Annotated in this window: 39 protein-coding genes and 1 tRNA gene (1 of these 40 running past the window's edge); 19 read left to right on the forward strand and 21 right to left on the reverse strand. The window is 72.0% G+C overall.

The annotated features are described in order from the left end of the window. Positions 1–142: 142 nt before the first annotated feature. From hpaE to B4915_RS13725, 5 genes are all read right to left on the reverse strand, one after another. Entirely contained in the window at positions 143–1,642 is a 1,500-nt protein-coding gene (gene hpaE, locus B4915_RS13705) for a 5-carboxymethyl-2-hydroxymuconate semialdehyde dehydrogenase (protein ID WP_105806390.1), read from the reverse strand. A gap of 135 nt (positions 1,643–1,777) precedes the next feature. After that, positions 1,778–2,455, reverse strand: a complete 678-nt coding sequence (locus B4915_RS13710; RefSeq protein ID WP_105806391.1) for a GntR family transcriptional regulator — start codon at positions 2,453–2,455, stop codon at positions 1,778–1,780. Between the two features lie 2 nt (positions 2,456–2,457). Continuing rightward, positions 2,458–3,984, reverse strand: coding sequence for a fumarylacetoacetate hydrolase family protein (locus tag B4915_RS13715; protein ID WP_105806460.1), 1,527 nt, complete (start codon positions 3,982–3,984; stop codon positions 2,458–2,460). A gap of 161 nt (positions 3,985–4,145) precedes the next feature. Then, positions 4,146–4,970, reverse strand: coding sequence for an HpcH/HpaI aldolase family protein (locus tag B4915_RS13720; protein ID WP_105806392.1), 825 nt, complete (start codon positions 4,968–4,970; stop codon positions 4,146–4,148). After that, positions 4,955–5,740: a fumarylacetoacetate hydrolase family protein gene (locus tag B4915_RS13725; RefSeq protein ID WP_105806393.1), complete on the reverse strand. Its 786-nt coding sequence runs from the start codon at positions 5,738–5,740 to the stop codon at positions 4,955–4,957. Before B4915_RS13725 ends, B4915_RS13720 begins: the two co-directional genes overlap by 16 nt. Before the next feature lie 153 nt (positions 5,741–5,893). Here B4915_RS13725 and B4915_RS13730 point away from each other — a divergent pair, with 153 nt between their 5' ends. After that, a complete protein-coding gene (locus tag B4915_RS13730; protein WP_425436381.1) occupies positions 5,894–8,203 on the forward strand; it encodes a DEAD/DEAH box helicase in 2,310 nt (769 codons plus the stop codon). 342 nt (positions 8,204–8,545) lie between these two features. Here B4915_RS13730 and B4915_RS13735 read toward each other — a convergent pair whose 3' ends face one another. After that, complete coding sequence (locus B4915_RS13735; protein WP_105806394.1) at positions 8,546–9,961, reverse strand: aldehyde dehydrogenase family protein; 1,416 nt, start codon at positions 9,959–9,961, stop codon at positions 8,546–8,548. 190 nt (positions 9,962–10,151) lie between these two features. On the opposite strand from B4915_RS13735, the gene B4915_RS13740 reads away from it, so the two are divergent. After that, positions 10,152–11,732, forward strand: a complete 1,581-nt coding sequence (locus B4915_RS13740; RefSeq protein WP_105806395.1) for a GMC family oxidoreductase — start codon at positions 10,152–10,154, stop codon at positions 11,730–11,732. Positions 11,733–11,785: 53 nt separating this feature from the next. On the opposite strand, the gene B4915_RS13745 is transcribed toward B4915_RS13740, so the two are convergent. The 3 genes from B4915_RS13745 to B4915_RS13755 form a co-directional block, all read right to left on the reverse strand. Beyond that, positions 11,786–12,799 (reverse strand): AraC-like ligand-binding domain-containing protein, encoded by a 1,014-nt coding sequence (locus tag B4915_RS13745; protein WP_105806396.1) that lies wholly within the window; start codon positions 12,797–12,799, stop codon positions 11,786–11,788. A 1,343-nt stretch (positions 12,800–14,142) separates the two neighbouring features. Further along, complete coding sequence (locus tag B4915_RS13750; RefSeq protein WP_105806397.1) at positions 14,143–15,993, reverse strand: thiamine pyrophosphate-binding protein; 1,851 nt, start codon at positions 15,991–15,993, stop codon at positions 14,143–14,145. Between the two features lie 233 nt (positions 15,994–16,226). Beyond that, complete coding sequence (locus tag B4915_RS13755; protein ID WP_105806398.1) at positions 16,227–16,976, reverse strand: IclR family transcriptional regulator; 750 nt, start codon at positions 16,974–16,976, stop codon at positions 16,227–16,229. A gap of 140 nt (positions 16,977–17,116) precedes the next feature. Here B4915_RS13755 and B4915_RS13760 point away from each other — a divergent pair, with 140 nt between their 5' ends. Then, positions 17,117–19,027, forward strand: coding sequence for an FAD-dependent monooxygenase (locus B4915_RS13760; protein WP_105806399.1), 1,911 nt, complete (start codon positions 17,117–17,119; stop codon positions 19,025–19,027). Positions 19,028–19,106: 79 nt separating this feature from the next. Here the strand turns inward: B4915_RS13760 and B4915_RS13765 are convergent, their stop codons facing one another. Further along, a complete protein-coding gene (locus B4915_RS13765) occupies positions 19,107–20,462 on the reverse strand; it encodes an NAD-dependent succinate-semialdehyde dehydrogenase (protein WP_105806400.1) in 1,356 nt (451 codons plus the stop codon). Between the two features lie 218 nt (positions 20,463–20,680). Between B4915_RS13765 and B4915_RS13770 the strand changes: the two genes are divergently transcribed. Next, on the forward strand, positions 20,681–22,201 hold the full coding sequence (locus B4915_RS13770; RefSeq protein ID WP_105806401.1) for an APC family permease: 1,521 nt from the start codon (positions 20,681–20,683) through the stop codon (positions 22,199–22,201). A 104-nt stretch (positions 22,202–22,305) separates the two neighbouring features. Beyond that, a complete protein-coding gene (locus B4915_RS13775; RefSeq protein ID WP_146120122.1) occupies positions 22,306–22,962 on the forward strand; it encodes an antibiotic biosynthesis monooxygenase in 657 nt (218 codons plus the stop codon). Positions 22,963–23,082: 120 nt separating this feature from the next. Here B4915_RS13775 and B4915_RS13780 read toward each other — a convergent pair whose 3' ends face one another. From B4915_RS13780 to B4915_RS13790, 3 genes are all read right to left on the reverse strand, one after another. Continuing rightward, positions 23,083–24,102, reverse strand: a complete 1,020-nt coding sequence (locus B4915_RS13780; RefSeq protein ID WP_105806403.1) for a DUF4349 domain-containing protein — start codon at positions 24,100–24,102, stop codon at positions 23,083–23,085. A gap of 198 nt (positions 24,103–24,300) precedes the next feature. Beyond that, on the reverse strand, positions 24,301–25,533 hold the full coding sequence (locus B4915_RS13785) for an MFS transporter (protein WP_105806404.1): 1,233 nt from the start codon (positions 25,531–25,533) through the stop codon (positions 24,301–24,303). A 187-nt stretch (positions 25,534–25,720) separates the two neighbouring features. Further along, positions 25,721–27,274 (reverse strand): DEAD/DEAH box helicase, encoded by a 1,554-nt coding sequence (locus B4915_RS13790; RefSeq protein WP_181158606.1) that lies wholly within the window; start codon positions 27,272–27,274, stop codon positions 25,721–25,723. A 366-nt stretch (positions 27,275–27,640) separates the two neighbouring features. Between B4915_RS13790 and B4915_RS13795 the strand changes: the two genes are divergently transcribed. The 3 genes from B4915_RS13795 to B4915_RS13805 all read left to right on the forward strand — a co-directional run bounded on the left by B4915_RS13795 (position 27,641) and on the right by B4915_RS13805 (position 34,084). After that, a complete protein-coding gene (locus B4915_RS13795) occupies positions 27,641–28,927 on the forward strand; it encodes an ATP-binding protein (RefSeq protein WP_105806405.1) in 1,287 nt (428 codons plus the stop codon). A 160-nt stretch (positions 28,928–29,087) separates the two neighbouring features. Continuing rightward, a complete protein-coding gene (locus tag B4915_RS13800; protein ID WP_105806406.1) occupies positions 29,088–32,801 on the forward strand; it encodes a TM0106 family RecB-like putative nuclease in 3,714 nt (1,237 codons plus the stop codon). After that, entirely contained in the window at positions 32,798–34,084 is a 1,287-nt protein-coding gene (locus B4915_RS13805) for a pyridoxal phosphate-dependent aminotransferase (RefSeq protein ID WP_105806407.1), read from the forward strand. Before B4915_RS13800 ends, B4915_RS13805 begins: the two co-directional genes overlap by 4 nt. Before the next feature lie 30 nt (positions 34,085–34,114). Here the strand turns inward: B4915_RS13805 and B4915_RS13810 are convergent, their stop codons facing one another. Together B4915_RS13810 and ald are read right to left on the reverse strand one after the other, a co-directional pair. Continuing rightward, the gene (locus B4915_RS13810) at positions 34,115–34,573 is read right to left on the reverse strand and encodes a hypothetical protein (RefSeq protein WP_105806408.1); all 459 of its coding nucleotides are present in this window, start codon (positions 34,571–34,573) and stop codon (positions 34,115–34,117) included. A 43-nt stretch (positions 34,574–34,616) separates the two neighbouring features. Then, a complete protein-coding gene (gene ald, locus B4915_RS13815) occupies positions 34,617–35,744 on the reverse strand; it encodes an alanine dehydrogenase (RefSeq protein WP_105806409.1) in 1,128 nt (375 codons plus the stop codon). Between the two features lie 177 nt (positions 35,745–35,921). Between ald and B4915_RS13820 the strand changes: the two genes are divergently transcribed. Further along, positions 35,922–36,410, forward strand: coding sequence for an Lrp/AsnC family transcriptional regulator (locus B4915_RS13820; RefSeq protein WP_105806410.1), 489 nt, complete (start codon positions 35,922–35,924; stop codon positions 36,408–36,410). 48 nt (positions 36,411–36,458) lie between these two features. Here B4915_RS13820 and B4915_RS13825 read toward each other — a convergent pair whose 3' ends face one another. The 3 genes from B4915_RS13825 to B4915_RS13835 form a co-directional block, all read right to left on the reverse strand. Beyond that, complete coding sequence (locus B4915_RS13825; protein WP_105806411.1) at positions 36,459–38,249, reverse strand: cation:proton antiporter; 1,791 nt, start codon at positions 38,247–38,249, stop codon at positions 36,459–36,461. Positions 38,250–38,348: 99 nt separating this feature from the next. Continuing rightward, positions 38,349–39,536 (reverse strand): winged helix DNA-binding domain-containing protein, encoded by a 1,188-nt coding sequence (locus B4915_RS13830; protein WP_105806412.1) that lies wholly within the window; start codon positions 39,534–39,536, stop codon positions 38,349–38,351. 75 nt (positions 39,537–39,611) lie between these two features. Further along, the gene (locus B4915_RS13835; protein ID WP_105806413.1) at positions 39,612–40,694 is read right to left on the reverse strand and encodes an NADH:flavin oxidoreductase/NADH oxidase; all 1,083 of its coding nucleotides are present in this window, start codon (positions 40,692–40,694) and stop codon (positions 39,612–39,614) included. A 220-nt stretch (positions 40,695–40,914) separates the two neighbouring features. On the opposite strand from B4915_RS13835, the gene B4915_RS13840 reads away from it, so the two are divergent. From B4915_RS13840 to B4915_RS13850, 3 genes are all read left to right on the forward strand, one after another. Next, positions 40,915–42,783 carry an ABC transporter ATP-binding protein gene (locus tag B4915_RS13840; RefSeq protein ID WP_105806414.1) on the forward strand — a complete coding sequence of 623 codons (1,869 nt, stop codon included), beginning with the start codon at positions 40,915–40,917 and terminating at the stop codon, positions 42,781–42,783. A gap of 119 nt (positions 42,784–42,902) precedes the next feature. Continuing rightward, positions 42,903–44,315, forward strand: coding sequence for a DUF2130 domain-containing protein (locus B4915_RS13845; RefSeq protein ID WP_105806415.1), 1,413 nt, complete (start codon positions 42,903–42,905; stop codon positions 44,313–44,315). Continuing rightward, positions 44,312–46,933, forward strand: a complete 2,622-nt coding sequence (locus B4915_RS13850; RefSeq protein WP_105806416.1) for a DEAD/DEAH box helicase — start codon at positions 44,312–44,314, stop codon at positions 46,931–46,933. The genes B4915_RS13845 and B4915_RS13850 overlap by 4 nt, the downstream gene beginning before the upstream one ends. A 105-nt stretch (positions 46,934–47,038) precedes the next feature. Here B4915_RS13850 and B4915_RS13855 read toward each other — a convergent pair whose 3' ends face one another. Beyond that, entirely contained in the window at positions 47,039–48,652 is a 1,614-nt protein-coding gene (locus B4915_RS13855) for a chitinase (RefSeq protein ID WP_105806417.1), read from the reverse strand. A 283-nt stretch (positions 48,653–48,935) separates the two neighbouring features. Here B4915_RS13855 and B4915_RS13860 point away from each other — a divergent pair, with 283 nt between their 5' ends. Genes B4915_RS13860 through B4915_RS13870 form a run of 3 tightly spaced genes read left to right on the forward strand, consistent with a single transcriptional unit; the run spans position 48,936 to position 53,156 of the window. Then, positions 48,936–51,380, forward strand: coding sequence for a glycosyltransferase family 2 protein (locus B4915_RS13860; protein ID WP_245907527.1), 2,445 nt, complete (start codon positions 48,936–48,938; stop codon positions 51,378–51,380). Between the two features lie 10 nt (positions 51,381–51,390). Continuing rightward, positions 51,391–52,122: a deoxyribose-phosphate aldolase gene (deoC, locus tag B4915_RS13865; RefSeq protein WP_105806418.1), complete on the forward strand. Its 732-nt coding sequence runs from the start codon at positions 51,391–51,393 to the stop codon at positions 52,120–52,122. Positions 52,123–52,175: 53 nt separating this feature from the next. Beyond that, on the forward strand, positions 52,176–53,156 hold the full coding sequence (locus tag B4915_RS13870; protein WP_105806419.1) for a Ppx/GppA phosphatase family protein: 981 nt from the start codon (positions 52,176–52,178) through the stop codon (positions 53,154–53,156). Between the two features lie 82 nt (positions 53,157–53,238). On the opposite strand, the gene B4915_RS13875 is transcribed toward B4915_RS13870, so the two are convergent. Continuing rightward, on the reverse strand, positions 53,239–55,275 hold the full coding sequence (locus B4915_RS13875) for a hypothetical protein (RefSeq protein ID WP_105806420.1): 2,037 nt from the start codon (positions 55,273–55,275) through the stop codon (positions 53,239–53,241). Positions 55,276–55,589: 314 nt separating this feature from the next. Between B4915_RS13875 and B4915_RS13880 the strand changes: the two genes are divergently transcribed. The 4 genes from B4915_RS13880 (at position 55,590) to B4915_RS13895 (ending at position 57,375) form a co-directional block, all read left to right on the forward strand. Beyond that, positions 55,590–55,664: transfer RNA gene (locus tag B4915_RS13880), tRNA-Gln, on the forward strand. A 374-nt stretch (positions 55,665–56,038) separates the two neighbouring features. Beyond that, complete coding sequence (locus tag B4915_RS13885) at positions 56,039–56,311, forward strand: hypothetical protein (RefSeq protein WP_105806421.1); 273 nt, start codon at positions 56,039–56,041, stop codon at positions 56,309–56,311. Then, positions 56,308–56,700, forward strand: a complete 393-nt coding sequence (locus B4915_RS13890) for a type II toxin-antitoxin system VapC family toxin (RefSeq protein WP_181158607.1) — start codon at positions 56,308–56,310, stop codon at positions 56,698–56,700. The genes B4915_RS13885 and B4915_RS13890 overlap by 4 nt, the downstream gene beginning before the upstream one ends. A 105-nt stretch (positions 56,701–56,805) precedes the next feature. Beyond that, positions 56,806–57,375, forward strand: a complete 570-nt coding sequence (locus tag B4915_RS13895) for an NADPH-dependent FMN reductase (RefSeq protein ID WP_105806423.1) — start codon at positions 56,806–56,808, stop codon at positions 57,373–57,375. A gap of 132 nt (positions 57,376–57,507) precedes the next feature. On the opposite strand, the gene B4915_RS13900 is transcribed toward B4915_RS13895, so the two are convergent. Next, on the reverse strand, positions 57,508–57,671 hold the 3' portion of the coding sequence (locus B4915_RS13900) for an ATP-dependent DNA ligase (protein WP_105806424.1). 2,248 nt of this gene lie beyond the right edge of the window; only the last 164 of its 2,412 coding nucleotides appear in the window; its start codon lies beyond the right edge, outside the window — the gene reads right to left on this strand; it ends in the stop codon at positions 57,508–57,510.

Genomic DNA, 57,671 nt, shown 5'->3' on the forward strand with positions numbered 1-57,671 from the left:
GGGCTGGGAGATGTGTAAAAGAGACGGGATGTGTAAAAGAGACGGGTCCCCCCCCCCCCCCCCCGCCCCGGCCCGCCCCCGCCGCGGCCCGGCCGGGATCCGGGCCGCGGCGGGTGCGGGCCGGATCGGGGAGCGCGAGCGGCTACTTCGCGCCGGCGCCGAAGCGCGGGCTGTGGGCCTCGTTGAGGGTGATCTGGATCGACTGCTGCGTGGTGTAGAAGTCGATGGAGCGGTAGCCGCCCTCGCGGCCGAGGCCCGAGGCCTTCACCCCGCCGAAGGGGGTGCGCAGATCGCGCACGTTGTTCGAGTTGAGCCACACCATGCCCGACTCGATGCCGTTGGCGAAGTTGTGCGCGCGCTTCAGATTCGAGGTCCACACGTAGGCGGCGAGGCCGTACTTGGTGTTGTTGGCGAGCTCCAGCGCCTCCTCATCGGTGTCGAAGGGCGTGATCGCCACGACCGGGCCGAAGATCTCCTCCTGGAAGATGCGCGCGTCCGGCTGCACATCCGCGAACACGGTGGGGGCCACGTAGTTGCCCTCGGGGAAGCCCTCGGGGCGGCCGCCGCCGGCGACGAGCCGGCCCTCCGTCTTGCCGATCTCGACGTAGCTCATGACCTTCTCGAAGTGACTCGGGTGCACGAGCGCGCCGACCTCGGTCTTCGGATCGGAGGGGAGGCCGACGACGATGTTCTTCGCGCGCTCGGCGTAGCGGGCGACGAAGTCGTCGTAGATCTCGCGCTGCACGAGCACGCGGCTGCCCGCGGTGCAGCGCTCGCCGTTCAGGCTGAAGACGCTGAACACGGTGGCGTCGAGCGCCTCTTCGAGGTCGGCGTCGGCGAAGACCACGGAGGGGCTCTTGCCGCCGAGTTCGAGCGACAGGCCCTTGAGGAACGGCGCGGCATTGGTCGAGAGCATCGCGCCGGTCGAGCTGTCGCCGGTGAAGGAGATCAGGGGGACGTCGGGGTGCTTCACGAGTGCGTCGCCCGCGACGCCGCCGGATCCGAGGATGAGGTTGAAGACGCCGTCGGGCAGGCCGGCCTCGCGGAAGATCTCGGGCCACAGCGCTGCCGAGAGCGGCGTGTAGCTGGCGGGCTTGAGCACCACCGTGTTGCCGGTGGCGATGGCGGGGGCGAGCTTCCACGACTCCTGCATGAACGGCACGTTCCAGGGCGTGATGAGGCCGGCGACGCCGATCGGCTTGCGGTTGACGTAGTTGATCTGGCGGCCGGGGACCTTGGTCACGTTGTCGTGCTGGGCGACGATGAGGTCCGCGAAGAAGCGGAAGTTCTCGGCGGCCCGGCGCGCCTGGCCCTTGGCCTGGGTGATGGGGAGGCCCGAGTCCCAGCTCTCGATGAGCGCGAGCTGCTCGTCGCGCGACTCGACGATGTCGGCGATCTTGTGCAGGATGCGCGAGCGCTCGCGCGGGAGCATGGTGGGCCAGGGGCCCTCCTTGAAGGCGCGCTTCGCGGCGGCGACGGCGAGCTCGACGTCGGCGGGCTGGGCCGAGGCCGAGGTGATGTAGACCTCGTTGGTGACGGGCTCGATGACGTCGAACTCCTCGCCGCCGATCGACTCGACGAACTCGCCGTCGATGAAGTGGCGGATCTTGTCGGGGAGGCCCTCGGGCTTCTGGTGCGTCATGGTGTTCCTTCCTGCGGAGGTGGTCGGTCGGTGTCTGCTGATGTCGGTGTCTGCTGGGGCGGGGTGCCTGCGGCGGGCGGCCGGCGCCGGTGCGGTGCCGGGGACCGGGGCCGGGGATACTGCCCCGGCGCGCCGCTACGCCGCGGGGGGCTCAGCCCGGTGCTTCGTCTGCTCCTGGTGCGCCATGACGGCGCGCAGCGTGGCGAGCCGGTGCTCACGGGCGGCGAGCTCGATGTCGAGCTCGGGGGCGCGAGCCGCGAGCAGCGCCAGGAGCCGGTCGTGCTCCTCGACGGACTCGTGGGCGCGGCCGGGCACGAAGCTGAAGGAGGAGTCGCGCAGCACCCTCATGCGGTTCCAGCCGCGGTGCACGAGGTCGAGGATGTGCGGGTTGGGGCAGTCCTCGAAGAGCACGCTGTGGAACTCGAGGTTCAGCTCGGTGAAGCGCTGCGGGTCGAAGTGGTCAAGGGTCCGGCGCATGCGCTCGTTGATCTCGGCGGCGCGCGCGAGCTGCTCCTCGGTGATCTGCGGGGCGACGAGCGCGGTCGCCGCGCCCTCGACGAGGGCGAGCGTCTGCATGGTGTGCAGGTACTCGGTCTCCTTGATGAGCGCGACCTGGGCTCCGACGTTGCGCTCGAAGGTGACGAGCCCCTCGGCTTCGAGGCGGCGGATCGCCTCGCGCACGGGCACCACCGACATGTCGAGCTCGGCGGCGATCGGCGCGAGCACGAGCCGGTAGCCGGGCACGTACTGGGCGCTGTCGATGCGCTCCCGGATCAGGCGGTAGGCCCGCTCGGACTTCGATTCGGCGGCCATCGTCAGGCCTCCGTCCCGCGCTCGGCCTCGTAGCGCGCCCGCCACTCGGCGTTCATGGGAAAGAGCCCGTCGACCGCGGCACCCTGCGCGACCTGCTCGGCGACCCAGGCGTCGGCCCGCTCCTGCTCCGCGGCCTCGCGGGCGACCTCTTCGAGCAGGAAGGGCGGGATCACGATCACGCCGTCGCGGTCGCCCATGATGATGTCGCCCGGCTGCACGGCCGCACCGCCGCAGGCGATGGTGACGTCGACCTCCCAGGGGACGTGCCGCCGCCCGAGCACGCTCGGGTGGGCGCCCTGCGAGAAGACGGGGATGTCGAACTGCTGCACTGCGGCGAAGTCGCGCACGCCGCCGTCGGTGACGATCCCGGCAGCCCCGCGCACCTGGGCGCGCAGCGCGAGTACGTCGCCGACGGTGCCGGTGGAGGGGATGCCGCGGGCCTCGACCACGAGCACCTCGCCCTCGTTCACCGTGTCGAAGGCGCGCTTCTGCGCGTTGAAGCCGCCGCCGTGGGCCCTGAAGAGGTCGGGGCGGAAGGGGATGAAGCGCAGGGTCTTCGCGGTGCCGAGGATCGTGTCGCCCTCGTGGTTCGGGTGCACGCCGTCGATGAAGATGTCGACGTAGCCGCGCTTCCGCAGCGCTGCCGAGACGGTGGCGACGGCGACGCCGTCGAGCAGCTCGCGGATCTCCGCGGTGAGGGGGGAGGCGGACCCCGACTCGTCCGTGGCGTGAGCGGGCGCGTCGAGCGGGCTCGCCTTGCCGGCGGCGACGGCCGCGGCGTGCGCGGCCGCGTCGCCCCACGCCTCGATGCGCTGCTGATCGGTCACCGAGGGGCGGTTGCCGAAGTCGCCGAAGGTGCGCTGACCCTGTGTGACGGTGGTGACCAGGCGGCCGGTGCGCGGGGCGCCGGGTGCTCCCGGTGCGTCGACCTCGACCTCGACGGTGTCGCCGGGCACCACGACGGAGGAGCCGGCCGGCGTCCCGGTCAGGATCACGTCGCCGGTCTCGAGCGTCATGTGCTGGGAGAGGTCGGCGACGAGCTGGCCGAAGGGGAACTCGAGCGTGTCGCTCGAGTCCTCCTGCACGAGTTCGCCGTTCACCCAGGTCCGCACGCGCCAGGCGTCCTGGCCGATACCGGCGGCGGGGATGGCGGCGGGGCCGACGGGGGTGTAGCCGTCGCCGCCCTTGTTGCGCAGATTCGAGCCCTTGTCGGCTGCGCGCAGGTCATAGAGGCCGAAATCGTTGGCGGCGGTGACGGCCGCGACGTGCTTCCAGCCGTCCTCGGGCGCGACCCAGCGGGCGGGCTCGCCGATGATGAGCGCGATCTCGCCTTCGAAGGCGAGCAGCTCGGTGCCGGCGGGTCGCTCGATGATGCTGCCCGAAGGGGCGAGCGAGGAGGCCGGCTTCAGGAAGTAGGACGGGAACTCCGGGGCGCGGCCGCGCTGCGCGATCCGCGAGGGGTAGTTGAGATGCACGGCGATGATCTTGCCCGGTGTCTCGATGCCCAGCTGGTGGTGTCCGTATGTCATGGCGACCTCGCTCACTCTGCGCGCGGGGACCGCCCGCGGCGACCCCGTCACTTCATATTTCTTATCGTATACGATTTGGCGTGCTTCGGGAAGTGCCTCCGGAAGGGAGCGCCCGCCCGCCCATGCGGCCGGGCAAGTGCGACCCTCGGGCGCCGCCGGGCTCAGTAGCTGGCGCGGGGCACGGCGGCGGAGCCGGAGGCGGTGAAGCGGTCTACGAGAGCCTCGGTCTGACGGGCGAGGATCGCGACGTCCGCGCCCACCGCGACGAAGGCGGCCCCGGCCTCGATGTAGCGTTCGGCGTCTGCAGGCACGAATGCATTGACGCCCGCGGGCTTCCCCGCCGCACGCGCCGCCGCTATTGCCCGCAGCACCGCCGCCACCACATCGGGGTGGCTCTGCTGCCCGAGCAGCCCCATCGAGGCGGCGAGGTCGGAGGGCCCCACGAAGATCGCGTCGACTCCATCGGTGGCGACGATCCGCTCCACGTCCTCGACCGCGGCACGCGACTCGATCTGCACGGTCAGGCTGATCGTCTCGGAGGCGCGGCCGAGGTAGCCCTCCACCCGGTTCCAGCGCGCGGACCGGGCGAGCGCGGATCCGACCCCGCGCACGCCCCCGCCCGCGCTGCCGTCGGGGTAGCGCACGGCGCGCACGATCTCGGCTGCCTGCTCGGCGGAGTCGACCATGGGGACGAGCAGGTTCTGCGCGCCCAGGTCGAGATACTGCTTGATCGTCACCGTGTCGCCGAAGGGCGGTCGCACGAGCGGGGCCGCGGGGTAGGCGGACATGGCGTAGAGCTGGGCCAGGATTGACTCCAGGCCATTGGGGGAGTGCTCGGCGTCGAGCAGCACCCAGTCGCAGCCGCTGCCCGCCACGATCTCGGCGGTGACCGGGCTCCCGGCGCAGGCCCACAGGCCGATGAGCGGACGGTCTGCGGCGTCGAGCCGCTCGCGCAGGGTCGCGGGGAGACTCAGACGAAGCGGCATGTCACCGACCCCAGCTCGGCGTAGTCGGCGTGCACGGTGTCGCCGCGCTCCACCCACATGGGCTTCGTGAAGGAGCCCGCGAGGATGATCTCGCCCGCGTCGAGCGACTGCCCGTGCTGCGCGAGCTTGTTCGCGAGCCAGGCGACACCGAGCGCGGGGTGCCCGAGCACGGCGCCCGCCACGCCCGAGTCCTCGATGGTCTCGTTGCGGTAGAGCAGCGCCTTCGCCCAGCTGAGGTCGATCTCGTCGACCCGCACCGGCCTGCCGCCGACGACCATCGCGCCCATCGCGGCGTTGTCGCTGATCGTGTCGACGATGGTGCGGCCCTCCAGCTCCAGGTGCGAGTTCAGCACCTCCAGCGCGGGCACCGCGTAGGCGGTGGCGTCGAGCACGTCGAAGAGGCTCACCTTCGGGCCGCTCAGCGGCTTGGCGAGCACGAAGGCGAGCTCGACCTCGATGCGCACATTCGAGTAGCGGTCGAATTCGAGCACCGCCCCCGACTCGTAGACCATGTCGTCGTGGATCACGCCGTAGTCGGGCTCGCTGATGCCGGTGGCCAGCTGCATCACCTTCGAGGTGAGGCCGATCTTGTGGCCCACGAGGCGCGCGCCCGCCGCGATGCGGCGATCCGACCAGACCTTCTGGATGGCGTAGGAATCCTCGACCTCCATCCCGGGGAAGCGCGAGGTGAGCCTCGGCAGCACGGCACGATCGCGGTCGGCCTGCACCAGCTCCTCGGCAATGGATTCGATCTGCGTCTGGTCGAGCACGGGTCCTCCGATTCCTAGGCGTGCTCAGATCGTATACGATCCGCGGCGCATGTGCCAGGGCGGAGCGGGCCCTGCGGCCGCGGACCCGGGGCCGCGCCGGCCGTTCATCCCCGGGCACCGGGAATTGACACCCGTCCGCGCTAAGCTTGTATGATGAGCAATTCTGAACACGTCGACAACGCAGAGCCCAGCGAGACGGCCGCGAGCGACGTCGCCTCCGCAGAGGCAGCCGCATCGGCCGGTGCCGATACCGAAACCGAAACCGACGCGCTCCTCGAGAGCGCAGCGCCCGCGGGTGTCTCCGAGACCGGGGCCGTCGCCGGCTCGGCAGCCGCCGAGACCCCCGCGGAGCCGGATGCGCCCGAGCGCGTCACCTTCGCCGATCTCGGCCTCCGGCCCGAGGTGCTGAGCGCCGTGACCGCGGTCGGCTACGAAACGCCCTCCGCGATCCAGGAGGCCACGATCCCGGTGCTCCTCGAGGGGCGCGACGTGGTCGGCCTCGCGCAGACCGGCACCGGCAAGACCGCCGCCTTCGCGCTCCCGATCCTGAGCCGCATCGAGCCCGGACAGGGCGTGCCGCAGGCACTCGTTCTCGCGCCCACCCGCGAGCTCGCCCTGCAGGTGTGCGAGGCATTCGAGAGCTACGCCTCCCGGCTGCCCGAGGTGCACCTGCTTCCCGTCTACGGCGGCCAGGCCTACGGTCAGCAGCTGAGCGCACTGCGACGCGGCGTCGACATCGTCGTGGGCACGCCCGGCCGCATCATGGACCACCTGAACCGCGGTTCGCTCGACCTCAGCCAGATCAAGTACCTGGTCCTCGACGAGGCCGACGAGATGCTGAAGATGGGCTTCGCGGAGGACGTCGAGACCATTCTCGCGGACACCCCCGACACCAAGCAGGTCGCGCTCTTCTCGGCGACCATGCCCGCCCAGATCCGCCGCATCTCGCAGCAGCACCTCAACGATCCGCGCGAGATCAAGATCGCCGGCAAGACGCAGACGAGCGCGAACATCACGCAGCGCTACGCCGTCGTGTCGTACACCCAGAAGCTCGACGCGCTCACGCGCATCCTCGAGGTCGAGCAGTTCGACGGGCTCATCGTCTTCACGCGCACCCGCGGCGACTCCGAGCAGGTCGCCGAGAAGCTGCGCGCCCGCGGCTATTCGGCCGCCGCGATCAACGGCGACATCCAGCAGGCCCAGCGCGAGCGCACGGTGCAGGCGCTCAAGGACGGCAAGCTCGACATCCTCGTCGCCACCGACGTCGCCGCGCGCGGCCTCGACGTCGAGCGCATCAGCCACGTCATCAACTACGACCTGCCGATCGACACCGAGAGCTACGTCCACCGCATCGGCCGCACGGGCCGCGCGGGCCGCTCGGGCGACGCGATCAGCTTCGTCACGCCGCGCGAGCAGCGCCTGCTCAAGGCGATCGAGAAGGCGACGAAGCAGCCGCTCACGCAGATGCCGCTGCCCCGTGTCGCCGAGGTCAACGCGACGCGCCTCAGCCGCTTCGACGACGCGATCACCGCGGCGCTCGACGAGACGCAGCGCATCGAGGCCTTCCGAGACATCATCGACCACTACGTGCGTCACCACGACGTGCCCGAGGCCGACGTGGCCGCCGCGCTCGCCGTCGTGGCGCAGGGCGACACGCCGCTGCTGCTCTCGGAGGACGAGGACCGCAAGTTCGAGCGCGATCGCAAGCAGGCGGCGCGCTTCCTGGAGGACACGGACCGGGATCGCTCGCGCGGCGAGCGCGGGGAGCGGGGAGCGCGTGCCGAGCGCGGGGAGCGGCCGGAGCGCGGTCCGAAGCGCGACGACCTGCGCATGTACCGCATCGAGGTCGGCCACCGGCAGCGGGTGAAGCCGGGCCAGATCGTGGGTGCGATCGCGAACGAGGGCGGCCTCGGCCGCGACGACTTCGGCCGGATCCAGATGCGCGATGACTTCTCCCTGGTGGAGCTGCCGGCGAAGCTGTCGCGGGAGGCGCTCGATGCGCTCGCGCAGACGCGCATCAGCGGCAAGCTCATCGAGTTGCGGCCGGACACGGGGCCGGCGCGCGACGGGAAGCGCGGCGGATACGACCGCGGCGGGCGCGGCGACCGCGGCGGGTACGACCGCGGCGGGCGCGGCGGTCAGGATCGGGGCGGCTACGGCCGCGAGGACCGCGGCGGACGCGACGGTTACGACCGCGGCGACCGCCAGGGCCGCGGGGGCCGCGACGGCTACGACCGCGGGGATCGCGGCGGCTACGACCGCGGGGATCGCGGCGGCTCGGACCGGGGTGAGCGCGGTTTCGACCGCGACTCGCGCAAGCCGCGCTGGGACGGCGACGATCGTCGCGGATCCCGGGGCGAGCGCGGTGATCGCGGCGGCTGGCAGGGTCGGCCCCAGCGCGACGACCGCAACCGCGACGGCGGCCGCGACCGTTCCGACGGCAAGCGGAAGCCCCGCTGGTGATCTTCGCGCGAGCGGCCTGATCCGCCCCGCGCTCGCGAGCACGCGAAAGGGGCGCCCCCACCGAGGTGAGGGCGCCCCTTTCGCGTGCCTGCCGCGCGCCTCAGAGGTCGCGCAGAGAGCTCGCGTCACCTGCGGTTCACCGGATTGGGCTCTGGCTGCGTTGTCGTCGGAGTCTTCACCACCTCTCGCTCCGCTCCGTAGGCTGCCGCCGTGTGCCGCACCACGACCCGAGAAAACGCGACGCGTTTTCTTTCGGGCCGTGCCAGTGAAGCCCTCCTCCTCCGCCTTGCCAGAACCCAACCCGGCACATCCTCGCAACGACGCACCTGTCCGCGCGACCTCTCAGCGGCCGCTGATGACGTGCGGTTCGGCGACCGCCTTCAGCCCCTCCACGCCGAACTCGCGGCCGTAGCCGGAGTGCTTCGCCCCGCCGAAGGGCACCATCGGGTGCAGTCCGCCGTGCGAGTTGATCCAGGTGGTGCCGGCCTGCAGCCGCGCCGCAACCGCCATCGCCTGCGCGCGGTCCTGCGTCCACACCGAGGAACCCAGGCCGTATTCCAGCTCGTTGGCGAGCCGGATCGCCTCGTCGAGCTCGGTGTAGCGGATGATCGGGAGCGCCGGCCCGAACTGCTCCTCGACGACGAGATCGTTGTGCGGGTCGATGTCGGCGACGAGCGTGGTGGGGTAGAAGTTGCCGGGCGCCTCGCGATCCGGATCGCCGCCGAGCACCACGCGCGCACCCGAGGCCTTCGCGGCCTCCACCAGCCGGTCCACCGTGTCGAACTGCTTCCGGTTCTGCAGCGGTCCGAGCACGTTCTCCTCGCTGAGCCCCACGCCCATCGGCACCTGCGCCGCGAACTTCGCCAGCTCCTCGACGACGGCGTCGTAGACGGAGTCGTGGACGTAGAGCCGCTTGAGCGCCGCGCAGGTCTGGCCGGTGTTGATGAAGGCTCCCCAGAAGAGTCCCTCCGCGATCGCCGCCGGATCGACGTCGGGCAGCACGATCCCGGCGTCGTTGCCGCCGAGTTCGAGTGTGAGGCGGGTCACGTTCTGCGCCGAGGCCTCGATGATCTGCTTGCCGACCGGGGTCGAGCCCGTGAACATGATCTTGCTGATCCGCGGGCTCTTCGTGAGCGCGTCGCCCACCACCTTGCCGGGCCCGGTGACGACGTTCAGCACGCCCTCGGGCAGCACCTGGTTCATGACGGCGACGAGGGCGCGCACCGACAGCGAGGTGGTCTCGGCCGGCTTGATCACCACGGTGTTGCCCATGCGCAGCGACGGCGCGATCTGCCAGATCGAGATCATCATGGGCCAGTTCCACGGGGAGATGGCGCCGACCACGCCGAGCGGCCGGTAGTGCATCTCCGCGTAGCCCGACTCGTCGTCGACGATCACCTCGACGGGGAGCGGGGTGTCGGCTGCGGTGCGCGTCCACACTTCGCAGCCGCCCACCTCGAAACGGGCGTTCGGCCCGTTCAGCGGCTTGCCCTGCTCGCGCGAGAGCAGCTCGGCGAGTGCTTCCGCCGACTCCTTGATCGCGTCGGCCGCCCGGTGCAGATACGCCTGGCGCTCCTCGTCGCCGAGCGCCGCCCAGCCGGGCTGCGCCGCCTCGGCCCGGTCGATCGCCGCCTCCAGCTCGGCGACGGACTCGACGGCCGCCTTGCCGATGACCTCGCCGGTCGCGGGATCGACCGCGTCGACCGTCTCGCCGCCCTTCGCGGTGACCGCGTCGAGCAGCTCTGCGTACGTCTTCATGAAGTGAACCTCCGCTTCGAGTCCGATAGTGCTCTCAGGCTATGACGCGGTCCGCGACCCCGCTTGACTGGCGGGGTACGCCGCTTGTCTCTGGGCGAACACCGCCGATGCGCCGGTCGACCGCGGTGCTGCGCCGCTGGCACCCTGGGGGAGCCGCGCGGTGACGAGGCCGCGCGCGAGAGGAGTTCTGATGTCGAGTCAGTCGGGATCGGCCGCGGCGCCGGAGAGCGTCATCGTGGTCGGTGCGGGTTCGGCGGGGTCGGTGGTCGCGAGGCGGCTCGCCGACGCGGGAGTGCGCGTGACCCTGCTGGAAGCGGGCGGGGAGGACACGAACCCCGCCATCCACGATCTCAGCCGCATGGGCGAGCTCTGGCACAGCCCCGACGACTGGGATTACTTCACCGTGCCGCAGCCCGGGGCCAACGGGCACCGCCTGCACTGTCCCCGCGGGAAGGTGCTCGGCGGATCCCACGCGCTCAATGCGATGATCTGGGTGCGCGGCACCCCGCAGGATTTCGATCACTGGGCCTCGCTCGGCAACGACGGCTGGGAGTGGGAGCGGGTGCTGCCGGTCTACCGCGCCATCGAGAACTACCGCGGCGGCGGCGAGCCCGCCCTGCACGGCGCGGAGGGCCTGCTCGACGTCACCGACGACTACGAGCTCTCCCCGATCCAGCAGTCGATCATCGACGCCGCGGTGGAGGAAGGGCTGGAACGCAATCCCGACTACAACGGCGCCACGATCGAGGGGGTCTCGCAGCAGCAGATCACGGTGCGAGGCGGCACCCGGCTGAACACCTACCTGGCCTACGTCAAGCCGGCCCGAGATCGCATCGCCGTGGAGCTGGGGTGCCACGTCCACGAGCTGATCTTCGCGGAGCCCGCCGCGGCGGGGGAGCGGCCGCGCGTGATCGGGGTGCGCTTCGCCCAGGGCGGGGAGCTGCGCGAGCTGTTCGCCGAGGAGGTGATCCTCGCCGCAGGGGCGATCGACTCGCCGCGGGTGCTGCTGCGCAGCGGCATCGGGCCGGGGGAGGAACTGCGCGAGGCCGGCGTCGAACCGCGGGTCGAGCTGCCCGGGGTCGGCAAGAACCTCCACGACCACTTCCTCGTGCCGGTGATCTTCGGCACCGAGAAGCCCATCGACCCGCCGCGCGAGGGGGTCTCCGTCACCCAGTCGCACCTGTTCTGGAAGAGCCGCCCCGAGCTCGACCGTCCGGACACCCAGCCCATCCACTTCTCCGTTCCCATGTACGGCGACTTCCTCGAACCGCGGGGCGACAACGGCTTCTCGCTCATGGCGGGCCTCGTCACCCCGGAGTCGCGCGGGGAGATCCGGCTGTCGGGGCCGAGGCCCGAGGATCCGCTGCTGCTCGACCCCCGGGCGCTCAGCGCCGAGAGCGATGTCGAGTCGCTGCTCGCCTCGGTGCGACAGTGCCGCAGGATCGGGCGTCGGGCGGCGCTCGCCGCAGCTCCCGAGGACGGCGGCTGGGGCGCCACCGAGGTGTATCCCGGTCCCGAGGTGGGCGACGGCGAGGATCTCGTCGACTACCTGCGTCACACGCTCGCGACGTACCACCACCAGGTCGGCACCTGCAAGATGGGGGTGGACGAGCTGGCCGTGGTGTCGCCGCGCCTGGCCGTGCACGGCGTGGACGGGCTGCGCGTCATCGACGCCTCGATCATGCCGCGCGTCACCACGGGCAACACGAACGCGCCGTCCGTGCTGATCGGCGAACTCGGCGCGCAGTTCGTGCTCGCCGGCGAGCGCTGAAGCCGGGGCGCGGTGGTCACTGCGGCGGGCGCGGAGGCCGCCGCGTCGCGGCCTCAGCCCCGCCGCAGCTCGCTCGGCGAGACGCCGTAGGCGGCCTTGAAGGTGCGGCTGAAGTGCGCCGCGTCGGTGAAGCCCCACCGCGCGGCGATCGCGGAGACCGTGCGGTCGCTGAGCACCGGGTCGAGCAGCTCGGCGCGGCAGCGTTCGAGCCGTCGGTCGCGGATGCGCGTGGAGACCGTGGAGCCGGCCTCCCGGAAGAGCGCGTGCAGGTGGCGCGTGGAGATGTAGTGCGCTGCGGCGATGCTCCGCGGTGAGAGATCCGGTGAGCCGAGATGCGCGTCGATGTGCGCGTAGATCTTCTGCAGGAGGAGCTGGCGCGGGTCGCGCTGCTGCGGATCGGCGTCGAGGATGTGCGCGAACAGCGTGGAGACGAGATCGAGGCTCGTGTGCGCGAGCTTGGCCCGGACGCGTTCGTCGATGCTGGTGAGCTGCCCGGGGAACTGGGCGAGGAATCCCGAGATGACCTGCGCGAGGCCGGCGTCCTCCCGGTTCAGGGACACCGCGGTGAGCTGCTCCGTGAAGGCGTCGGGCAGTTCCAGGCGGTTCTTGGGGAACATCATGATGAGGTTGCGGAACGCCTCGTCGAAGAGCAGCGAGTAGGGACGCGAGGTGTCGTACACGGTGAGGTCACCGGGCTGCATGACGGTCTCGCGCCCGTCCTGCACGATGATGCTGCTGCCCGCCAGCAGCAGGCTGACCTTGTAGTAACCGCTGCCGCCGCTGGCGATCGTCTCCGGCGTGCGCTCGACCAGGTGCGGCCGGGCGGTGACCTCGGTGAACACCACCTCGTCGGCGTCGGCCGACACCAGCCTGGCCTCGAACGGCTCGGTGTGCTCCGCCGAGACCCGCAGCGGCACGAAGGAGGCGGAGACGATGCTGCGGAAGCCCTCGATGTCGGCGGCGCGCGCCGGCGCGGGGGCCTCAGCAGCCGGGCCGGCGAGGCGCGGATCACCGGAGGAAAGGCGGGCGCGGGGCGCGGATCCGGTTCGCGACGCTGCGTGTGCCATGCTGCTTCCTCCGCTCGTGCCGTGTCCCCCAGGGGCCTGCGGCGCGCGCTGTGGCGCCGATGCCCGGTGCCCCGAGGATACACGCTTTTCCCGCATCCTCCCCGCCCCGTGCCGGGCTCCTTTTTACGAGACAGCACACCCCCACACCCACCCACCCTCTGTTCGCCGCGCGGCTCCAATTGTATAAAAGGCCCCCCCCCGCCCCGCCGCGCCCGCTCTGCCCGCTCCGCCGCGCCCGAGTCGCCGCAGGTGTATACCTTTCTCGCCCGCGTGTACCCAAAACACCGTGATTGAGGTGCACGTCGGCGAGAAAGGTACACGCCGACACTCCATGCGATGCGGGTGTGCGGCGTCGCGGAACTTCGCTCACATCCTGGGTCCTGGGTGGAGCTCTCCACAGATTGCGGACTACGCTGCCGCAGCGGTTCTCGGCGGGCGAAGATCGCAGCATGGAACTCGAACGTGACCTCGCGCGAGCACGGGCAGAGCTCAGAGACACCGCTCGGCTTCGCCGCGATGGCATGAGCCACCGTGATATCGCCGATGCGGTGAGCTCGGGACGCCTCGTGAGGCTCTGCCGAGGGTGGTTCGCAACTGCCGAGTTCTGGGGGATGGCACGAGCGGAGCAGAGGCACCTCGCGGCGATGATCGCAGCGAACGAGGGCCGGGCCGAACGGCCGCTCTTCTCCCATCGTTCCGCTGCAACGCTCCACGGGCTCCCCGTCTGGTCCCGCTGGATCGCGGGCGAGCGGAACACGGCGCCGGCACGGGCGCTCGCCGAGGAGCTGCGGGTGGAGACGACCGAGTGCGCGACCTCACGTGGGACGCACAACGGCCGTCGGATCCGGCACAGGTGCGCCGTGATCCCTGCGGACGTGATGACTCTCGCGCAGCTCAGCTGTACCTCACCCGAACGCACGATCTTCGATCTCGCCCGTTCGGAGCCGTTCCCGATCGCCCTGGCCTGCGCGGACGAGCTCCTCCGGCGGGAAGCGCGGGTCGGGCACTCCGTAGACCGGAGAGCGTGGTCGGCCTGGCGCGCCCGGCTGGAAGCACGCGCTTCGGCGCACGCGGGCAGACCCGGGGCGCGGGCGCTGCGCATGCTCGCACGGTTCGCCGATCCTCGAGCGGATTCTCCAATCGAGACCGTGAGCCGTCTGAGATTCCTGCAGCTCGGGATCGAAGCCGAGCCGCAGGCGGAGGTGCTCGGGGCCGATGGGAACACCTATTTCGCCAAGGGGTACCTTGATCGCGGTGGAGAAGGTATACGTCGGCGAGAATGGTACACGGCGGGTGCCCGGCTCCCTCCGGGGCGGGTGCGGCGCGCGACCCGGCGCAGCGGCTCAGCGTGCGGGGACGTCGAGGCCGTTGGCGCGCTGGATCTCGCGCTGGTACTCGGCGACCACGCTGCGGGACACCCGGCAGTCGAGCAGGATCGTGCCCCGTGCCCCGGCCGCGGTCCAGTCGCCGAGGGCGTCGAGGTCCGCGAGCCGTTCCACCCGCACCCCCTGCGCGCCCAGCGCCGTCGCGAGAGCCGCGAAGTCCACCTCGGGAATGAGCATGGGCTCCTGGTCGAGCCCCATCGTGCCGTAGAGGTGGACCTCCGCGCCGTAGGCGCCGTCGTTCCAGACGACGATGACGCCGCTGGCGGAGCAGCGGATCGCGGTCTCGAGGTCGGCGAGGGCCATCAGCGCGCCGCCGTCGCCAGTGCTCAGCACGGTCGTGCTGTGCGGCGCCGCCGCGGCGACGCCCGCCACCGAGGGGAGGCCGAGGCCGATCGTCTGGTAGGCGGTGCCCACCATGATCATGCGCTCGGGTGCGGCTACCGGCCAGAACATGTTCGCCCAGCCGATGAAGTGCCCGCCGTCGCTGGCGACGTGCCGCTCGGCGGGCAGGAGCTCGCCGATCCGCGCGGCGACCGCGCGGGGGTCGAGGCGGCCGTCGCCGCAGAGTCCCTCGGGGTGGGCCGTGCGCCCGGTGTCGCGCACGCGCAGCGTCCCGCCGGCTTCGAGGCCGGGCGTCGCCTCGCGCCACCCGCTCGGGGACCCCCCGGCATCCGTGAAGGCCGCGAGCAGGGAGCGCAGCGAGGAGCGGGCATCGCCCTGCAGCAGCATGTGGGTGATGGGGTGATTCGACGCCGGCGGCGCGAGCGGCTCCTCGTCGATGCGGATCACCGCGGTGCCCGGGCCGAAGAGATCCCCGAAGCGCATCGTGAACTGGTTGAGACTCGCCCCGACCACGACGGCGGCGTCGGCCGACTGGATCGTCGCCATCGCATCGTGCTGGCCGAATCCGCCTACCACGCCGAGGTCGAAGCGCTGCTCGGGGAAGATGCCGCGGGCGAGCGCGGTGGTGCCCGTGAGCGCCCCCAGCGCGTCCGCGAGCTCGCCGAGCTCGGAGGCGGCACCGGCGAGGTGGGCCCCGCGTCCCGCGATGATCACCGGCCGCTCCGCGTGGAGCAGGGCCTGCACCGCGGCGTCGATCTGGTGGGCTGCCGGCCCGCCGCCTCCCGGCCCCGCGGTCCCTGGACCGGGCTCCGCGACCGAGGAGCCGTCCGCGGAGGTGGCGCCGGGCCCCGCGGCCTCCGTCGCGGGAAGGGTTCCCGCCACGGAGGCGCTGAGGGATGCGAGCACCGCCGGGTCGGCGAGGTCGATGCCGGGTGGTGGGGTTGCCGGGGCGAGCGAGGACGCGGGCTCGACCGTCGCCGCCGCGGCCAGGTCGTAGGGGATGGCGAGCACCACCGGGCGGCGCACCCGCTGCGCGTAGGCGACCGCGCGGTCCACGGTGCGCTCGATCCCCGTGACCGAGAGCGTGTGCGTGCGGACGCCGAGGGCGGCCGCGAGCATCTCCTGATCCACGTCCCAGGGGCGCGGGCCCCCGCTCGGGGCGTCGCCGACGGCCACGAGCATGGGGGTGCGCGCCTGGGCCGCCTCGGCGAGGGCGGTGAGCGCGTTGGTGAAGCCCGCGCCATAGGTGGTGGTGGCGATCGCGAGGCGCCCGCTGACGCGCGTGTAGGCGTCGGCTGCCGCGACGGTCGCCGCCTCGTGGCGCACCGCCGTGTAGGGCACTCCGAGGTCGCCCAGGCTCTGGATCAGGTGCGCGTTGCCGTTGCCCATGAGGCCGAAGGCGTGGTGGGCGTGGCGGGCGAGGGCGGCGGCGAGGGCATGGGCGAGCGTGGGCGCGGCAGTGGACATCACAGATCCTTGGGAGAAGTCGAGCGACAGAGAAACCGTGTATGTCTCGCCGGGCGCCTGCGCCGCGACAGCAACGCCCCTTTTTCGGGCGTCTTCGCCGGCCGGGCCGGTGCGCACCGGCCGGGCTGGACGAGGATCAGTGTAGCGCCCCTCCGGCGCATGCCCGCAAGCGGTGCCCGCAAGCGGTGCCCGAGCCGGATGCGGCCGCATCGCCCGGGGAGTGCCGGAGCGGCTCAGCGGTAGTTCTGGGCGATGCGCTCGGCGGCCCGCTGCATGGCGGAGACGACGTCGTCGACGTCCTCGGGGACGTTGAAGTGCACGACGGCGACGGCGGCCGGCGGTTCGTCGGCGACGCGCAGCGGCACCGCGATCCCCGTGACCCCGTCGATCACCTCGGCGCGGCTGATGGCGTAGCCGTCCCTCCGCGCCTGGGCGGCGGCGGCGCTGAGCTCGGGTGAGCCGAGGTGGGCGGTGCGTTCGGCAGGGGACAGCGTCGATTCGATGGCGTGGCCGGGAGCCCCGCGGTCGACCGGGTGCCGGACGCCGGGGTTGCGGGAGATCGTGGCGGCGACGTTCGAGGGCTCTGAGGTGACGAGCGTGACGACCTCGTCGGCGTCCAGCACCGTGACGAACGCCGTCATGCCGAGGGCGTAGGCGAGCTCCGTGACGGCGGGCATGGCCGCGGTGTGCAGGGCCGGGGCGACGCCGCGTGCGAGGACGGTGAGCTTGGGGCCGAGGCGGATCCTCCCGGCTTGGTCGCGGGTGACGAAGCGTCGCTGTTCGAGCGTGCGCAGCACCCGGTAGGCGTTGGAGCGGTGGACGCCGAGGCGCTCGGCGAGATCCGCGATGGAGATCGGGTGCTCGGCCTCGGCGAGGAGCTCGAGGGCGCGCAGGCCCCGGTCGAGGGTCTGCGATCCGGCCGCGCGGGTCTCGGACGGCTGCCGCCCGGTGGCGGTGCTCGCTGGCTCACTCGGCGACGTCATGACTTCCATTCTGGCCGAGGTGCGAATCGAGTGTTGTGCCCGCCCGTCCCGGCGCCTATGCTAACTGTGCGTTATTCAAACCTAGTGTTCAAATAGCGAATAAGCAATCGCGGGTTTCCGCGCCGCCACGAGGAGAAACAGTGCAGTTCCACCACCACGGATACGTCTCAACCGATCCCCGCGTCCTCCCGGCCGCCGGCGTCGGGCTCGATCGCCCCGCCGAACTGCCCTCGGAGGTCGACGTGCTCATCGTCGGCTCGGGCCCCGCGGGCATCACCGCGGCCGCGCAGCTCGCGCACTTCCCCGGCGTCGTCACCCGCATCGTCGAGCGCCGGGACGGACGACTCGTGCTCGGCCAGGCCGACGGCATCCAGGCCCGCAGCGTCGAGACCTTCCAGGCCTTCGGCTTCGCCGGCCAGATCATCGAAGAGGCGTACCGGATCACCGAGACCGCGTTCTGGAGCCCCGACCCCGAGCGGCCCGAGGACATCGTGCGCAGCTCCATCACGCCCGACGATCCGAACGGGATCAGCGAGTTCCCACACCTCATCGTCAACCAGGCGCGCGTCATCGACTACTTCGCCGAGTACGCCCGCCGCGGGCCGGCCCGCGGCGACGTCGACTACGGCTACGAGTTCGTGGGCCTGCGCGTCACGGGCGAGGGCGACTACCCCGTCGAGGTCACCCTGCGCCGGGTCAGCGGCTACGCCGGTGCCGGCATCAACGCGGTGAAGGCCGGGGGCGGCGAGGGCGAGGGCGAGACCCTCACCGTGCGCGCCAAGTACGTCGTCGGCGCCGACGGCGCCCGCTCCGAGGTGCGCCGCTCCATCGGCGGCTCGCTCGCGGGCTCCGCCTCCCTGCACGCCTGGGGCGTGATGGATGTGCTCGCCGTCACCGACTTCCCCGACTACCGCAAGAAGTGCATCATCCACTCCGAGGCCGGGAGCATCCTGCACATTCCCCGCGAGGGCAACCATCTGGCCCGCATCTACGTCGACCTCGGCGAGACCGACGAGCACGACGGCGGCAAGGTCCGCGACACCCCGCTGGAGGAGATCGTCGCGCGGGCGAACGCGATCCTGCACCCCTACACCCTCGACGTGCGCGACGTGCCCTGGCACAGCGTCTACGAGGTCGCGCACCGCCTCACCGACCGCTTCGACGACGCGGCCACCTCGCCCGACGGCAAGGGGCGCGTGTTCCTGATGGGCGACGCCTGCCACACGCACAGCGCGAAGGCCGGGCAGGGCATGAACGTCTCCATGCAGGACGGCTGGAACCTGGGCTGGAAACTCGGCTACGTGCTGGAGGGCCGCAGCCCCGAGTCGCTGCTCGCCACCTACTCCGACGAGCGGCAGGTCACCGCCAAGAACCTCATCGACTTCGACCTGGAGTGGTCGACGCTCATGGCGAAGAAGCCCGAGGAGTTCGATTCCCCCGGCGAGGTCGAGGAGTTCTACGTGCGCACCGCCGAGTTCCCCGCGGGCTTCATGACCGAGTACACCGAGTCGATGCTCACGAGCGACGGGGCGCACCAGGAGCTCGCGAGCGGCTTCCCGATCGGCAAGCGCTTCAAGTCGGTGCGGACGACGCGCGTCGCCGACGCCGTCGAGGTGCACCTCGGTCACCACCACCGCGCTGACGGGCGGTTCCGCGTCTACGCCTTCGCGGACGCTTCGGGGGAGCGGCTGGAGCGGTGGGCCGACTGGGTGCACCACGCGGACGGCTCGCCCGTGCGGAGATTCACCCCGGCGGGCGCCGACCTCGACGCCTACTTCGACGTGAAGGCGGTCTATCAGCAGCACCACCACGATGTCGATCTCGCGCGCGTGCCGCGGCTCTTCCTGCCGGCCTCCGGGCCCTTCGGCCTCACCGACTACGAGAAGGTCTACGCGGCGCTGCCCGGGGAGGACATCTTCGAGCTGCGCGGGATCTCGCGCGAGGGCGCCGTGGTCGTGGTGCGCCCCGACCACTACGTCTCGGCGATCCTGCCGCTCGACGACCCCGAGGCGCTCGGCGCCTTCTTCGCGGGCGTGTTCCTCCCGCGCTGACGCCGCGCGGTAAGCAACGCAGCCGGCCCCGGGATCCGAATGGCGGATCCCGGGGCCGGCTGCGTGCGCGCGCGACCGCTTACTTCTCGGCGAAGCGGAAGAGCTTCTTGTTGGCGAACTCGAGCATGCCGACCTTGCCGAGCTCACGGCCGTAGCCCGACTTCTTCACGCCGCCGAAGGGCACATCGGCGCCCTCCAGGCCGGCGGCGCCGATGAACACCATGCCCACGTCGAGCTGGTTGCCCACCCGCTCCGCGCGCTCCAGGTCGTCGCAGATGATGACCGAGCCGAGGCCGTAGGGCGAGGAGTTGGCCAGCTCGATGGCCTCCTCGTCGCTCGACACCTTGTAGAGCTGGGCGACGGGGCCGAACAGCTCCTGGCTGTAGACGTCCATCGACGGCGTGATGTTGGTGAGCACCGTCGGCGTGAACACATTGCCCTCGGGGGAGCCGTTGCCCACGAGCACCTCGGCGCCCTGCTCGATCGCGCCCTGCACCTGGCCCGAGAGGGTCTTCGTGGCCGCGGCGGAGGACAGCGGGCCGAAGTCGTCGCCGTAGCTCTGGCCGCCGATCGCCGCCACGAACTTCTCCTTGAAGGCGTCGAACAGGGTGTCGATGACGACGATGCGCTTGGAACCGTTGCAGGCCTGGCCGGTGTTCTCCATTCGGCCGCCCACGGCGTGCTCGACCGCGTGGTCGAGGTCGTCGGTGTCGAGCACGAGGAACACGTCGGAGCCGCCCAGCTCGAGCACGCACTTCTTCAGCGCGCGACCGGCCTGCTCGGCCACGATCGCACCGGCGCGCTCGGAGCCGGTGAGCGAGACGCCCTGGATCCGGTCGTCGGCGATGATGCCCTCGATCTGCTCGTGGGTGGCGAAGACGTTGACGTAGGCGCCCTCGGGGAAGCCCGCGTCGCGGAACAGCTGCTCGAGCGCGAGCGCCGACTCCGGGCACTGCGCGGCGTGCTTCAGGATGATCGTGTTGCCGAGGATCAGGTTCGGCACGGCGAAACGGGCGACCTGGTAGTACGGGTAGTTCCAGGGCATGATGCCGAGGATCACGCCGGTGCCCTGGAATCGGAAGAACGAGCGCAGCCCGTCCTCGACCTCGAGCTGCTCATCCGCGAGCCACTTCTCGGCATTCTTCGCGAACGCCGCGGTGATGGCCCCGGAGAACTCGGCCTCGCCGACGGACTGGTCCAGCGGCTTGCCCATCTCGCGATTGATGATCGCGCCCAGCTCTTCCTTGCGCTCCTCAAAGAGCTCGGCCGCCCGCTGGGCGAGGGCCGCGCGCTCAGCCACCGTGGTCTTGCGGGCCCAGTCCTTGTAGGCCTGGTGCGCCGACGCCAGGCTGGCCTCGATCTCCTCAGCGGTCGCGTCGGGGTACTCGGCGAGGGTCTCGCCCGTTGCCGGATTGATGACGGCGAAGGTGCCCATAGATGACTCACTCCTTAGTGACTTCGTCGGTGTTGGGGGTTGCCCCAGTCTCCCACACCCTCCCCGCCAGCACTACCGGTGAACGCGCAGGAATCACCTCCGCTCCACGGCATCGCGCGCGCGAAATCGCATGCCTTCCGGCGCCTTCGCTGCGGAATCAGTGGAATCCGGCCACCGGTCCGGTCTCGCGGAGGCGCCGCATGCAGCAGAATGTCCGCATGGGGAAACACACACTCGACAATGCCACCGACACCGGGCACATCCACGTCGGCAAGGGCCTCAACCAGGGGGCCCTCGGCGTGGTCGGCTCCACCGTCATCGGCCTCGCATCGACCGCGCCGCTCTACTCGCTCGCGGCGACGCTCGGCTATGTGATCCTGGCCGTCGGGGCCCAGGCGCCGCTCGTGTTCATCGTCGCGTGCATCCCGATGATCTTCGCGGCCTTCGCCTACCAGGAGCTCAACCGTGAGATGCCCGACTGCGGCACCACCTTCGTGTGGGGCACCAAGGCGTTCGGGCCCGTGATCGGCTGGCTCGGGGGCTGGGCCGTCGCGGTGTCGGCGATCATGGTGCTCGCCAATGTGGGCGAGATCACCGGCAAGTACTTCTGGCTGCTGCTGGGCAACCAGGAGTTCGCCGGCAACCGGGTGATCGTCGTCGCGACCTCCGTCGTGTTCATGGCGATCATGACCTTCGTGAGCACCATCGGCGTGCAGATGGGGGAGCGCCTGCAGATGGTGCTCATGACGGTGCAGATCGTCGCGATGGTGCTCTTCGGCGTCCTCGCGCTCGTGCACGCGCTCGGCGGCGGCAACGCCGGCTCGATCGCCTTCGACTGGCAGTGGTTCAACCCGGCGGAGCTCGGATCCTGGTCGGGCTTCATGGAGGGGGTGCTGCTCGCGCTCTTCATCTACTGGGGCTGGGACACCTGCCTCGCGCTCAACGAGGAGACGAAGAACCCCAGGAAGACGCCGGGCCGCGCGGCCCTGTCGAGCATCGTCGTCCTCATCGTGCTCTACGTCGGCGTGTCGATCGCCGTCATGATGTTCGCGGGCTTCGGGGACACCGGCTACGGGCTGACCAACGCCGAGAACCTCGACGACGTCTTCTCGGTGCTGGGCGAGGCGCTCTTCGGCCCGTGGGGCTGGTTCCTGCTGCTCGGCGTGATGCTCTCGGCGGCGTCCTCGACTCAGACCACGATCCTGCCGACCGCTCGCGGCACGCTCTCGATGGCGGTCTACCGCGCGCTGCCGGCGAAGTTCGCAGAACTGCACCCCAGCTTCAAGACGCCCTGGTTCTCGACCACCCTGATGGGCGTCACCGCGATCATCTACTACGTCGGCATGTCGATCCTGTCCGAGGACATGCTCGCGGACTCGCTCACCTCGATGGGCCTCGCCGTCGCGCTCTACTACGCCATCACCTCCTTCGCCTGCGTCTGGTACTTCCGCGGGACGCTCAGGGACAGCGCGCGCAATCTCTGGATGCGGGGGATCCTGCCGCTGCTCGGCGGACTGCTGCTGGGCTACGCCTTCGTGCAGTCCGCGATCGACATGTGGAGCACCGACTACAGCGAGACGGTGCTGCTGGGCGTCGGCGGCGCCTTCGTCATCGGCGTGGGAGCGATCCTGCTCGGCTTCGTGCTCATGGGCCTCTGGTGGCTCCGTCCGGGCTCCCGGCCGTTCTTCCGCGGCGAGAGCCTGAACCGGGACACCCCGGTCCTCGTGCCCGACGAGTGACCCGCCGGCGTTCCCGCCGCACGAGACCGCATCGTCACGGTCCCTTCACGCTCCTGTGACGGGCCGTAACTCCGGCGTCACGCGGGTGCGCTGCAATGGACGGCATGAGCACCCCGGTCACCGTCGAAGTCACTCGGCAGACGCCCGCCGCACGCGGCGGCGAGGCGGCCGCGTGGATCGAGGAGGGGCTGCGGCTCGCCCGCGAGTTCGAGGGGTGCCTCGGCGGCGGGGTGCTGCGCGACGCTGGCGACGCCGGTGTGCTCCACACGATCTACCGCTTCGCCGATGAGCGCACGCTCACCGCCTGGGAGCAGTCCGAGCAGCGACGACGCTGGCTCGACGCGGGCTCCCCGTTCGTCCTCGATGCCCGGGTGCAGCGTCGCACCGGCATCGAGGGCTGGTTCGACGCGCCGCAGCTGCGCCGGAGCGTGAATCCGCGCACCGGGCTCGGCCGCATGATCGCGGTGCGCTCGGCGCCGCGGCGCTGGAAGCAGGCGACCGCGATCTGGATCGGCATGTACCCGGTGAACGTGCTGAGCTCCTGGCTCATCGCGCAGCTGCCCTGGTGGGGCGGCCTCGCCATCCCCGTCCGCTCGGCGATGCTCGTCTCGGTGCTCGCCCCGCTCATGACCTTCGTGATGATGCCGGCGGTGACGCGCGTGCTCCGCCCGTGGCTGCGGCGCGACGCCCGCGTGATCAGGACGGAGCGCTCGCTGCTCGCCGCACTCGACTCGCGCGCGGCCGGGCCCCGCTCCGGCTGAGGCGGGCGACGGCGCGGTGCCCGCGTTCCGGCGCGGTGCCCGCGTTCCGGCGTGGCTTCGATGGGACGCCTGGGACACGTTCCGCGTGCGCCGGTACGAGCCTGCCCTCGTGGATGCCGGCTATGACCGCCCTGGGCTCTCCGGGCCCCCCGGGTTCTCCGGGCTTGCCCCCGGTTCCGGGCTGACCGGGTGCTCCGGGCTCTCCGGGGCGGGAACCGCCGGGGCGGAGCCCGACGCCGTCGGCACCACCGCCTGGGCGGCCCGTGCTCGCCGCCGCTTGCTCGCCCGCACGATGAACACGACCGCGGCGGCGACGAGGCCGGCGAGCACCAGCCACGGCAGAAGCACGCCGAGCAGCACGAGCGCCCCGGCGCCCGCAACGCCCAGCGAGTCGAAGCCCGCCAGCAGTCCCTCCCAGAAGTTTGCGGGGCCGCCGCCCGGCAGCGCGCTCCGGGTGCTCAGAGACACCCACACGGTCGCCTCGTCGACCTGCCCCTCAAGCGACTGCAGCTGCGCTCGGAGGCCGTCGAGCTCCTGCTGCCGCTGCGCCAGCGCGGTCTCCGCCTCGATCAGCTCGCTCGTGGTGTCGGCGCCGGCCATCAGCTGCTGCAGGCGCTCGACGGACTCCTCGAGCGCCGCGACCCGGGCCTGCAGGTCGACGTGCTGCTCGGTGACGTCGCTCGCCGAGCGGCTCTGGTCGATCACCTGGCCGACCTCCTTGACCGCGTCGAAGACCTCGTCGAGGCGGTCAGCCGGCACGCGCAGGGTGAGCTCGGCGCTCGTGCCGCCCTGCTCCCCGGCGCGCGAGACGTTCTGCGATTCGACCGTCCCGCCGCTCGCCTCGGCGATCCCGGCCACGTCCTCTGCGGCCGCTTCCGGGTCGGCGACCTCGATGGACAGCTGCGCGGTGCGGATCACCGAGCGCTCCGCCCGGCCCTCGGCCGTCGGCGCGAGGCCTTCGGCGATCCCCGACGCCGCGGAATCCTCCGCAGCCATCTCCCCGCCGGGCAACTCACGGGAGGGGAGCGCGCCGGAGCCCGCGGAGTCGCCGCCTCCGCCCGGGAGCGCGGCGCAGGCGGAGAGCGGCACGAGCAGCAGCGCGGCCGCGAGGAGCAGCGGGATGCGGGATCGGGATCTCATGCTCACACCCTACGTTCGACCCCCGGCATCCTGCTCCGAGTGGTCTGCGCCGCCGCCGTGAGTGACCGGATCGTTACCCCCGGGTGCGGGTGCGGGTGCGGGTGCGGGTGCGGCTCCGGGGCCGGGGCCGGCCCCGGGCGCTGGCACGGACCGGGATCCGGGGCCCGCGCCGGGAATCCGGAGACCCGGCGCCCGGCCTCAGGGCAGCGGTAGCGACAGGGTCCCGGTGTCGGCCGGCGGCTCGATGCTCCGTCCCCGGAGATCCGGTATCCAGCGCATGGTGGCGGCTGCGACCACGGCGGCCACCGCGAGCAGCGCCGCCGAGACCAGGATGGCTCCGGGGGCGCCTCCGGCGTCGATCGCGATGCCCGCGAGCGCCGATCCCGAGGCGACGCCCACGAGCTGGCCCGTGCCGATCCACCCGTAGGCCTCGGCCGTCTCCGAGAAGCGCACCGTCGAGCTCACGATGTTCGAGATCGCCGCGAAGACGGGGGCGGTGCCGAGGCCTCCGATGAAGAGCACGACGCTGAGCCACCACATGTTCAGGCTGACGAGGCAGGCGGCGGTGCCCGCGAGCACGAGGGAGATCCGCAGCAGCGGCGACCAGGGCCGCATGGCGCGGTGCCCGATGATCAGGCCGCCGACGAGCGATCCCCCCGCGAAGATCGCGAGCACGATGCCCGACTCCATGCTGCCGTGGCCGCCTCCGTGGCCGTCGTCGACGCTGAAGGCCGCGACGATCGCCGCCTCGATCGCGGCGAAGGAGGCGACGAAGAAGAAGCCGATCACCGTCGAGATGACGACCGTCGGGTAGCGCAGCACCGCGCCGAGACCGCGGCGGGACGGCGGCAGCTGCACCTCTCCGAGCGCCGGGCTCATGATGAACCAGGCGCCGCCCCCGAGCAGGAAGGCGGCGGCGACGCACAGGCCGGCGGCCGTGCCGAACTGCGAGGACACGAAGACCGCGACGACCGGGCCGAGCACCCAGATGATCTCCTGCGCCGAGGCGTCGAGCGAGAAGAGGGCCGAGAGCTGCCGGCCGGGCACGAGCTTCGGGTACAGGGTGCGGACGGCGGGCGTGACCGGCGGCGTGGAGAGGCCGACGAGCAGGGCGAGCAGCACCACGACGGGGAGCGGCAAGCGGGTCAGCCCGATCGTCACGAGCAGGGCGGCGCACAGCACGGAGGTGACGCTGAGCACCCGTCGCATGCCCCACCGCCCCATCAGGCGGCTGCTGAGCGGGCCGGACACGGCCTGGCCGACGCTCTGCGTCGCCAGCACGAGGCCCGCCGAGGTGAAGTCGCCGAAGGTGAGCTGGATGTGCAGCAGCACGATGATCGAGAGCATCCCGAAGGGGAAGCGGGCCATGAGCTGCGAGAAGAGGACGCGGAAGACACCCGGATTCCTGCTCAGATCACGATAGATGCCCATCAGAGCAGTATACGGTCGAAATGGTCATAATGAACAGCGTTCATAGACGGATTCCGCGGCGATCGGCCCGCGATTCCACGCATATGCGTTCGTGCCCCGCACCGCTCGGCACTGCCGGGCACGGCGCGGGGCACGACGGCGGCGCTCAGGCGCCGGGGGTGCTGGTGGAGTACACCGTTCCGCCGCCCTACGCGCGGCGGCCGGAGCGCCGGCGTCCGCCGCCCTGCGACTCTCCGCCCTGGCCCTGACGCTGCCCGCGAGGCTGGCCCTGGGAGGCCTGCGAGCCGCGCCCGCCGTGGCCGCCCTGAGACCCAGCGGTCCGGCCCGAGCGCTGGCCCCCGGCCTCGCCGCCACGATCCCGTCCCGCCTGCTGCGTGCCGGCCGCCGCCCCCGCGCCGCGGCCGCGGCCGCCGCGCGAGCGCTTGCGCTTCGCGTTCGCGCCCTGCGAGGAGCCCTGTCCGGCCGGGGCGTGCCCGGCGGCCCGCTGCTGCTCGGCCTGCGCGGCCGCCCTCCGGCGCTCGATCTCGCGCGGGTCGACGCGGGGCGCCACCTCGCCGATGAGCGCCAGCACCTCCGGGTCCGCGCTCGCGGCCGAGGGGTCGACCGGCCGCGGCGTGACGCGGATCTTCGCCGCGCGCATGATCTGGCGCATCTCGCCGCGCTGCTCCGGCAGCACGAGCGTCACCACATCGCCCTCGTTGCCCGCGCGGGCCGTGCGGCCGGAGCGGTGCAGATAGGCCTTGTGCTCCACGGGCGGGTCGACGTGCACCACGAGGTCGACGCCGTCGACGTGCACGCCGCGGGCTGCGACGTCGGTCGCCACCAGCACCCGCGCCTCGCCGCTGACGAACTCGGCGAGGTTGCGGTCGCGCGCGTTCTGCGACAGATTGCCCTGCAGCTCGACCGCGGGGATGCCGCGCGCCGTGAGCTGCTTGGCGAGCTTCTTCGCCTGGTGCTTCATGCGGGTGAAGAAGATGCGGCGAGCCGTGCCGCTCGCGAGCGCCTCGATGAGCGCGTCCTTCTGCTCCTTGCCCGCGACCTCGAAGACGTGATGGGTGAGCTGCGGCACCGGGCTCTCGGCGCTGTCGACCGAGTGCAGGATCGGATCGTGGAGGTACTTCTTCACGATGTTGTCGACCCCGTTGTCGAGGGTCGCGCTGAAGAGCAGCCGCTGGCCCTGCTTCGGGGTCTTGTTGAGGATGCGGGTGACGACGGGCAGGAAGCCCATGTCGGCCATGTGATCGGCCTCGTCGAGCACCGTGATCTCGACGCCGTCGAGGCTCACGAGCCCCTGGCGCATCAGGTCGTCGAGACGGCCGGGTGCGGCGACGACGATGTCGACCCCGGCTTCGAGCGCCGCCTCCTGGCGACGCTGCGGGATCCCGCCGAAGATGGTGGTGACCTTGACGCCGAGGGGATCGGCGAGCATCTTGACGGTCTCGGCGATCTGCGTGACGAGCTCGCGGGTGGGCGCGAGCACGATGCCCCGGGGGCGGCTGGGACGGCGCTTCGCGGCGGCGTTCTCGGCCAGGTTCGCGACGAGCGGAATGCCGAAGGCGATGGTCTTGCCGGATCCGGTGCGGCCGCGGCCGAGGACGTCGCGTCCGGCGAGCGTATCGGGCAGCGTGTCGCGCTGGATGGGGAAGGGGGCGGACTTGCCGTTCTTCTCGAGCGCGTGCGCGATCGCCTCGGGCACGCCGAGCGCGATGAAGGACGGGGTTTCGGGGGTCTGTGCGGTCACGGGGACCTTTCCTGCTGGTGCGGCGGCGGCGCGGGCCAGCCCCGTGCGGTGCGGCCCGTGGGCGGGCCTCGGCTGCGGGGGCGGCTACGCGCGTCGCTGCGAATCGGCGAGTGCGCGGGATCGCGCATCCGTTCGCCGCGGAGAGTCTGAGCGTGCCGGCCGCGTGCGTCGGGGACGCGCGCGGCATGGATCCCGATCCCGATCTGGATCCCGACCCCGGCACTGGAAAATCAGCGACGATGGGGGCGGCTCGCGCCGTCCCGTGCATCCATCGTAGCGTGCAGAAGCTGCGGAACGCGGAAGAACCGCGATTCTGCACCCGCGACACGCCGCTGGGCCGCCCGCGTGCTCTGGCAGGATCGGTGCATGGGACGCATACACATCCGGGACTTTCACGACGACGACCTCGACGCGGTCGTGCGTCTCTGGTGGGAGGCCAGGTCCTCCTCGGAGCAGCCGGTCTACTCCCTCGCCGAGGTCACGGCCTCCTGCCGCGAGGATCACGCCGTGGTGGCGGTGCGGGATGAGGAGATCGTCGCCGCGGCGGTGGGACGCGCCGCCCACGCCCAGGGCTGGGTGGTGTTCTTCGGGATCGCGGAGCAGGCGCGATCCGAGAACGTCTCGGGACAGCTGCTCGACGCGCTCGAACGGCGCATGACCCCGCTGGGCCTCTCGACGCTCTCGGTGCTGATGCCGGAGGGGAGCCGGCTCGACCTGCTCACCTCGAACGGCTTCGAGCTGCGCTACGGGCTGCGATACCTGGAGCGGCACATGCCGGTGCAGCGGCGCGAGCTCGATCTGCTGAAGGACCTCGGCGGGCGGATCCTGCCGCGCCACCTCTGGGAGCAGGTGGCCGGCATGCGCCGGGAGAAGCAGCTGCTCGAGGAGCGCCTGGTGGCGCCCCTCGCGCAGCCCGATCTGGCCGACCGCTACGGCGTCGTGCCTCCGCGGGCGGTGATGCTGTTCGGGCCGCCCGGCACCGGCAAGACGACCTTCGCGAAGGCGGTCGCCTCCCGCCTCGACTGGCCCTTCGTCGAGGTCTTCCCCTCGCGGCTCGGCGACGGGCGCAGCAGCATGGCCTCCTCGCTGCGGGCCGTGTTCGAGCGGATCGACGAGCTGGAGCACGGGGTCGTCTTCATCGACGAGGTCGAGGAGATCGCCTCGCAGCGCAGCGACCCGCCCACGCCGACACAGGGCGTGACGAACGAGCTGCTGAAGATCGTGGCCGACTTCCGGGCCCGGGAGGGAATGCTGCTGATCTGCGCCACCAATTTCGTACGGGCGCTCGATGCGGCCTTCCTGCGCCACGGGCGCTTCGACTACGTGCTGCCGATCGGCCTGCCGGACGCGGAGGCGCGGGAGGCGATCTGGCGTCGCTACGTGCCCGCGGAGATCGCCGCCGACGTCGACTTCGGCCGCCTGGTCGAGCTGAGCGACGGGCTGACACCCGCGGACATCGAGTACGCGGGCCGGCGCGCCTCCCAGGAGGCGCTCGGCCGCGCGCTCGCCTCGGGGGTCGGAAGCCGCCCGCACGAGCGCGCCGAGCTGACCACGGACGACTACCTCGGCGCGCTCTCGGTGACGCGCGCGACGGTCTCCGCGGAGCAGCAGGCGGCGTTCCTGGAGGACATCGAGGAGATCGCGCGGCTGTAGCCGGGGCTCTGCGCGGCGCCGCTCCCGCGTGGCTGCGGCAGGGCCTTCGGGCGGGGCCGCTCCGGCGCGGATCCGGCCGGCGGCCCGTGCGTGTCGGTGGTTCGCGGTAGCTTCGTCGTGACGGCGCGAAGGGCGTGCCGCGGCAGCGGAGGAGGGCAGCGTGTTCCTGCAGCAGCGCAGCGTGGGCGGCGAGCGCCTGGTGACGAGCGCCAGCGATCTGACGGCCGCGAGCGCCTGCGAGTTCGCCTTCCTGCGCCGCGTGGACGCGAAACTGGGCCGCGAGGTCGAGGTGCCGCCCGACGACGACCCGATGCTGGCGCGGGCCGCGCGCCTGGGGGACGCGCACGAGGAGCGCACGCTCGCGGCGTATCGCGCGCGCTGGGGCGCGGGAACCGCAGAGGAGGGCGGGGTGGTCGAGGTCCCGCGGCCGGCGTCGATGGGCGAGGCGGATCTGGTGGCCGTCGCCGAGCAGACCCTCACGGTGCTCGGCGGCCGTGCCCAGCTGGTGTTCCAGGCGACCTTCTTCGAGCCGGCGCAGCGGCCCGCGACGGCGGACGAGCCCGAGATCGGCTTCGTCGGCTTCGCCGACTTCCTGCAGCGGCTGCCGGGCGGTGCCTTCGAGGTGCAGGACACGAAGCTCGCACGCCGCGCCAAGGTCACTGCGCTCATGCAGCTCGCCGCCTACGCCGAGCAGCTGGAGCGGCTGGGCGTGCCGGTAGCGGCCGAGGCGGTGCTGATCCTCGGCGACGGGACGCGCTCACGGCACCGGCTCGCCGACATCGCGCCCGTGTTCCGCGCCCGCCGCGAGCGGCTGCACCGGATCCTGATCGACCGCGTCATGGCGACCGGGGATGACGGGAGCCGCGAGGGCGCGGCACCGGTCGCCTGGGGCGCCGCGGGAGTCGCCGCCTGCGGCCGCTGCGAGGTCTGCGTGCCGGAGGCGGAGCGCACGCGCGACCCGCTGCTCATCGCGGGCATCCGTCGCGGCCAGCGCGACGCGCTCGTCGAGGCTGGGCTCGGCACCATCGACGAGGTGGCGGCGCTCGGCGCTGCCGCCCTGCCGGCGATTCCCGGGATCGGGGAGGCCACGCTCGCGCGGATCGTCGCGCAGGCGCGGGCGCAGGCGGCGGCCGTGCCGGGGAAGCCCCCGCCGGTCCGCATCGTCGACGCGGGAGCCCTCGCGGCGATTCCCGCGCCCGACCCGGGCGACCTGTTCTTCGACTTCGAGGGCGATCCGATGTTCCGAGAGCCCGGAGACGATGAGACCGCCCGGTGGGGGATCGACTACCTCTTCGGCATGGTCGACGCGCAGGAGCGCTTCACGCCGCTCTGGGCGCACGACCTCGAGGCCGAGAAGGAGGCGCTGCTGCGCTTCCTCGCACTCGTCGCCGAGCGGCGCAGGCGGCACCCGGGCATGCACATCTACCACTACGCCGCCTACGAGCGCAGCCACCTGCTCGGCATCGCCGCCCGGCACGGGGTCGGCGAGGCCGAGGTCGATCGGCTGCTGCGCGAGCACGTGCTCGTCGATCTCTACCCGATCGTGCGGCAGGCGCTGCGCATCGGCTCCCGCTCCTACTCGATCAAGAAGCTCGAACCGCTGTACATGGGGGCCGAGCTGCGCGACGAAGGCGGCGTGACGAGCGGCGCCCAATCCGTGACCGAGTACGCCGAGGCGAGCGCCCAGCTGGCCTCGGAGGACCAGGCCGAGCGGGCTGAGGGACAGCGTCGCCTCGACGCGATCGCCGACTACAACCGCTACGACTGCGTCTCCACGTTGCGGCTGCGCGACTGGCTGCTCGGCATCGCCGCGGAGCACGGCGTCGCACCCTATGCGGCGAACGCGGTGCTCGCCGAGGACGAGGGCCCCGCCTTCACGGTCAGCCCCGTCGCGGCGGCCCTTGCCGGACACGCGGCGGCGGCGGCAAGCGAGCGCGATCGGATCGCGGCCGCCCTCGCCGCGAGCGCCATCGACTACCATCAGCGCGAGCAGAAGGCGTTCTGGTGGGCGCACTACGCGCGCCTCGTGGATCCCGTCGAGGACTGGGCCGACACCCGGGACGTGCTGATCGTGGACCCGGCGCTCAGCCGGGTGCGCGAGGACTGGTTCGTGCCGCCGCGCGGGCGAGCGGAGCGCCGCCGCCTGCTGCTGCGGGGCGAGCTCGCACCGGGCAGCAGCCTGCGCGCCGGCGAGGTCACCCTGCTCTACGAGCACCCGCCGCCCTTCCCGCAGCCCGGCGCGGCGCCGGGCGCGCGCGGGGCGCGGCGCGCCACCGTGCTCGAACGCGGCGACGACGGGGTGCTCGTCGAGGAGTACGCGCCGCCCTCGGGTCCGCACGCGGCGCTGCCCATCGCGCTCGTGCCCGGTCCGCCGCCGCGTGCCGGGGCGCAGCAGGGCGCGATCGAGGAGTGGGGCCGGGCGCTCGCCGAAGCGCTCGACCGCGGCGAGCTCCCGCGCGATCCCGTGGTCGAGCTGATCCGCCGGGTGCCGCCGAGGCTCGCGGACGGTGAGCCGCTCGTCGCCGTCGGCTCCGGGACAGCGCTCGCAGCCGCCGACGGTGACTCCGAGGCCCGTGCCATCGGGGCCGTCACCGCGAGCCTGCTAGGCCTCGACCACGGGTACCTCGCGGTGCAGGGCCCGCCCGGCACGGGCAAGACGTTTCTCGCGGCCCGCGTCATCCGGCGGCTGGCCGAACGGCACGGCTGGCACATCGGCGTGGTGGCGCAGTCGCACCGCGTCGTCGAGAACGTGCTGAGCGGGGTGGTGGCGGCCGGGCTCGAGCCGGCGCTCGTGGGCAAAGTGCCGCAGGGCGGGCGGCTCGCGCCCGGCGACCCCGGGCCTCCGTACACCGTGCTGCCAGCGAACGGGCAACTGCGCTTCGCGGCCGGGCACCGCTCGGCGGGGCGCGGCTGCGTGATCGGCGGCACCGCGTGGGACTTCGCCAACGAAGCGCGCTTCGAGCGGCGCGGTCTCGATCTGCTCGTCATCGACGAGGCCGGGCAGTTCTCACTCGCCCCGACCATCGCCGCCTCCGCGGCCGCGAAACGGCTGCTCCTGCTCGGCGACCCGCAGCAGCTGCCGCAGGTCTCACAGGGCAGTCACCCCGAGCCGGTCGACGCCTCCGCCCTCGGCTGGCTGCTCGGAGACCACGAGACCGTTCCCGAGGAACTCGGCTACTTCCTCGCCGAGACCCGGCGCATGCGCCCCGAGCTGGCGGACATCGTCTCCGAGCTCGCCTACGCGGGGCGGCTGCGCGCGCACCCCGCCGCGGCGGGGCGCACCGTCAGCGGCCTCGGGCCGCCCGGTCTCGTCCGGCACCCCGTGGCCCACGCCGGCAACGCGACCGCCTCCGCGGAGGAGGCCTCGACGGTGGTGCGCATCGTGCAGCACGCCCTGGCGGAGGGGCGGCTGCGGGACGACGGGCGGGAGCGCCCGCTCACCGCGGACGACCTGATCGTGGTCGCCGCCTACAACGCGCAGGTGGAGCTCGTCTCCGAGGCGCTCGCCGCCGCCGGGCATGAGCGGGTGCGCGTCGGCACCGTCGACCGCTTTCAGGGGCAGGAGGCGGTGATCGCGATCGTCACCCTCGCGGCGTCGAGCCCCGAGGACGTGCCGCGCGGACTCGAGTTCCTGCTCATGCGCAACCGCCTGAACGTGGCGATCAGCCGCGCCCAGTGGGCCGCGCACCTCGTCTCCTCCGAGCGGCTCGGGGACGGGCTGCCCGGCACGGCCGAGGGGCTCGCCGCGCTCGCCGGCTACCTCCGCCTGCTCGAACGCGCGCGGCCGGGCGACGCGGGATCGGCGCCCGCGGCGGCCGCTGGGTCCGTGCCGCCCGTGCCGCCCCTGACGCAAGCGGCTAACGTGGAGGCATGATGAAACCGGGTGGACCCTTCAAGATGCCGCCGCCGCGTCTGCCGGGAGGCACGGGGCAGTCAGCGGTGCCGCAGCCCGCGGACCGCCCCGGCCTCCCCATCTCCCAGCGCTCGCGCATCCCCGCCTTCGAGGTGATGCGCATCACCGATCGCGTCGCCCAGCGGCGAGCCGACGGCCACGACGTGGTCTCGCTCTGCGCGGGCGAGCCGAGCGCCCGCCCCGCCCCCGGCACGCTGAAGCCCGCCGGCTACACGGGCCCGCTCGGCACCGCGCCGCTGCGGGAAGCCATCGCCGGCCACTACCGGGACTGGTACGGCGTCGAGCTCGACCCGGCGACGGTCGCCGTCACCACCGGATCCTCCGGGGCCTTCCAGCTCGTCTTCCTCGCGGCCTTCGACCCGGGGGACCGCGTCGCCCTCGTGAGCCCCGGCTACCCGGCCTACCGCAACATCCTCACGGCACTCGGCGTGTCGGTCGTCGAGATCCCCGTCGGGCCCGAAACCCGCTACCAGCCGACTCCGGCGCTGCTCGACGCGGCAGCCGAGGCGCACGGCCCGCTCGCCGGGCTCGTCGTCGCCTCGCCGGCGAACCCCACCGGCACCATGCTCGGCCGCGCGGAGCTCGCCGCGCTCTCCGAATGGTGCTCCGTCAGGGGAGTGCGGCTCATCAGCGACGAGATCTATCACGGCATCACCTTCGCGGACGGCGGCGATCACGCGGCTGGCGGAGCGGGTGCGGGCGCCGACTCGGATCGCCGCGGCGTCACCGTGCGCGAGCTCGACCCCGAGGCGGTCGTCATCAACTCCTTCTCGAAGTACTGGGGCATGACCGGATGGCGGCTCGGCTGGGCGATCCTGCCGCATTCCCTCGTCGCCCCGCTCGAAGCCCTCGCCTCCAACTTCGCGCTCTCGCCCCCCGCCCCCGCGCAGGAGCTCGCCCTCTCCGCGTTCACCGAGGAGAGCTACGCCCAGCGAGACGCCGTGGTCGAGGGATTCGCCCGCGCACGGCAGCTCATCCTCGACGCCGCACCGCAGCTCGACTGGGGGGTGGCCGCCCCCTCCGACGGTGCCTTCTACTACTACTCCGAGCTCGGCCCGCAGCTCGCCCGCTTCGGCGACTCCATCGAGTACGCGCGTGCCCTCCTGGAGGGTGCCGACGTCGCGGTGGTGCCCGGGGTGGACTTCGACCCCCTCGCCGGGCAGCGCGCCGTGCGGCTCTCCTACGCCGCAGGCGAATCCGCGGTCGCGGAGGCGCTCGACCGCATCATCCGCTTCCAGCGCTGAGGTGCCCAGCGGCACCGTGCCTCGGCGGTCTCAGCCGGCGAGCCGCACGGGCGTGCCGGCGCCGACCCCGATCCGCCGCTGCAGCGCCTCGTCCACCGCGGCGTTCGCGGCGTCCGCGATCCCCAGCTCCGCGAGCACCTTCTGCCCCGCGTCGCCCAGCTCCAGCACCACTGCGCTCACCGACTCCGCGAGCGGCCCCTCCAGCCCGGCCACGGCGCGCGACAGCGCCGAGCGCACCGCGCGGGCAAGCGACGCCGGGCCGTCGTCAGCGAACGCGACCTCGGCGCTCGCGTACACGACCCCGTCGCCGGACACCGCTTCCGCCAGCGCGGCCGTCCCCGCGCGCCGCGCCCGCACCTCGAGCACGCTGCTCGTGGAGAGGCCCGCGCCGGGAGCGACGGTCGAGAACGGCAGCGGAACGCCCGAAGGGGCGCCGCCGTGATCGTGTCGATCCGGCGACGCCCCTCCGAAGGTGAACTTCAGATCCATGGGATCCAGCCTACGCGCTCTGCGCTGCGCGCTTCATCCGTGCTCAGGCGTTCGAGGAGAGCACCTCGTCGAGCGGCGTGTACGCCAGCTCGGGGAAGGCGTGCGCGACGCCCGCGTTCGTGATCGCGCCCTCGTGCGCGTTCAGGCCCTTCGCCAGCGCCTCGTCCGCCTGGAGCGCCGCGACCCAGCCCTTGTCGGCCAGCGCGACCACGTAGGGCAGCGTCGCGTTGGTGAGCGCCGCGGTCGAGGTCTCCGGCACCGCGCCGGGCATGTTCGCCACGCAGTAGTAGATCGAGTTGTGCACCTGGAAGGTGGGGTCGTCGTGCGTGGTGGGACGCGAGTTCTCGAAGCAGCCGCCCTGGTCGATCGCGATGTCGACGAGCACCGATCCGGGCTTCATCTGCGCGACCATCTCGTCGGTGACGAGCTTGGGGGCCTTCTCACCGGGGATGAGGACGGAGCCGATCACGAGGTCGGCGTCCTTCAGCGCCTCGGTGATGTTGTGCGCGTTCGAGGTGCGCGTCTGGATGCGGCCGCTGAACTCGTCCTCCAGCTGCTTGAGGCGGGGGATCGCGATGTCGATCACGGTGACCTCGGCGCCCATGCCGTAGGCGATGCGCGCGGCCTGCTCGCCGGCCGCGCCGCCGCCGATGACGACGACCTTGCCACGGCGGGTCGCGGTGACGCCGCCGAGCAGCACGCCGCGGCCGCCGTTCGCCTTCATCAGCGAGTACGCGCCGACCTGCGCCGAGAGGCGGCCAGCCACCTCGGACATGGGGGCGAGCAGCGGCAGCGCGCGGTTGGCGAGCTGCACGGTCTCGTAGGCGATCGCGGTGGTGCCCGAGGCGAGCACCTGCTCGGTGAGCGTCTTGTCGGCGGCGAGGTGCAGGTAGGTGAACAGCACCTGGCCCTTGCGCAGCTTGTCGTACTCGGCCGCGATGGGCTCCTTGACCTTCAGGATCATGTCGGACTGCGCCCAGACCTCGTCGGCGCCGTCGACGATCTTTGCGCCGGCGGCGATGTACTCCTCGTCGGTGATGGCCGAGCCGAGGCCGGCGCCAGCCTGGACGAGCACCTCGTGGCCGCGACGGGCCAGCTCGAACACGCCGGCCTGCGTGATGGCGACGCGGTTCTCGTTGTTCTTGATCTCGGTGGGAATACCGACGCGCATGGTCTGCTCCTGGGGGTCGTGTGTGCGGTGTCCGACCCGTCCGCCGATCCGTGGCCCGGCAGAACGCAGTCGTGGTGACTCGATTGTGCAGCATATTCGCGATCCTCGGAAAAAGCGCGAATTGTCTTCGAAATCAGTTGTTATTATAGAAGAAAGTGGAGTGAAAGGTGGTCTGCGGTGTCGGAAACGTCGAAGAATCTGCGCCCCGAGGGTGACCTCGACGATGTCGATCGCAAGATCGTCGAGGAGCTTCAGGCCAACGGCCGCATCACCAACGCCGAACTGGCGGAGCGCGTCGGCGTCGCCGCCTCCACCTGCATCGCCCGGGTGCGGAGCCTCGTCTCGCGCCGGATCATCACGGGTTTCACGGCGACGGTCGACCCGCGGGCGATGGGTCTCGGCCTCGAGGTGCTCGTGAGCGTGACGGTCCGCTCCGGCGCCCGGCAGCGCATCACGGAGCTGAGCGAGGAACTGCGGGGCCTGCCGGAGGTGCTGCAGCTCTTCTTCCTCGGCGGCGTCGAGGACTTCATCATCCACCTCGCCGTGCGCGACTCCGACCACGTGCGCGATTTCGTCGTCGAGCATCTCTCCGCGCACCCCGCGGTGTCCTCGACGCGCACCAGCATCGTCTTCAGCCACCACCAGAACCCGATCCGGGTGAGCTGAGCGGGGGCCTCGGCGGACGCGCTCCGGCGGTGCCGCGGGCCTCCTGCCTCAGTGCCCGTCCTGCGGGGTGATCCGCGTCTCGTAGGCGTCGAGCGCCAGCTCGGCGGTGCGCAGGGCGCGCGAGCTGTAGCGGCCGATCGCCCGCTCCTCCAGCAGGGTCTCGCGCTGGGCGTCGAGGGCCAGCCGGGTGAGCCGCTGGTACTGCTGTCCGGGCGTCTCCTTCCCGGGCAGCTGGACGGGCGCGGTCGGCGCGGCCTCCACCATGATCGGGAGCAGCGCGTTGCGGGCGCTCGACCTGGCCCGTTCTGCTGCGATCCGCGTGGTGTCGGGACGTTCCGGATCCCCGCCCTCGGCGTCCGGCTCCGGCCCGAGCTCGGCGACGGCGTCGGCGATGGCGTCGTCTGCGGCCTCGAAGAGATCCCGCGTGAGTGCCGCGAGCTCCGCCTTCCTGCCCCCGAAGCCCGCGCCGGTGGCCGGGCCGGCACCGTCGGGCCACAGCCTGCGGATGAAGGCGGGGAGGGTGAGCCCGTGCAGCAGCAGCGTGGCGACGGCCACGGCGAAGGCGGCGAGGACGAGCTGCGGACGGTAGGGGACCTCGGTCGGAATCGACTGCGCTGCCGCCAGGGTGACCACGCCGCGCATGCCGCTCCACGAGAGGACCACGCCGTCGCGCCAGCCCAGCTGCTGCTCGCGCTCGTGATCGAGGTCCGCCGCTGAGCGGCGCGTGCGGATGTCGAGCTGCCGGAGCCGTTTCCGGATCCGCCCGTCGTCGCTCTCGGCCATACCGGACCTCTGCACGCGGCGGTTCAGCTGCTCATAGCCGGCCTGGCGGCGCTCGTAGCGCCGCGCGACGCCGCGCATGCCGGCGAGGAGCGGCGCCATGTACGCCGAGCGGCAGAGGATGAGGATCGCGACGAGCGCGAGCGCGAGCAGCCCGATGTGCTCGAGTTTCAGTTCGCTCTCGCCGACCTGCTCTACGAGCGAGTGCAGTTGCAGGCCCATGAGCAGGAAGACGCCGTTCTCGAGGATGAACTGCACCGTGCGCCAGTTGAGGCGCTCGTTGATGCGCGCCGAGGCGCTGAAGCGGCGCGAGGCGTGGTGGCCCGTGTACAGCCCGGTCACCACGACGGCGAGAACGCCGGAGGCGTTCAGCGCCTCCGCGGGGGCGAAGGCGACGAAGGGCACGATGAAGGAGATCATCGTGTCGTGCACGGGGTTCGTCAGGTGGGAGCGCACCCACACGGTGGCGAGCCCGATGACCAGGCCGACCACCACCGCGATCGTCACGGACGCGAAGAAGGCGCCGCTCGCGGTGGCGATCGAGAAGCTGCCGGCCACGGCCGCGACGGCGGTCTTCAGCAGCACGAGCGAGGTGGCGTCGTTGACGAGGCTCTCGCCCTCGAGGATCGAGACCACGCGCTCGGGCATCCCGAGGCGCTTGCCGATGGAGGTGGCGGCGACCGCGTCGGTGGGGCTGATGACGGCGCCCAGGGCGATCGCCGCGGGCAGCGGGATCGCGGGGATCAGCCAGTGCACCGCGTAGCCGACGACCACCGCGGAGAGGATCACGAGCACCACGGACAGGCCGATGACGGGCCGGAAATTGCGGCGGAAGTCGCTGATGGGCACGTTGACGGCCGCCGCGTACAGCAGCGGCGGGAGGACGCCGACGAGGATGATCTCGGGGTCGATGTCGATGAGCGGCACGAACGGCAGGTATCCGAGCCCGATCCCCACCACGACGAGCAGCAGGGGCGCGGCGATCCGGATCTTGCTGCCGAGGATGGAGGCGCCGACGAGCAGCACCACGGCGGCGACGTAAATCAGCTCGATCTCCATGCGCTCAGTTTAGGGACTCGCCGGGCGGCCTCGGCTGCGGATTCCACAGCCGGGGCCGACGTCTGGTCCGGCACCGGCCGGCTGCGGCGGTCCCGGGGCTCATGCCGCCGGCGCTGCGAGCTCGACCGGGCCGGGCACGAGGCCGTGGAACGCCGCCCACCGGGCGTGCTCGTCCGCGAGCGCCGCGGCGTCGAGCCGCGAGCCCGGCAGCGGGGTGGCCTCGATGCCGCCGCCCGCCCGCGTCCGCCGCCGCCACGTCCCGGCGACGCGGCCGCGGTGCACCACCGTGGCGAGGAACATGCCGTTGCGGCCGGGCACGATGCGCTCGAAGTGGGCGGGGTCGAGCTGTGCGTCCCGCACGGTGTATCCGAGCAGGTGCTCGTCGAAGGCGGGCAGCAGCAGCCACTCCGGCACGATGGCCGTCGACCCCAGTGTCCCGGGCGACACCCAGAGCGTCCCCGCGGCCCCGGCCACCCCCGCGAGCTGGGCGCGCACCACCGCGCCCTGCTCGGCCGCCGCCTCGAATCCGCGCTTCGCCTCGCCCGCGGAGATGCCCGCCCACCAGGCGAGATCCTTCGTCCGCACCGGCCCCCGGGCTGCGGTGTAGCGCGCGGCGAGCTCCGCCAGCGGATCCGCGGGGGTGCGCGGCTCGCGGATCCAGCCCTCGGCGAGGACGAGGCGCGGCTCCGCCTCGCCATCCGTGGGCCCGAAGACCGCGAGCCCGTTCTGGTGCAGCCACCAGATCAGGTGATACCGCCAGTTGCTCTGCCACTCGATGCCCGCCTCGGACCAGGCGCGGGCCAGATCGTCGCGCTCGAGCCCTCGCTCGCCGCCCGCCCGCAGCGCCGCCAGCGAGACCTCGACCAGACGGTCGAGCGTCCGGTCGCCGATGCCGAGGAACGCGCGTCGCTTCGCGGCGCCTGCGAGCGGGCGTGCGCCCGCTGCGGCCTGCATCCAGCCGAGATCCTCGGCGGCGAGGAGGTGGATGGTGCCGCGCACGGGCCAGCTGCGCACCACCGCCCCGGAGTTCAGCGCCGTCGCGACGTCCGCGAGCTCGGCCGGCGCGCCAGCCACCCGCTCGGCGCGCACGCCGAGCGCCCAGCGCGAAGAGCGCCAGTCCTGCCCCTGCAGCGCGAGCAGGTGGCGCGCAATCGCGGCGATGCGTCCCGCGCCCGAGGCGTCCGTGCCCGTCCCGGCGGGGCCGGATCCGGAGGACGCGGCGCCCGCCAGGCCGAGGGAGCGCATGCGCAGCAGGAGCACGTCGTCGTCGGTGATCGTCTCCGTCATGCGGTCAGTGTAGTGCGGGCCGCGGACAGCGACGCCGCCGACCCCGCGGCCGGCACGCCGCGGTCCGCGGCCTGCTCAGAAGCGCGCGCGGCGGTACTGCGCCGGCACGAGCTCCTCGGCTGCAGGCGCCCGCAGCTCGTGCGCCCACCGCAGCGGCAGATGCGGCTCGGCGAGGAGCGGGCGGCCGATCGTGATCACATCGGCCTGCCCCGTCGCGAGGATGCCCTCGGCCTGCTCGGCGGAGGTGATGAGCCCGACGGCGCTCACCGGCAGCGGCCCGCGCCGGAGCCGGGCTGCGAGGGGGACCTGGTAGGACGGGCCGACGGGGATCGCTGCGGCGGGCACGTTGCCGCCCGAAGAGGCGTCGATCAGATCGGCGCCGTCCTCCGCCACCCACTCGGCGACGGTGGCCGCCTGCTCCACGTCGAAGCCGCCGTCGACCCAGTCCGTCGCCGAGATGCGGACCACGATGGGCAGCGCCGCGTGCCGGGCCCGGATCGCCCGCACCACCTCGCGCAGCAGCCGCGCGCGACCCGCGAGATCGCCTCCCCACTCGTCGTCGCGGTGGTTCGAGAGCGGCGAGAGGAACTCGTGGATCAGGTATCCGTGCGCCGCATGCACCTCGACCACGTCGACCCCCGCCCCGACGGCGCGATCGGCCGCCTCGGCGAAGGCGCGCACCACCGCGGCGATCCCCTCGGCGTCGAGCGCGCGGGGCTCGGCGAAGTCCCCGAAGGCGATCGCCGAGGGCGCCACCGTCTCCCAGCCTCCCTCCGCCGCCGGCACGGTGCCTTCGGGGAAGCCCGGCAGCCACGGCTGGGTGGATGCCTTCCGGCCGGCGTGCGCGAGCTGCACGCCGATCCGGCCGCCGTGCGCGTGCACGATCTCCGCGAGACGGGCGAAGGCGCCGGCCTGCTCGTCGTTCCACAGTCCGAGGTCGCGGGGGGAGATCCTGCCCTCCGGCACCACCGCGGTCGCCTCGGCCATCACGAGGCCGGCGCCGCCCCGGGCGAGCGCCCCGAGGTGCTGCACGTGCCAGTCGCGGGGGATCCCGTCCTCCTCAGGCACCGAGTACTGGCACATGGGTGCCGCCCAGAGCCGGTTGCGCAGCTCCAGGCCGCGGAGGACGAAGGGACGGAAGAGAAGCGGGTCTGCCATGGCAGGCGAGTGTACTCCTCGAATTCCCGGGAAGAAAACGCGGGCGCGCGCGTTGCACTCGGTGACGTTCGGGGTGGGCTCTGCCCGCGCGCGGCGACGGCGCGTCGCCGGCAGCGCAGCCGTGGCGCGGGATCCGAGCCCCGCCCGTGAGCGCGTCCCGGCCCCGGCAGCACGCACCGCCCCCCTGATCCGCACCCATTCCTTCTGGAGGCAGCACGCAGTGAGCACCCTGCTCCGCATTCTGAGCTTCACCCGCTCCCTCACGCCCTACTACCTCGGCATCATGCTCGCGGCCGCGGTGGTGACGGCGGCCGGCCTGGCCGTTCCGTTCATCACGGGACGCGCCACCGACGTGATCGTGAGCGCCGTCGGGGCGGCGGTCGGCGAGGGCGGCGAGCCGGGCCTCACCGCGGTGGCGACGGACGCGATCCGCATCGTCGTGCTCCTCGCGATCGCGCTCCTCGCCGTCAGCCTCGTCGAGGCGGGCATCGGCAACGTCGGGGGCTACTGGGGCGATGTGATGAGCGCGAAGATGCGCACCATCCTCTCCACCCGCTACTTCGAGCAGCTGCTCGCGCTGCCCCAGCGCTACTACGACAACGAGCTCACCGGAACGATCGTCGCGCGGCTCAACCGCTCGATCGCCGAGGTCACGAACTTCATGAAGACCTTCTCGAACATGTTCGTGACGCTGCTGCTCACGACCGTCTCGGTCCTCGTGATCAGCGCCCTCTACTACTGGCCGCTTGCGCTGCTGCTGGCCGTCGCCTACCCCGTCTACTTCTGGCTCACCGCGCTCACGAGCCGGCGCTGGCAGCGGCTCGAGGGGGAGAAGAACGAGCACGTCGACATCGCCTCCGGCCGCTTCGCCGAGGTCGTCGGCCAGATGCGGGTCGTGAAGTCCTTCGTGCGCGAGCGGAGCGAGCTCGCCTCCTTCAGCGGCCGCTTCGCGAGCACCGAGCAGCTGACCGCGCAGCAGTCGCGGCACTGGCACACGATGGACGCGGTGCGGCAGGGCGTGCTGCACCTCATCTTCTTCGGCCTCTACGCGATCATCTTCGTGCGCACGATCACGGGGCACTTCACCCCCGGCGAGATGGTCATGCTCATCCAGCTGATGGCGATGGCGCGCCAGCCCGTGATGAGCCTGAGCTGGGTGGTCGATTCCGCGCAGCGGGCGATCGCGGGATCGCGCTCGTACTTCGAGGTGATGGATCTCGATCCGTCCCGGGTCGACGGCGGCGGGGACCGGCCGAGCGAACCGCAGGCGCGGCTCAAGCCGCCGGCACGGGGCGCGGGGGAGCGCGCCGCGGGGGACGCCGGACGGCCGGCCATCTCCTTCCAGGACGTGCGCTTCGGCTACGCGGACGGCGAAGAGGTGCTCGCGGGGGTGACCTTCGACGTGGCGCCCGGTGAACGGGTGGCCTTCGTGGGAGAGTCGGGCGGTGGCAAGACGACGATCACGAATCTGCTCATGGGCCTCTACGGCGTGCGCTCGGGGCGGATCGAGGTGGCGGGCGCCGGGGCGGACCTCGACGCCCTGCGCCGCAGCATCGGCGTCGTCTTCCAGGAGCCCCATCTGTTCTCGGGAACGATCGCCGAGAACATCGCCTACGGCCGGCCGGAGGCGAGCCGCGCGGAGATCGAAGAGGTGGCGCGGCGCGCCGCCGTGGATTCCTTCGTGCGCCGCTTCCCGGAGGGGTACGACACCGTGATCGGGGAGCGGGGCGTGAAGCTCTCGGGCGGTCAGAAGCAGCGGATCGCGGTCGCGCGCGCCATGCTGAAGGACGCGCCGATCCTCGTCCTCGACGAGGCGACCTCTGCGCTCGACAGCAAATCGGAGCGCCTCGTGCAGGCCGGTCTCGAGGAGCTCATGCGCGGGCGCACGAGCCTGATCATCGCGCATCGCCTCTCGACCATCGCGGAGGTGGACCGGATCGTCACCCTGCGCGACGGGCGGATCGACGAGATCGGGACCCCGGCTGAGCTCGCCGTCTCGGGCGGGATCTACGCGGAGCTGCTGGCGCTGCAGGCCTCCGATGCGAAGGCGGACCGCAAGCGGCTGCGGGACTTCGAGGTGGTGGCGTAGGGGGTCCGCGTCGCAGCCGGCCGCTGAGTGCCGGCGCTCTGCCGCCGACGGCGGTGCGTGAGTGTCAGCGGTCTGTGCCAGGGTTGAGGGGTCGCACGGACACGCACGAGGGAGGACGCATGCACGAGATCAAGTGCCCGCACTGCGGCAGCGCGTTCACGATCGACGAGGCGGGCTACGCGGACATCCTCGCGCAGGTGCGCGACGAGGCATTCGAGCACCAGCTGCACGAGCGGCTCGAACTCGCGGAGCGAGACAAGCGCAGCGCGCTCGAGCTCGCGAAGACCGCGGCTGCGGCGGAACTGGAGCGGGCGACGGCCGCGAAGAACGCCGAGATCCAGCAGCTGCGCGCGGAACTCGACGCCGGCGAGACGGCGCAGCAGCTCGCGGTGGCGCAGGCGCTCGCCGAGGTGGAGCAGCAGCGGGACGCGCTGCGGAACGAGCTCACGCAGGCGCAGCAGGAGCGCCGGGCGGCTGCGGAGCTCGCGGAGGCGAAGCTCGCGGCGGAGCTGCAGCGGGCCGCCTCCGAACGCGAGGCGCAGTTGCAGGAGCTGCGGGCGCAGCTCGACGCCGCCGAGATGTCGCAGCAGCTGGCGCTGAGCGAGGCGGTCGGCGCGGTCGAGCGCGAGCGCGACGAGCTGAGGAGCGGGCTGGATCGCGCGGAGCTCGAACGCCAGCTCGCGGTGCAGGCACTGAAGGAGCGCTACGAGGTGCAGTTGCGGGATCGCGACGAGGCGATCGAGCGGCTGCGCGACATGAAGGCGCGCCTCTCGACGAAGATGGTCGGCGAGACGCTGGAGCAGCACTGCGAGACCACCTTCAACCAGATCCGGGCCACCGCTTTTCCGCTCGCCTACTTCGAGAAGGACAACGACGCCCGCAGCGGCAGCAAGGGCGACTACATCTTCCGGGATCGCGACGCCGAGGGCGTCGAGATCGTGTCGATCATGTTCGAGATGAAGAACGAGGCCGACGGCACGGCGACGAAGCACAAGAACGAGGACTTCCTGCGCGAACTCGACAAGGACCGGCGCGAGAAGGGGTGCGAGTACGCGGTGCTCGTCTCGCTGCTCGAACCGGAGAGCGAGCTCTACAACTCGGGCATCGTGGATGTCTCCCACCGCTATCCGAAGATGTACGTGATCCGTCCGCAGTTCTTCATCCCGATCATCACCCTGCTGCGCAATGCGGCGCTGAACGCCCTGCAGTACAAGAGCGAGCTCGAGCAGGTGCGCGCCCAGAACATCGACATCACGCACTTCGAGAGCGAGCTCGACGCCTTCAAGAGCGCCTTCGGACGCAACTACGATCTCGCCGCACGGCAGTTCCAGGAGGCGATCAAGCGCATCGACACCTCCATCGCGGAGATGCAGAAGGTCAAGGAGCAGCTGCTGAAATCGGAGAACAATCTGCGACTCGCCAACGACAAGGCACAGGGCGTGACGATCAAGCGACTCACCCGCGGCAACCCGACGATGCAGCGGAAGTTCGCCGAACTCGAAGGCGGCGGGCCGGATGCGGGGCGCGCATGAGCCTCGGGACGATCCTCGCCGAGTCGGGCTTCGCGTCGGCGGACGACGCCTTCGCCGCGTTCGAGGCCTGGGCGTGGGAGGAGCGGGGACTGCGGCTCTATCCCGCTCAGGAGGAAGCGCTGCTCGGCATCGCGCTCGGCAGCAACGTGATCCTGTCGACGCCCACCGGCACGGGCAAGTCGCTCGTGGCGATGGGCGCGCACTTCACGGCGCTCGCCGAGGGGCGGCGCACGGTCTACACCGCCCCCATCAAGGCGCTCGTGAGCGAGAAGTTCTTCGAGCTGGTCGACGTCTTCGGCGCCGAGCAGGTGGGCATGGTGACCGGTGACACCGCCATCAACCCCGAGGCGCCGATCCTGTGCTGTACCGCCGAGATCCTCGCGAACCTCGCGATCCGCGACCGTGACGCCGACAACCCCGCGGCGGGCGGCATCACCCAGGTGGTGATGGACGAGTTCCACTTCTACGCGGAACCCGAGCGCGGCTGGGCGTGGCAGGTGCCGCTGCTGCTCATGCGGCGGGCGCAGTTCCTGCTCATGTCCGCCACCCTGGGCGATGTCACCGAGCTGGCGGCGGACCTCAGCCGGCGCACGGGGCGCGACACGGCGCAGGTCACCGGTGTCGAGCGCCCCGTGCCCCTCAGCTTCGCCTACGAGGTCGCGCCCGTGCACGAGGTCGTCGAGCGGCTGATCGAGGATCGGCAGACCCCCGCCTACCTCGTGCACTTCAACCAGTCGCACGCCGTCGAGCAGGCGCAGGCGCTCGCGAGCATTCGCATCGTCGATCGCGCCGGCCGCGATGAGATCGCGGCGGCGATCGGGGAGTTCCGCTTCTCCACCGGCTTCGGCACCACGCTCTCGCGGCTCGTGCGGTCGGGCATCGGGGTGCACCACGCCGGCATGCTGCCCCGCTACCGCAGGCTCGTGGAGCAGCTCGCGCAGCGCGGACTGCTGCGCGTGATCTGCGGCACCGACACGCTCGGCGTCGGGATCAACGTGCCCATCCGCACCGTCGTCATCACCGCGCTCACCAAGTTCGACGGGGAGCGCATGCGCCGGCTCTCGGCGCGTGAGTTCCACCAGATCGCGGGGCGCGCCGGCCGCGCCGGATACGACACCGAGGGCGATGTGATCGCGCTCGCACCGGAGCACGAGGTCGAGAACGCGCGCGCCGCCGCGAAAGCGGCGGCGAAGGCCGCAAGCGCGAAGGGCGGTAAGAAGGCCAAGCCGGCCAAGAAGAAGTCGCCGCCCCAGGGCTTCGTCGCCTGGAGCGAGCAGACGCTCGAGAAGCTCGTCGCGGCGCAGCCCGAACCGCTCGTCAGCCGCATGCGCGTCACCCACGCGATGGTGCTCGGCGTGATCGGCCGCGGCGAGCAGCGCGAAGGGGAGGCGCTGGCGACCATGCGCACGCTCGTGTTCGACACGCACGAGCCGCGCGCGGCGCAGTACGCGCACGCCCGCACTGCCATCGGGATCTTCCGCACGCTCCGCAGCGGCGGCATCGTCGAGGTGCACGAGGACGCCGCAGGCCAGCGCCTGCTGCGGCTCACCGTCGAGCTGCAGGCCAATTTCGCCCTCAACCAGCCGCTCTCACCCTTCGCGCTCGCCGCCATCGAACTGCTCGACCCCGAGTCGGCGAGCTACGCGCTCGACGTCATCTCGGTGATCGAGGCCACGCTCGAAGACCCTCGCGCCATTCTCCGCGCGCAGGAGCACCGCGCCCGCGGCGAGGCCGTCGCCGCCATGAAAGCCGAGGGCATCGAGTACGAGGAGCGGATGGAACTCCTCGAAGCCGTCACCCACCCGCAGCCCCTGAAGGAACTGCTCGACGAGGCCTTCGAGGCGTACACCGCCGAGGTGCCGTGGGCGCGCGATTTCCAGCTGCGGCCGAAGTCAGTGGTGCGCGACATGGTGGAGCGGGCCTTCGGCTTCCGCGACCTCGTCTCCTTCTACCAGCTCGGCCGGGCCGAGGGCACCGTGCTGCGCTACCTCAGCGACGCCTTCCGCGCCATCGAGCGCACTGTGCCCGAGCAGTCGAAGACCCCGGAGCTCGAAGAACTGCTCGACTGGCTCGGCGAGCTGGTGCGACAGGTCGACTCCAGCCTCATCGACGAGTGGGAGCAGCTGGCGAGCCCCGATCCCGAGGCGCTCGACCGCGCCCGGGAGCTGCTGGGACTCGGCGCGGGCGGTGCGGGGGCGGCCGAAGCGGCCGCAGCGATCGCGCCCCCGGCACGCTCGGTGCTGGCCAACGAGCGCGCCTTCCTCGTCATGCTGCGCAACGCGCTCTTCCGCCGGGTGCAGGCTGCCGCCTTCGAGCGTTACGGGGAGCTCGCCGAGCTCGACGGGCCGCGCGGTTTCGGGGAGCAGCGCTGGCGCGACGCGCTCGCCGGCTACTACGCCGAGTACGACGAGATCCGCATCGACGCCGAGGCGCGCAACGCGGGGCTGCTCGAAATCGACCGCTCGGACGCCGCCTCCGGGCAGTGGCGCTTCCGTCAGGTGCTGCTCGACCCCGCGGGTGACCGTGACTGGGGCATCGAGGGCGTGGTCGAGCTCGCCGAATCCGAGGCCGAGGGGGAGCCGGTGCTGCGCATCGAACGGGTCGCCCCGCTCGGATAGGTGCCGGGCGCCGTGCGGCTGGGTGCCGGGCGCGCGGCTCGGCGCCCAGCCGCTCGCTCGGGCTCCTCTCCCGCGCCGCCTCGGAGCCGGGGCCATCCGTGCCGGCTAGGAGCCCGCGTCGCCCGCCTCTCCCTGCGCCCCGTCCGGCGCGCCGGCGCCGGAGCCGTCCGCGCCCGTGGCTGCCTCGTTCGAGGAGCCGATCACCTCCGCGATCTCCGCATCGGTGAGCGGTCGCCACGGCGAATCCTGCGGCTTCACGAGCGAGGCGTCGGGGCTGTCGCCCCGCGTCCACCACTTCGCTTCGAAGCCGGCGCCGTCGAACAGCACCCGCGCACCGCGACGGTACTCCGCCGCCTGGCTCCACTCCGGGAACGCCCCGGCGGGCAGCTTCGGCCGCTCGACCGGCTTCTCGCCTGGGAGCACCGGCCCGAGGAGCCGCCACGGCTGCGAGCCGTTCTCCCCGGCCTGGTCCGGCCGGTCGCCCTCGGTCCACCACTTCGCCTCGTAGACGTTGCGCAGCCAGACCACCTTCGTCTCCGCCGGGTAGGCGGTGGCCTCGTTCCAGATCGGATACGGGCTGGTCTCCGGGTCGTCCTGCTGCGGTTCGAGCGGGCCGACCGGGTCCATCGGCTCGGCCACCTGAGCGATCGCACCCGTGCGGTGCTCGCGCAGGATCTTCGAGAACTCGCCCTTCTCCTGCGTGACGCCGCTGCACGAGTCTGAGACCTGCTTCGGGTCCGGCCAGTTCGCGCTGCACTGCTGATCCCGGTTCAGGGACCACATCGACATGCGAGCCATGCCGTGCTCCTCGGCGAAACGCGACAGCTCCTGCGCGTTCTCCAGGGTGAAGACATCCTTGCGGGTGTCGTTCTGTCCGATCATCGGGGTCGCCGAGACCCGGCTCCAGGCGGTGGCCTCGCCGATCGGCTGCTCGATCTCCTGATAGAGCGCCCGCAGCTGCGACTGCGTCGCCTCCAGGCTGCTCACCACGGAGGGGTAGAAGTCCCGCTCCGAGCGGGAATCGTAGTTCATCGTCATCACGTTGACGCCCGCGAGATCGACCCCGGCCCGGAGGTAGCTGCGGATGGCCTGCAATCCCTCGAACGTCAGCCCGTCGGGCGCGACGGGGAGCGTCAGCCACACGTCGAGGCCGCCCTTTCGCGCGTCCTGCACGGAGCGGATCGCGCGCGCCTGCCGGGCGATGCCCTCCTCGCTGGAGAGGAACTCGCCCTCGATGTCCATGTCGATGCTCGCCAGCTCGTACCGCTCGACGACGGTGCGGTACGCCTCCGCGAGCTGGTCCTCGTCCGTGCACCCGAAGGCGACATCGTGATTGGCCTGCCCCCCGAATGAGACCATCGCCGTGCCGCCGAGCGTGCGCAGCCGGGCGATCCGGCGGTCCAGGTCGAGGGCGTTCCCCGCCTCTTCGAGCGAGTAGTGCGTCCCCCACGAGGGCTCGCAGGGGTCACCGCTGTCCGCGACGATGAACGACAGCACGACGTTGCGCTGGCCGTCGTCCCCGGGGGACTCGAACGGAAACGACGGCGTCGCGGTCACGTCGACGTAGGCGTCGAACCACGGGGTGCGCTCCGCGGCGATCTGCACGTCCTGTGCGCGGCCCACGGCGTAGACGCCTCCCGCGACGAGACCCGCCGCGACGAGCACGACGATGCCGAGGCGCACCCAGGAGAGGCGCCTGCCCGGATACCACTTCGCCATGTCACGGCCCCTTGCCCCGTCGCCGGTCCCCATCGCAGACGGGCCCGGACTCCCGCGTGTGCTGGAAGATCCCGTCAGCTATGCTATACGAACGAAAAGGGGTGGCCCGTTCGGTGACCGGCAGGTGGAGGCCGCCGAACCGGCCCCGTCATCCCGAGGGCGGAGGCTCGTCGTCGCAGACGACGACCGCCAGCGCGGGCCGAATGGGGGTTCGGTGAACAAGGCCACGAAGGCTCGGCGCCGTCAGTGGGGCGCCGAGCGCCGTTCGGAGCCGCTCGCGATCATGCACTCGCGCCCGAGCGCGGCCGCGATCGTGTGGGCGCGGGCGGCGATCGTCATCACCGTGCTCGCCTGGTTCCTCTACATGGTCACCACGATCGTGCGGATGGTGATCGAGGGACCGAGCGAGTCCTTCATCTTCCACGTGCAGACCTGGGTCTACGGTCTCACCGTCACCGCCCTCACCTTCTCCGCGCTGATGTATCTCACCGCGCGCTACGGGGCGCTCGTCCGCTTCCGCGAGCACCGGCGCGTGGAGCGCGCCCTGATCGACGCGCACTTCGCCGACTCCGACTCGGACGTGACCGTGCTGATCCCGAGCTACGACGAAGAACCCGAGGTGGTGCGCTACACGCTGTGGTCGGCGGCGCTGCAGGAGTTCCCCTCCGTGCGGGTGGTGCTCCTCATCGACGACAAGGAAGCCGGACTGCAGGGGGCCGCGCTCGAACGCCTGCAGCGCACCCGCGGACTGCTCGGCGAGATCGCTGCAGCGCTCGAAGCCCCGCGCGAGCGCGCCGAAGCCGCGATGCGCGAGTTCCGCGAGCGCGCCTCCGGGGTGCCCGGGCCGGAGGACGCGCAGCGCGCCGCGGACGCCTACGCCGAGGCGGCCGCCTGGCTCGACGAGTTCGCTGCGGCGGAGCCAGTGGACGAGCACATGGCGGAGTTCTTCGCGGAGCAGGTGCTGCTCGGCCTCTCCAACGACCTGCGCCTCACCCGGCTCGCGCTCGCCGCGGCTGCCGAGCAGGGCAGCTCGCCCGATCGCGAGCGGCTCGAGCAGCTCCACCGCCGCCTCGTATGGATTTTCTCCGCCGAGCTCGCGTCCTTCGAGCGCAAGCGCTACGCCTCGCTCTCGCAGGAGCCCAACAAGGCGATGAACCTGAACTCCTACATCTCGCTGATGGGCGGCCGCTACCGTGTCGACGAGGAGACGGGCGCCAGCCTGCTCGTGCCGCTGCGGGATCACGACGAGGCCGAGCCGGATCTCGTGATCCCCGACAGCACCTACCTGCTGACCCTCGACGCCGACTCGCAGCTGCTGCGCGACTACTGCGTGCGGCTCGTGTACCTGCTCGAGCAGCCGGAGAACGAGCGGGTCGCGGTGACCCAGACGCCGTACTCGTCCTTCCGCGGGGCGACGACGCGCATTGAGCGCATCGCCGGCGCGACCACCGATCTGCAGCACATCCAGCACCAGGGGCTGACGTACTTCAACGCGACGTTCTGGGTGGGAGCGAACGCGGTGATCCGCAAGGCCGCGCTCGCCGACATCGCCGTCACGGAGACGGTGGGCGGCTTCGAGATCACCACCTACGTGCAGGATCGCACCGTCATCGAGGACACCGAGTCGAGCATCGACCTCGGCGTGCACGGCTGGACGCTGGAGAACTACCCCGAGCGGCTGAGCTACAGCGCCACTCCGCCCGACTTCGGCTCGCTCGTCGTGCAGCGCCGCCGCTGGGCCAACGGCGGCCTGCTCATCATGCCGAAGATGCTCGAGATGATCCGCGTGCGCAAGGGAACACCGGCTCGCGTGCGCCTCACCGAGAAGATGCTGCGCACGAACTACATGTCGTCGCTGGCCTGGGCGAGCTTCGGGCTCATCTTCCTGCTGTTCTTCCCCTTCGACTCCCGGCTCCTCAGCCCGCTGGTCGTCGCAGCCGCGCTGCCCTACTTCATCTCGCAGGCGCTCGACCTGCGGGCGAGCGGCCACCGCAGCAGTGACATCTTCCGCATCTACGGCTTCAATCTGGTGCTGCTGCCGGTGAACCTCGCCGGGGTCATCAAGTCCATGCAGCAGGGCGTCACGGGCGAGAAGATCCCCTTCGCGCGCACCCCGAAGGTCACGGGGCGCACCGCGGCGCCCGCGATCTACGTGATCCTGCCCTTCGTCATCATCGTGTTCTCCGTGATCACGGCGGTGCGCGACTCCCAGCTCGGCAACTGGGGCAACGCGATCTTTGCGGGCTTCAACGCGATCATGGCGAGCTGGGCCGCGCTCTCCTACATCGGCCTGCGGGCCGCGATCGTCGACTCGGTGCTCGGGATCGTCGGCTGGCTCTACGTGCCCGAGAAGCAGCCCCAGCCGAAGCAGGGCAGCCTCGTCGACCCCGAGGCGGCCGTGAACTGGCAGGCGATCCTCTACCACGGCGACCGCCGCCTGCGCCGCGACCTGGCGCGCACGAGCGACCGCAGGCGCCGGCTGAGCACCGTGCGCAGCGAGGTCCAGGCGGGGGGTTCGGCCCAGGAAGATGCCCCGCGTGTCTCCGATGGGCCGGTGACGGCCACCGGCACCGTGACGGTCGCCTCGGCATGGGACGAGCGTGGGATCGACGCGGTCATCGCGCCGCGGGACGGGGCGGAGCCCGGGAGCGGATCCCGGCCGGGGGCCGGATCCGAGCCGGGGATCGGAGCCGCGTCGCGGGCCGCGAAGGAGCGGCGCGAGCCGTAGCCTAGGACGCATGCCGCTCACTCCGCTCACCCCCGCGCTGTTCCGTTCCGTCGCCGATCACACCCTGCTCGCGCCGGGCACCACCCGCGCCGAGCTCGAAGCCTTCCTGCGGGGCGCCCGGGAGCTCGGCGTCGCCCGGGTGTGCGTGAGCCCGTCCGCCCTGCCCGTGGATCCGGGGATCCTCGCCGGGCTCGAGATCGTCACCGTCGTGGGGTTCCCCAGCGGGGCGCACCGCGCCGAGGCGAAGGCCGCGGAGGCGGCGATCGCGGTGTCGGAGGGTGCCGCCGAGATCGACATGGTGGTGAACCGGGCGCTGATGCGGGCGGGGGAGTGGGAGGCCTGCGAGGACGAGATCCGAGCGGTGCGCGAGGCCTGCCCGGCCCGGGTGCTGAAGGTCATCATCGAGAGCGCCGCGCTGAACGACGAGCAGATCGTCGGCGCCTGCCGGGCGGCCGCCGCGGCCGGTGCCGACTTCGTGAAGACCTCCACCGGCTTCGATCCCGCGGGCGGGGCGAGCGTGCGCGCCGTGCGGCTGATGCGCGAGACGGTGGGGGAGGTGCTCGGGGTGAAGGCCTCGGGCGGGATCCGCTCAGCCGCAGCGGTCCGCGAACTGTGGGAGGCGGGCGCGACGCGCTTCGGGGTGTCGGCGACCGCGGCGATTCTCGCGGACTGGGGCGCGGCGGACACGGACGCCGGTACCGGCCCGCGTCCCGGACCGGAAGCGGCGGACGCGGGCTACTGAGCCCGCGCTGTCCCGCCGCTGCGGCCGCAGCACCGGGACACTAGACTCTCCCCATGCGTCTTGGAGTGATCGACGTCGGGTCCAACACCGTCCACCTGCTCGTCGTGGACGCGCATCCGGGGGCGAGCCCGGTGCCGTTCCACTCGCAGCGATCCGTGCTGCGGCTGATGCGCTACCTCGACGCGGACGGCGCGATCGTGGAGGAGGGCGTCGCGCGCATCGTCGACTCGATCCGTGAGTGCGCGAAGACCGCCCGCGAGATCGGCGTGCACGACCTCCTCGCCACGGCGACGAGCGCGATCCGCGAGGCGGCGAACGGGGAGGAGGTGCTCGCGCGCATCGCCCGCGAGACCGGCATCTCCCTGCAGGTGCTCTCCGGCGAGGACGAGGCGCGGATCACGATGCTCGCGGTGCGGCGCTGGCTGGGATGGTCTGCGGGCGAGATCCTGCTCTTCGACATCGGCGGCGGCTCCTTCGAGATCGCGCAGGGCGCCGACGAGTACCCCGATGTGCAGGTCTCCCTCCCGCTTGGCGCCGGGCGCACCACCATCAACTTCCTGCCGGAGGATCCGCCCGCGCGGGAGGCGGTGTCGCGGCTGCGCGCGCACGCCCGCGCCGAGTTCACGCGGGTGCGCGAGGAGGTCTTCGCGGACCGGCCGCGGCCGAAGCGGGTGGTGGGCACCTCGAAGACGATCCGCTCGCTGGCGCGGCTCGTGGGCGGGCCCTCGGATCCCGTGACGGGCGACCTGGCGCAGCTGCACTACGTGGGCCTGCGCGAGTGGGAGCCGTCGCTGCGTGAGATGCCGGGATCCGTGCGCGAGTACCTGCCGGGGATCACCCCGGAGCGCGGCTATCAGATCCTCGCGGGCGCGATCGTGCTGCGCACGGCGATGAAGGTGTTCGAGGTCGACACGCTGACGATCTCGCCGTGGGCGCTGCGCGAGGGGATCGTGCTGCGCTACATCGACGCGCTCGACGGCCGCGGCGCCGACCCGGTGGGCGCGGAGGCGCTCGGGGCGCTCCAGGCGGGCTGAGGAACGCGGCGGGGGAGGGACCGGCTGCGCGCCGTCCCTCCCTCGCCCCGGCCGCCTGAGCGAGCGGGCGGGATGCCCCCGCTCAGCTCGTGCGGCGGCTCCGCGCGCGCAGCATGAGCAGCGCGCCGAACGCCAGCAGCGGCAGGCCGAGCGCGGCGAGGCCCGCCGAGTCACCGGCGCCGGTGGTGGGCAGGCCGCCCTGGGAGCCGGGGCCTCCGGGGCCGCCGGCGACGGGGGCCGCCGTGACCGTGACCGGGGATGAGGCGCTGGTCACCTCGCCGTCGAAGGCGCTGACGGAGGCGGTGAGGCGGTAGCTCTCCGCGCCGGTGAGCGCGAGGGTGTTCGCGGGAACCGTCTGCGTGGCCCCGTCGCGCGTCGCTCCGGCGGGGATCGTCGACTGCCAGACCACCTCGCCGCTGTGCGCGGTGAGGCGCAGGGTCACGGGGAGATCGTCGGGCACCCCGTCGAGGCCCAGCACCGAGAACGGCATCGCCTGCCGCACGGCGGCCGTGTACGCGCCGCGGTCCAGTGCGAGCGGGGGAGCCGCTGCGACGACCGTCACGGGGAGCGCGGCGGTGACGCGCCGCGGCTCGGCGGGCTCCTCCTCCTGCGCCTCGCGTGCGTCCGCCGTGTCTGCGCTGAGCAGGGCGGGCTGCGGGACGTCGATCACCGGGAGCTCGCCGAGGGTGAGGGCGGCGCGCACGGTGAGCTGCGTGTCCGGCTCGCCGAACTGCGCCGTGAAGAGCTTCGCGGGAAGGCTGACCGTGTGACGCGAGTTCCCGTCCCCGAGGTGGTCGCCTTCCGGGACGGAGATCGGGCCGACGGTGGTGGCGATCCCCTCCGCGGACTCGACCGCGAGCCCCAGCTCGGATCCCGCGCTCACGGCCCCGTCGATGGCGACCGTGACCGTGGCGTCGGCGCCGGCGGTCACCGTGCGGGAGGACTCCGGGACGCCGTCGGCGTCCAGGAAGGAGATCGTGGGTTCCTCGGCGACGCGGATCTGATGGATCAGCGGCACCAGCTCCGGGTAGTAGTTCTGGGACTCGATGCCCCAGTTGGTGATCTCCACGTCGTAGAGCCCCGGATCTGAGAGCAGCTCGCGCGGGATCATGAGGTGGCCGTCGGCCCAGCCGAGCTCGTACAGCGAGACCGACCACTGCTCGCTCGGGCCGGCGCCGATCCCGGCGGGGCGGATGTTGACGTTGAGCATCTGATCGCCGGGCACCCTCTGAGTGCCCTCGATCCGGATCGGCACCGGGCGGGTGTCGTCGGCGTAGGTGACGGTCAGCGGCTTCGCCAGGGTCGGCGCGGAGAAGTCGCCCGCGAGGACCGTGGCGGTGAGGGTGAAGTCGCTCGGCAGCACGTTCGCCTCGTCGAGCATGGGGGTGATGCGGACCTCGTAGCGGCCCTCAGTGTCGAAGGCGTCGCGGGGGATCGTGACGGCCCCGTCGTTCAAGGCCAGCTCTGCGGCGGTGAGCTGCAGCTGCGGCGCCCACTCCGCGGCACCCGGCGCGAGCATCCGCAGCTCGAAGCCCTGTGCCTCGGGGAGTCCCCGGGTGCTGCGGAGGGTGAGCTGGGCGGGCTTCTCGCCGTTCAGGTCGAGCGAGACCGTGTCCGGGGTCACCGCGGGGGCGTCGGCGACCGAGATCGAGCCGATGATGCGGAACTTCGCGTCGTAGTGGTCGGTCGACACGTCGTAGTTGCTGAGCTCGAGGTAGTGGGCGCCCGCGGTGAGCGCGCTGCGCGGCACGGAGATCGTTCCGCCGTCCTCGCGGATCTGATCGGCGGTGACGATTCCCAGCTGGTTCCAGCCGCCGCCACCTGCCGCGCCGAGGAGCAGCTTGAACTCCTGGTCCCCGGGCACCTCGTCCAGCCCGGTCACCGTGAAGCGCACGGGGGTGGTGGCCGCGACGTTGCTCGTCTGCTCGGCGACGGCGAACGCGGGTCGCGAGCTCACCGGGCCGAGGAGCTGCTGCCCGTCTTCGAGGGAGCGGATCTGCCCGCCGGGCTGGGCGAGCGCGGCGGCCGGAGCGCCGAAGGCGAGGGCGCTCGCCGTGAGCGCGGCGATCGTGCAGAGGGTGGCGGCGCGGTGCGGTGCGCGCGATGGGGCTTGGGGCACGGGAGTTCCTCGGGTGCAAGGCGCCGTGGCAGCTGCGACGGCGTCGATGAATGGATGGCGCGGGCGAGCGGTCGCAGAGATGCGGCCGGCTCGGAGCCGCCGGCCTTCCCGGCGGAGCTCTCCCCCCGACAGTCGTCGTCGGAGCTCACGCGCACAGAAGGATGGATTGAGTATAAACGTGAATGGGGGATGGAAAGAAGGATTTTCTTGACGCGCCCGGCGGCAGCGGCGCCCGGCGGCGTTTTGAGTTCCGCTCCGGGATCGGGTAAAGTGATCTCTCGGTGCTGATCCCCTCGGGGGTCGGAATCACGCCTTGGGATATGGTGTAATTGGCAACACTACGGTTTCTGGTACCGTCATTCTAGGTTCGAGTCCTGGTATCCCAGCCATTCACGCCCTGATCCTCCCCGGAAGATCAGGGCGTCGTGCATTCCGGAGGCGCGCACGGGAGCCTGGGTAGGCGCCGAAACGGGTAGCTCCCTCCGCTGCCATGCCGGGCCTTGCCACCGTGCCGGATCCTCCCGCGCCGATCCCACTGACCGACACCGCTCAGCGCGCGGATGGTCCGCGCGCACCGGGCGGCGTCATCGAACCGAAATCACCGAGCGCGAACTTGACGAACGTGGCGACGCTTCCCCAACACCCCGCGGCGATGCTCAATGCGAGGAACGCAAGGATCTCATCCCTGGTCAGTCTACGGACGCTCACGGAATACTCTTACTCACCAAGTGGTGCACCTGAGTAGGCGGAGGTACACTGAGCTATGCCGACGACACTTCCGCGAACACAGCTGACCCACACCCCGGAGGTTCAGCGCGCTCTGAAGATCGCGGCGCGCCGCTGGCCCGGCGAAAAGCCGAGCACGCTCATGCAGCGCCTTCTCGAAGAGGGTGCCCGTGCGGTCGAGGTGGATCTCGCGGAGCAACGCGAGGAACGACGCGTTCGTATCGATGAGGCGTTCGAAGAACTCACCGAACTCGAACTGCGCTACCCGCCCGACTACCTCAAGCGGCTGCGCGAGGAGTGGGAGGAGTGATCCTCCTCGACGCGAACGTACTGATCGCGATCACCGATGCGAACGACGCGCACCACCGGGCGGCGCGCGAGCTGGTGACTGAGGCGGATGAGGAACTGGCATCGCACGCGCTCACGGCCGCGGAGGTGCTCCTCCGGGCGGCTCAGCGCGGGGTGGAGGAGGCGCTCCTCCGGATCCTGCGCGACCGACTCGGAGTGACCGTGCTCGACGGGCTTGGCCCGGCGTGGCCGCTGACCGTCGCCCGCACCCGTGCACATACCGGCCTGAGGCACCCGGACGCGCTGGTTCTGGCGACGGCTGAGCATCTGGACGCGGCAGTGGCGACCTTCGACGACGCACTCGCACGGGCAGCCGATCGAGCTGGGCGGCTCTACAGAGCCTCACCGTGAACGGGCCCGCGCGTTCTCGGCGCATTTTCGGGAATAGCGGCGGGCGCGGTGTGCGCTGTACCCCAGGCGGGGCACACCCGCGCACACCGTCCCAGAAGGAAGACCATGACCACGTACCACGTCGGAGTCCTCATCGGCAGCCTGTCGAAGCAGTCGATCAACCGCAAGCTCTTCACCGCCCTGCAGCGCCTCGCGCCCTCGGCGGGCCTCAGCCTGACGGAGATCCCCATCGGCGAGCTTCCCCTCTACAACTACGACTACGACGAGGACTACCCGGCCGCCGGGAAGGCCCTCAAGTCGGCGATCGAGGAGTCGCAGGCGGTGCTGCTCATCACCCCGGAGTACAACCGCTCCATCCCCGGCGCCCTCAAGAACGCGCTCGACTGGGCGAGCCGCCCGTGGGGCACCAACTCCTTCGCCGGCCGGCCCTCCGCGGTCATCGGCACCTCGCCCGGCGCCATCGGCACCGCAGTCGCGCAGCAGCACCTGCGCAGCGTGCTCTCCTTCCTCGCCTCCCCGGAGCTGTCCCAGCCCGAGGCCTACATCCAGACGACCCCCGGGCTCTTCAGCGACGAGGGCGAGGTGAGCGAGGAGTCCACGTCCGAGTTCCTGCTCGACTGGCTCAAGGCCTTCCACGCACACATCGAGAAGAACCTCGCCGCCCAGGCCGAGTAACCCTCCTCAGCGGCGGGCGCGGGGCGGGGCTGCCGGGGGAGCGGCGCCCCGCCCCATCCCGTCGCGAGCGCCGCGCCTCCGTTCCGCCGCGGGTAGCGGCCCGCGCCTCGGCGCCGCGACACTGTTCCGCCGTCAGGCGCCCGCCTCGCCCGGCCGCTTGTCGGGCCGCCCCCCCCGCCACACGGCCTGCCGGACGCTGCCCGAGCCGGTGAGCCCCTTCGTCTCGACCTCGCAGACCACTTCGGGACGCACCCAGTGCGCTTCGCGGCGCGCCTCCGCGGGCACCTCGGCCGCGG

The organism is Leucobacter massiliensis, assembly GCF_002982315.1.
Taxonomy (GTDB): Bacteria; Actinomycetota; Actinomycetes; order Actinomycetales; family Microbacteriaceae; genus Leucobacter; species Leucobacter massiliensis.

What these genes read in the sequence shown, in the direction of transcription:
- hpaE (WP_105806390.1), bottom strand. Translation starts at nt 1,642, where the DNA reads ATGACGCACCAGAAGCCCGAGGGCCTCCCCGACAAGATCCGCCACTTC.
- B4915_RS13710 (WP_105806391.1), bottom strand. Translation starts at nt 2,455, where the DNA reads ATGGCCGCCGAATCGAAGTCCGAGCGGGCCTACCGCCTGATCCGGGAG.
- B4915_RS13715 (WP_105806460.1), bottom strand. Translation starts at nt 3,984, where the DNA reads ATGACATACGGACACCACCAGCTGGGCATCGAGACACCGGGCAAGATC.
- B4915_RS13720 (WP_105806392.1), bottom strand. Translation starts at nt 4,970, where the DNA reads ATGCCGCTTCGTCTGAGTCTCCCCGCGACCCTGCGCGAGCGGCTCGAC.
- B4915_RS13730 (WP_425436381.1), top strand. Translation starts at nt 5,894, where the DNA reads ATGAGCAATTCTGAACACGTCGACAACGCAGAGCCCAGCGAGACGGCC.
- B4915_RS13735 (WP_105806394.1), bottom strand. Translation starts at nt 9,961, where the DNA reads ATGAAGACGTACGCAGAGCTGCTCGACGCGGTCACCGCGAAGGGCGGC.
- B4915_RS13740 (WP_105806395.1), top strand. Translation starts at nt 10,152, where the DNA reads ATGTCGAGTCAGTCGGGATCGGCCGCGGCGCCGGAGAGCGTCATCGTG.
- B4915_RS13745 (WP_105806396.1), bottom strand. Translation starts at nt 12,799, where the DNA reads ATGGCACACGCAGCGTCGCGAACCGGATCCGCGCCCCGCGCCCGCCTT.
- B4915_RS13750 (WP_105806397.1), bottom strand. Translation starts at nt 15,993, where the DNA reads ATGTCCACTGCCGCGCCCACGCTCGCCCATGCCCTCGCCGCCGCCCTC.
- B4915_RS13755 (WP_105806398.1), bottom strand. Translation starts at nt 16,976, where the DNA reads ATGACGTCGCCGAGTGAGCCAGCGAGCACCGCCACCGGGCGGCAGCCG.
- B4915_RS13765 (WP_105806400.1), bottom strand. Translation starts at nt 20,462, where the DNA reads ATGGGCACCTTCGCCGTCATCAATCCGGCAACGGGCGAGACCCTCGCC.
- B4915_RS13770 (WP_105806401.1), top strand. Translation starts at nt 20,681, where the DNA reads ATGGGGAAACACACACTCGACAATGCCACCGACACCGGGCACATCCAC.
- B4915_RS13775 (WP_146120122.1), top strand. Translation starts at nt 22,306, where the DNA reads ATGAGCACCCCGGTCACCGTCGAAGTCACTCGGCAGACGCCCGCCGCA.
- B4915_RS13780 (WP_105806403.1), bottom strand. Translation starts at nt 24,102, where the DNA reads ATGAGATCCCGATCCCGCATCCCGCTGCTCCTCGCGGCCGCGCTGCTG.
- B4915_RS13785 (WP_105806404.1), bottom strand. Translation starts at nt 25,533, where the DNA reads ATGGGCATCTATCGTGATCTGAGCAGGAATCCGGGTGTCTTCCGCGTC.
- B4915_RS13795 (WP_105806405.1), top strand. Translation starts at nt 27,641, where the DNA reads ATGGGACGCATACACATCCGGGACTTTCACGACGACGACCTCGACGCG.
- B4915_RS13805 (WP_105806407.1), top strand. Translation starts at nt 32,798, where the DNA reads ATGATGAAACCGGGTGGACCCTTCAAGATGCCGCCGCCGCGTCTGCCG.
- B4915_RS13810 (WP_105806408.1), bottom strand. Translation starts at nt 34,573, where the DNA reads ATGGATCTGAAGTTCACCTTCGGAGGGGCGTCGCCGGATCGACACGAT.
- ald (WP_105806409.1), bottom strand. Translation starts at nt 35,744, where the DNA reads ATGCGCGTCGGTATTCCCACCGAGATCAAGAACAACGAGAACCGCGTC.
- B4915_RS13825 (WP_105806411.1), bottom strand. Translation starts at nt 38,249, where the DNA reads ATGGAGATCGAGCTGATTTACGTCGCCGCCGTGGTGCTGCTCGTCGGC.
- B4915_RS13830 (WP_105806412.1), bottom strand. Translation starts at nt 39,536, where the DNA reads ATGACGGAGACGATCACCGACGACGACGTGCTCCTGCTGCGCATGCGC.
- B4915_RS13835 (WP_105806413.1), bottom strand. Translation starts at nt 40,694, where the DNA reads ATGGCAGACCCGCTTCTCTTCCGTCCCTTCGTCCTCCGCGGCCTGGAG.
- B4915_RS13845 (WP_105806415.1), top strand. Translation starts at nt 42,903, where the DNA reads ATGCACGAGATCAAGTGCCCGCACTGCGGCAGCGCGTTCACGATCGAC.
- B4915_RS13850 (WP_105806416.1), top strand. Translation starts at nt 44,312, where the DNA reads ATGAGCCTCGGGACGATCCTCGCCGAGTCGGGCTTCGCGTCGGCGGAC.
- B4915_RS13855 (WP_105806417.1), bottom strand. Translation starts at nt 48,652, where the DNA reads ATGGCGAAGTGGTATCCGGGCAGGCGCCTCTCCTGGGTGCGCCTCGGC.
- B4915_RS13860 (WP_245907527.1), top strand. Translation starts at nt 48,936, where the DNA reads ATGCACTCGCGCCCGAGCGCGGCCGCGATCGTGTGGGCGCGGGCGGCG.
- deoC (WP_105806418.1), top strand. Translation starts at nt 51,391, where the DNA reads ATGCCGCTCACTCCGCTCACCCCCGCGCTGTTCCGTTCCGTCGCCGAT.
- B4915_RS13870 (WP_105806419.1), top strand. Translation starts at nt 52,176, where the DNA reads ATGCGTCTTGGAGTGATCGACGTCGGGTCCAACACCGTCCACCTGCTC.
- B4915_RS13885 (WP_105806421.1), top strand. Translation starts at nt 56,039, where the DNA reads ATGCCGACGACACTTCCGCGAACACAGCTGACCCACACCCCGGAGGTT.
- B4915_RS13895 (WP_105806423.1), top strand. Translation starts at nt 56,806, where the DNA reads ATGACCACGTACCACGTCGGAGTCCTCATCGGCAGCCTGTCGAAGCAG.